We start from the raw sequence: 55,510 nt of genomic DNA on the forward strand, positions 1-55,510 counted from the left end.
CATTGTGTCGGTCAAGACTCGCCCGCACTCCCTCGCGGCGCCGCACGTCGGGCAGCAACGCCCTCGGCGAACGCGCACGGACCGCGCTCCACCACACGCCGGCGCCGTACGCCCCGTCGTCGAGGCGCCGCGCGATGCCGAAGCGCACCGGGTCGAGCCGCGGCCGCGTGCGGGCGTACTCCCACGCCGTGTCGGCGAGCGCGGCGACCGCGACCGCGCGACGCACCCGGCGCGAGCCGACGGCGGCGAGCGCCGTGAGCGGCCACCAGTGGCGGAGCAGCAGCGCGAAGCCCTGCGCGATCGCGGTCACGGCGCCGTACCCGGTGAGGCGCGCACCCAGTCGGTACGAATGCCGCACCGCGGGCGCGCGCCGGCCGATCCGGATCGCGGTGGCCGCGAGCAGTGCCGCCGCGACGGGCAGCGACCATCGCCGCTGGGCGCCGAGCGCGACGAGCAGGGACGCGGCCCACGGGGCGAGGACGACGGGTGCGACGGCGTCCGGATGCCGGACCGCGAGCAGGTCGGCACCCGTGCCGTAGTACCACTTCCGTCCCAGCCAGGACCCGAACGTCGAGCGATGGTCGTGCCGGACCGTGGCTCCGGGTTCGAACCGAACACGATGCCCGGCCTCGGTGAGCCGCCACACCAGGTCGACGTCCTCCGCGACGCGCATCGACGCGTCGAACCCCGCGCCGAGCAGGTCGACGCGCGCGGCGAGGCATGCGGCGGGCAGCCAGGTCACGCGCGAACGCGGCCGCACGACCGACGGGTCGTGGCCCACGTCGAGGGACGACCTGGCGTCCTCGTAGCGCGTGATCCAGTTCGCGCCCGGTGCATCCAGGCCGAGCACCCGGGGGGCGATCACCGCCAGCCGCGGATCGGCGAAGTGGCGCAGCAGCAGGGGGATCGTCCCCGGCTCCACGACCACGTCGGAGTCGACGAAGACCACGAACGGGGTCGTGACGCGGGCGAGCCCGGCGTTCCGCGCCCCCGCGGGCCCGCGATTGGCGTCGAGGGCCAGCAGTTCGGCTCCGTGCCGTGCGGCCACGGCGGCGACGGCGGCCGGGTCGGCGGACGCATCGTCGACGACGATCGCGCGCATACCCGCGAGCGAGGCGAGCAGGCGGTCCAGCCCGCGCGGCCGGTCGCGCACGGGGATCACCGCGGTCGCGAGTGCGACGTCGACGGGCGGCAGCGACGCGACGACGGGATCGGCCATGCTGGTCGCGAGCAGGTGGTCGGCGAACGCCCGGCTCGCGGCATCCGCCACCGTCACCTCGTGGCCGTGCAGCGCTGCACGGGCAGCGGGCTTCAGCCGTGCGATGCGGATCGGAGAGCCGCCGACGAGCACCGCGCCGTCGTCGACGACACGCGTGTGCCGGCTGAGGCGGACGGTGAATCCGTCGGGCAGGCCCGCCGTCATGCCGTGGTGTCCAAGGCGGGGTCGGATGCCGCGGCGCCGGTCACGAGGCATCCGCGCCCGTCGGGCCGCCCCTCGCGCAGGCGGCGCCACGCCGCATCGGTGATCGCGGACAGCAGGCGGCCGCCCTCGGCCGCGTTCGCGCCGGTGGGGTCGCCGAGAATGCCGTTCGGCGTCACCCCGCGCATGCCGCCGGCCCGGAGTCCGGGCATGAGTTCGGCGATCGGGGCGGGGTTGCCCGGCTCGAGACGGTCCGAGCGCACCCGGGCCGGGTCCTGCGCGAGGAGGATGGAGGTCTCGGTGCGGCCGGCGTGCGCGTCGGGCGGTCCGGCGTCCTGCTCATCGGGCCGGACGGGTTCCGACGCGCACGGCAGCCACGCCACCGGCCGGGCCTCGTCGACGAGCGTCGGCACGGCCGATGCGAGCGCCTCGACGTTGCCGCCGTGGCCGTTGACGAACACGATGCGTTCGGCCCAGGCGGAGGCCGAGCGCCCGTACTCGACCAGGAGCATGGCGAGCGCCGTCGTGCCGATCGAGACCGTGCCTGGGAAGTCCTCGTGCTCGCCGCTCGCCCCGTATGCGATGGGCGGCGCGACGACCGCGTCCTCGCCGATGGCGGCGAACCGCGCCGCGAGCGACTCGCACACCGCCTCGGCGATCTCCGTGTCGGTGTCGAGGGGCAGGTGCGGGCCGTGCTGCTCGATCGACCCGAGCGGCACGAGCAGCACGGGCCGCCCCACGTCCGGCCACGGGCGGTCGGCGAGGCGAGGGCGGACCGACGCGTCCACGACGGCCTCAGTCGTTGCCCAGCGCCACGGCGCCCTCGGGTCGCGGCTCGGCCGCCTCCGGGGTCCCGCGCTCGGCGGCGGGCTTCCTCGGACGCGTCGTCGACCGGCGAGCGGCGGGCTTGCGCCCCGCCGGCTTCGCGGCGTCGCCCGTCGCCGACCCGTCGGCGCCCATCTCGCGCCGGAATCCCTGCGGAATGTGGAGGTCGGCGGGGCTGAGCTGGTCGATCGACGCGTGCCCGTGGCCGAGCACCGCGGAGTCGAGTCCGCCGCGCAGCACGTCGAACACGTTCTCGACCCCCGCCTGCCCGTTCGCCGCGAGGCCCCACAGGTACGCCCGCCCGATCATCACCGCGCGCGCCCCGAGCGCCAGCGCCTTCGCGACGTCCCCGCCGCGGCGGATGCCGCCATCCATGAGGACCTCGACCTCGCCGCCGACGGCCTCGGCGATTCCGGGCAGCAGCCGGATCGCGGCGGGCGTCGTGTCGAGGTTGTTGCCGCCGTGGTTCGAGACCGAGATGGCGGTGACGCCGGCGTCGACGGCGCGCCGGGCGTCGTCGAGGCGCGAGACGCCCTTCAGCATGAACGGCCCGCCCCACTGCTCGCGCAGCCACGCGATGTCCTCCCAGGTCGCCGGCGGGGTCGACATCCACTCGCCGTACGCGCCGAAGAACGTCGGAGGCGGGCCCCCGTCGGCCGGCGCGAGGTTCGGCGTCGTGAGGTCGGGCACGCGGAACGTCTTCAGGAAGTCGAGCAGCCACGCGGGGCGCGTGAGCGCCTGCGGGGCGAACCGCATCGCCGCCTTCAGGGTCAGCTTCTCGGGGATCCAGGGGCTGCCCCAGTCCCGGCCGTTCGAGAACGACCAGTCGAGCGTCGCGATGAGCCCCTTCGCACCCGCGGCGCGCGCCCGGTCGAGCCGGTGCAGCATCGCGTCGCGCGTACCGCTCCAGTACACCTGGAAGAAGGTGTTCGGGTTGGCGGCCGCGACCTCCTCGACCGGCTTCGACGCGAACGAGCTCAGCCCCATGATCGTGCCGCGGTTCGCCGCGGCCCGCGCCACGGCCACCTCGCCGTCGGGGTGCACGGCCTGCACGCCGGTCGGCGAGATGAGCACCGGCAGCGAGATGGGGATGCCCATGACCGTCGTCCCCAGCGCGCGTTCCGGCCGGTGGTCGGCGACCTTGGGCGCCCACTGCAGTTCGGTGAACGCGTCCATGTTGTCGCGGTAGGTCACCCCTCGCTCCGACCCGGCGATCAGGGCGCCGTACACCGACCTCGGCAGGTGGCGCTTGGCCCTGCGCTGGGCGACCGCCACGGTCTCGAACCACTTGTCACTCATCGTCCGTCCCCCTTCCAGGGTTCGTTCGTCATCGTCATCGTCCTCCGGTGGGGGGTCCGAGCACCGTGGGCGCACCGGTCCGCCGTGTCATCCGCCGAACATCGCGCTCACCGCGGGCGCCACGGCCCGGAAGTCGTCCACGACGTGCAGCGTCCCGCGACCCAGGCGGGCCAGGTCCCGGCCGAGCTCCACGTCCTTCTCGCCGCTCGAGTCGAGTAGCACGTCGAGGCGCGGGAGCCGCGCCGCGAACGGCCTCGGGTCGGGGCCCGCGTTGTGCACGCAGTCGGACAGCAGCACCACGCGGGCGTCCCGCACGGGCGCACGCGCGAGCTGCGTCGCCGCGAGCTCGAGCGGGAACGCCACGTTGGTCAGGCCCTGGGCAGGGATCCGCATGATCGTGTCGAGCAGCTCAATGGGCTTCACGGGCTGGCCGAGGTTGAGGAGGATGGCGGCGTCCGACCAGAACGCGATCACCGCCAGATCGTCGTGCACGAGCTCGCCCGCGAGCGCGCCAACGGTCGCCGCCGCCGTCGCGACCCGCTCGCCCTTCATCGAACCCGACACGTCGACGGCGAGCACGACCGACCGTTTCGTGCGGATGCGGTCGCGGACGACGATGTCCTCGTCCTCCGGAACCGGCCGCTCGGCGAGCATCTCGATCGTCTTGTCGAGGTCGATCTCGTCGGAACCGCCGCGGTACGGCAGGCTGCCGAGCTCGCCGATGCCGCGCCGGCTCGTCGCATCGCGTCGTGGGCGCCGCACCGAGAGCCGGGCGGCGATCTGCCGGGCCCGCGCCCGGGCGACCGGGTCGACCGCGGCATCCGCCTCGGGCATCGCGAGCGACGCCTGCTCGTCCGTGAACGTCGTCGCCGCGGTGCCCTGCTTGGGCTTCGCCTTCGGCCGCGCGTCGCCGGCGCCGGACTCGGCGCGCAGCAGCGTGCCGCCGCCGGCGCCGGCCGTCGCATCGAACACGTTGGGCTCCTCGTCGAGTTGCTTCGGCTTCCGCTTCAGGGGCTTCCCCCCGGTCGCGCGTCGGTCGGGCCGCTCGCGTTGCAGGGGCCCGTCGGCGGGCACTTCTCTTCAACCGGGGGCGGCCGCGGCGGGCTCGAGGATGAACCGGTCCTCCCAGATCTCCCTCAGCACCCGCTCCGGCGTCGTCTCGATCGCCTCGTCGAGGTGGATGCGACCCGACAGCGACACGACCATCGCGTCGAACACGAGCTCCGGGTACCCCTCCTGCTCGGGCGAGCGGACGCCGCGCAGTTCCGCCAGCTGCTCCGCGACGAGCACGAGGTCGATCGCGCCGCGCACGCTCGAGCCCTGCCGCACATCGGGATGCCGCCGCGTCGCGCGCGTCACCGCGACCGCGTCCTCGGTGAGCCGCTCGCCGATCGAGCCCCGGACGCCCGTGCGGAGCGCGACGATGCGTTCCTCGCTCGGGGCGTCCTGGTAGTCGACCGCGAGGCGGTTCAGCCGGTCGTGCACGCTCGTCGACAACCGCGTCGTGCCGACGTTGTCGTACGGGTTCATCGACGCGATCACCCGGAACGTCGGCTTCGCCTGGATCCGGCCCACGCGCGGCACCGCGATCGACCGGTCGGCCATCGCGGTCAGCAGCGTGTTCAGGGTGTCCTCGGGCGCCCGGTTGAACTCCTCGATGTAGAGGAACCCGCCTTCCCGCATCGCCTCGACGAGCGGGCCCGCGACGAAGTTCTCGGCGCTGTAGTCCTCCTTCAGCACTCGGGCCGGGTTGTGGTGGCCGACCAGCTTCGCGGGCGTCAGGTCGGCGTTGCCCTCGACGAAGAGCAGCGGGATGCCCCACTCCTTCGTGATCGCGGTGAGCATCGTCGTCTTGCTCGTCCCGGGCGGGCCCTCGAGCAGGATGTCGCGCCCGGCCGCCACGGCCGCGAGCGTGAGCTCGAGCTCCCGCTCGCGGCCGACGATGTGCGCCGCGATGTGCTCGCGGTTCGCCGCGAGCCGCCCGGGCGCGGCATCCGTTCGCCGCTGGTCCGCCACCACGTGACCCTCGTTCACTTCTGCGTCGACCCCGCGTCCACCGGCAGCGTGACGCCGGTCACGTACCGCGCCTCGTCTGAGGCGAGCCACAGCACCGCGTTCGAGATGTCGACGGGTTCCAGCCACGGGATCGGGAGCGCGTTCATGGCCCCGAACCGCTCGCCCAGCGCCTCGCGCGTGCGCTCGGCCGGCTCGAGGTCCGGCGCGAACAGCGCGTACAGGTTCTCGTTCTGGATCATCGGAGTGTCGACACTCGTCGGGTGGATCGAGTTGACGCGGATCATGTCGGGCGCGAGCTCGAGCGCCAGCGTGCGCATGAGCCCGACCACGCCGTGCTTCGCCGACACGTAGTGGGCGAAGTTCGGGTACCCCTTGAGGCCCGCGGCCGAGCTCGTGATGATGATCGACCCGCCGCCGGCGGCCTTCAGATGCGGCGTCGCGACCTTGCAGGTGCGCCAGACCCCCGACAGGTTGACGTCGATCATGTCGGCCCACTGCTCCTCGGTGAGCTCCTCCGACGTGGCGTTCGAGAAGATGCCCGCGTTGGCCGACACGATGTCGAGCCGACCCAGCTCCGCAACACCCTCGTCGACGGCCGCCTTCAAGGCGTCGCCGTCGCGCACGTCCGCCTTGCGAGCGAAGATCCGCCGGTCGAGCGCCTCGACCTGGCGAACGGTCTCCTCGAGGTCCTCCGGCGTCGCCATCGGGTACGGCACCGTGGACATCTGCTCCGCGATGTCGACCGCGATGATGTCGGCGCCCTCCTCGGCCAGCCGGACTGCGTGGCTGCGCCCCTGTCCTCGTGCCGCGCCCGTGATGAACGCGACTTTCCCGTCCAGTCGTCCCATGATGTGCTCCTTCCCCTTCGTTCGTTCGATGCGGTCGGATGCCGCTACTTGACGTTCGCGCCCGCGTCGACGGGCAGGGCGACGCCGGTGACGTAGCGCGCCTCGTCGGAGGCGAGCCACAGCACGGCGTTCGAGATGTCGCGCGCGTCGACCCACGGGATCGGCAGCGCGTTGATGGCGCCCGCGGCCTCCTTGAAGTCCTCGACGGTGGGGTTCTGGAGGTCTGGCCGGAACAGCCTGAAGACCGCCTCGTTGTTGACCATCGGCGTGTCGACCACCGTCGGGTGCACCGAGTTGACGCGGATCATGTCGGGCGCGAGCTCGAGCGCGAGCGTACGCATGAGTCCGACCACGCCGTGCTTGGCAGCGACGTAGTGCGCGATGTTCTCGAACGCGAACAGCCCCGCGTCCGAGCTCGTGAGGATCATCGATCCGCCGCGCCCGCCCGCCTTCAGGTGCGGGATGGCCGCCTTGCAGGTGCGCCACACGCCAGACAGGTTGATCTCCTGCATGTTGACCCACTCGTCGTCGGGGATGTCCTCGGCGCGGTTGAACGTCCCGGCGATGCCGGCATTGGCAGCGACGATGTCCAGGCGCCCGAGCTCGGCGACGCCCTTGTCGACCGCCGCCTTCAGCTGGTCGAAGTCGCGGACGTCGGCCTTCTCGGCGACGATCCGCCGATCGAGCGCCTCGACCTGCCGGACCGTCTCGGCGAGGTCCTCCTCGGTCGCCGGTGGGTAGGTGTTCTCGGGAATCGCCTCGCAGATGTCGATGGCGATGATGTCGGCGCCCTCCTCGGCCAGGCGCAGCGCGTGGCTGCGGCCCTGTCCGCGTGCCGCGCCCGTGATGAACGCGACCTTTCCCTCCACACGTCCCATGACGTGCCTCCTTTCCATCGATGGATGCCGCGGGCGCGGCATCCGCTCAGTACTGCGTGTTGCCGGCGTCGACCGTCATGGCCATCGCCGTGACGTAGCGCGCCTCGTCGGAGGCGAGGAACAGCACCGCGTTGGACTGGTCGCGCGGTTGGGTGACGTCGATGGGCAGGGAGTTGGTGAGCATGCCGCCGAGGCGCGGGTGCGCCTCGAGCAGCGGCGGGTATGCCGCCCCCATCTCGCCCATCGCCGTCTCGACGCCGGTCGGGTGCAGCGAATTGACGCGGATGCTGTGCTCCGCGAGTTCGTGCGCGAACGCCTTCGTGAGCCCGGTCACGCCGAACTTCGACGCGACGTACGGGGTGAGGAACGGCAGGCCCTTGAGGCCCGCGGCGGAGCTCGTGAGGATGATCGACCCGCCGCCCGCGCTGATGAGGTGCGGCGCCGTGAGCTGCACGGTGTTCCAGATCCCCGTGAGGTTCGTGGAGATCGTCTCGTTCCAGATCTCGGGCGTCACCTTGTCCCACTCCGCGATGATGCAGATGCCCGCGTTGCCCACCACGATGTCGAGGTGCCCCAGTTCGGCGACGCCCTCGTCGATCGCAGCTTTCATGGCATCGCGGTCGCGCACGTCGGCCTTGCGGGCGATGATCCGCCGGTCGAGTGCCTCGACCTGGCGCACCGTCTCGGCCAGGTCCTCCTCGGTGGCGTGGGAGTACTGCAGTCCGGGGATCGGTCCGCACAGGTCCACCGCGATGATGTCGGCGCCCTCCTCGGCCAGTCGCAGCGCGTGGCTGCGTCCCTGTCCTCGTGCTGCGCCCGTGACGAACGCGACCTTGCCTTCCACTCGTCCTGCCATCTCGTTCTCCTTCGTCGTCGTTCCTGGGGTGGATGGGTCTGGGCGATTGCGTGGGTACGCCCTATTCCTTGATCGGGTTCGGGTTGTAGCCGGGCAGCAGCAGGTGACCGGCGTCGACGGGGATGGTCACGCCCGTGACGGACGACGCGAGGTCGGAGTTCAGGTAGAGCGCCGTGTCGGCGATGCGCTGCGGCGAGAGGAACCCCTGGCCCTTCAGCGCGTGGAAGGAGTAGCCGGCGTCGAGCATGTCCTCCTCGGTGCCCTCGCCGGCGGGCTTGCCGGACATCATGTCCCACGCGCCCTGCCAGCTCGTCATGGGAGTGAGGATGGCGCCGGGATGGATCGAGTTGACGCGGATCCCGTGCTGCGCGTACTCGAGCGCGAGCGTCTTCATGAGCCCGACGACGCCGAACTTCGACGAGCAGTAGTGGGCGTAGTTCGCGCCGGGCTCGATGCCGTTGATCGACGACGTGATGACGATCGACCCGCCGCCCTGTTCCATCATGTGCGGCAGCACGGCCTTGGCCGACTTCCAGACGCCCGTGAGGTTGACGGCGATCATGTCGTCCCACTGCTCGTCGGTGAGTTCGTGCGCGGGCGCGAGCGAGAAGATGCCCGCGTTGGCGATGAGGATGTCGATCTTCCCGAACTCGGCGATGCCCTTCGCGACCGCATCGTCGAGATCGGCCTGCTTCCGGACGTCGCCGTTCACCGTGACGATCCGCCGGTCGAGGGCCTCGACCTGCTTGACGGTCTCGTCGAAGTCGGCCTGCTTCGCCATCGGGTACGCGACCGAGCCGATCTGCTCGAGCGTGTCGATGATGACGACGTCGGCGCCCTCGCGTGCGCACGTGACGGCATGGGCGCGGCCCTGCCCGCGCGAGCCACCGGTGATGAGCGCGACCTTGCCGTCGAGCATTCCCATGATGATCCCTCCTGTTTCCGGGCATGCCGCGGCCGGGCCTCGATCGAGCGCACGACCGTCCATGACCGCGGCGTCGCGGCCGACGGCGAGTCGGTGTCACACGAGGTCGGAGCGGATGCCTCCCTGGTGGCGCCGGTCGGCGCCGGTCTTCGTCGGGTCGAAGTCGGATGCCTCGGGGCGATAGCCCGCGAGGGGATCCTCGGCGCACGCGCTCACGGGCGGCGCCTGGAGGTCCTCCCGGCGGGTGAGCGTGAGGCGCACCGGTCCGATGCCCGTGCGCGGGCGCGGCGGCGAGGTGCGGTGGGAGTGGTCGCCGGAGTGCTTCGGCAGGCCGGCGTCATCCGCCCGCTGGGCGAGCAGCTGCTCGCCGTAGCCCTGCACGCACTCGGGGTCGGGCCCGTCGAGTGGCAGGCCGGTGAAGAACTTCGCGGCCATGCAGCCGCCCTTGCACGTGTCGTAGAACTGGCACGAGCTGCAGGCGCCGCCCGACTGCGGCGAGCGCAGCTCGGCGAAGAGCGAGGAATCGCTCCACACCGTGCGGAAGCCGCCCTCGTCGCGCACGTTGCCGGCGAGGAACTCGTCGTGGATGGCGAACGGGCACGCGTAGACGTCGCCCACCGGATCGATGAGGCAGACCACGCGGCCGGCGCCGCAGAGGTTCAGGCCCGGCAGCGCCTGCCCGTACGCCGAGAGGTGGAAGAACGAGTCGCCCGTGAGCACGTCGTCGCCGTGCGCGACGAGCCAGTCGTACAGCTCGCGCTGTTGCGCCTGCGTGGGGTGAAGCTCGTCCCACACGTCGGCGCCGCGGCCGGACGGGCGGAGCCGGGTGAGCCGGAGCTGGGCACCGTACCGGTCGGCGATGGCCTTGAACTCGTCGAGCTGCGGGATGTTCTGCCTCGTGCAGACCACGGAGATCTTGAAGTTCCGCATGCCGGCGTCCGACAGGTTCTGCATCGCGCGCAGGGCGGTCTCGTACGAGCGCGGCCCGCGGATGTGGTCGTTGACCTCGGCGGTCGCGCCGTCGAGCGAGATCTGCACGTCCACGTAGTCGTTCGCTGCCAGGCGCTCGGCGATCTCCGGCGTGATCTTCACGCCGTTCGTCGAGAACTTCACGCCGACGTGGTGAGCGGTGGCATAGTCGAGCAGCTCCCAGAAGTCGTTGCGGACCGTGGGCTCGCCGCCGCCGATGTTCACGTAGAACACCTGCATGCGCTCGAGCTCGTCGATGACGGCCCTGCACTCCTCGGTGCTGAGCTCGCGCGGATCACGCCGCCCCGAGCTCGACAGGCAGTGCACGCACGACAGGTTGCACGCGTACGTGAGCTCCCACGTCAGGCAGATGGGCGCGTCGAGCCCGAGCTCGAAGTGGTCCACGAGCCGCATCGACTGTGGCGGGGGTGCGGTGACGATGGTCATCTCGACCTCTCCACGAGCATTCGCGACTCGGCCAGCGTGCCGAGCGCCCCCAGGTACCGCGGCAGGTGCTCCTCCGCCACGCCGGCGGCCTCGCACGCGTCACGCGCGGATGCGGCATCCGGAAGCCCTCGCACCACCGCGAGCAGCGTGCGGTCCTTCAGGAACGACAGCTTGCGCGTGCCGAAGTGGTACAGCAGCGCACCGAACGGCTCGGGCCGCACCGAGACCTGCGGGTGCAGCTGCCAGGCGGAGTCAGGGGCGACGGCGGTCATGGCGGGGTGTCAGTAGACGCCGCACATGCCGTCGATCGAGACCTCCTCGACGAGCGAATCCGTCTCGATCACGTCCTCGGCATCACTCTGCGGTGCGACGATTCCTTCACTACGACTCATGGGATGCTCCTCATGTGCGATCGCCCCCATTGGCGATCCTCGCGTTTCGGTCGATACTAATGACACCCGGTGCCGTTGGGAAGGGGGTAGGGACGATGGTCCTGTCCCACCAGGAAGCTCCGCCGCCGCGGCCCCGGCTCGGCCGGTCGCCGTCCACGACGCACGCCAAGATCAGCCACGTCGCCCTCGAGCTGTTCATGGAGCGCGGGTTCGACGCCACCACGGTCGACGAGATCGCCCGAGCGGCCGGCATCGGCCGACGCACGTTCTTCCGGTACTTCCCCTCGAAGAACGACGTACCGTGGGGCGAATTCGACGACATGCTCGAACGGATGCGCGCGCACCTGGCGACGCTGCCCGGCGACATGCCGCTCATGGAGCAGCTTCGGCTCTCGATCATCGAGTTCAATCGCGTACCCGAAGCGGAATGGGAGTATCACCGCAGGCGCATGGAACTGCTGCTCAACGTGCCCACGTTGCTCGCGCACTCCACGCTGCGGTATCGCGCGTGGCGTCAGGTGGTCGCCGACCACGTCGCGCGGCGGCTGGAACTCCCCGAAGATGACCTCATCCCCCAGACGATGGCCTGGACCTGCCTCGGTGTATGCCTCGCCGCGTACGAGCAGTGGCTCACCGACGGCGAACGCACGCTCCTCCAGCTCCTCGACGAGGCACTCCTCCTCATCGACGAGCGGATCGACACCGACACCGTCCAGAAGCACCGGAGCCAGGCGGGTTGACCCGGAGGACGACCGTCATCGTCGGGGCGGGCGCCGCCGGCGCGGCCCTCGCCGCCCGGCTGAGCGAGGACCCGGATCGCGACGTCCTCGTCCTGGAGGCCGGGCCGACACCGCGCACGACCGAGGGGTTCCCCGCCGAGCTGCTCGACGCCTCGACGGTGCAGGGCGCGATGCCGGGGCACCCGGCGAACTGGTCCTACCTCGGTCATCTCACGCCGGACCTGCCGTACACGATCGCGCGCGGCCGCATCCTGGGGGGCTCCTCGACGATCAACGGCGGGTACTTCATCCGCGCGCGTCCCGAGGACTTCGACCGGTGGGCGGATGCCGCGGGATCGGAATGGACGTACGAGCGCGTGCTGCCCGTGCTGCGCGACCTCGAGTGCGACCTCGACCTCGGCGCCGGGCGGTTCCACGGCGACGCCGGCCCGATGCCGGTGCGGCGGGCGTCGCAGGCGAACCCGGCCGCGCGGGCCTTCGCCGCCGCCGCGCGCGAGCTCGGCTTCCCGGACGAGCCCGACAAGAACGCGCCCGGCGCGCCCGGCGTCGGTCCGGTGCCGCAGAACGTCGTCGACGGCGTGCGCGTCAACACGGGCATCGCGTACCTGAACCCGGTGCGCGACCGCGCCAACCTCGAGGTGCGGGGCGGATGCCGCGTACGACGGGTGGCCTTCGACGGCACCCGGGCCATCGGCGTCGAGGTCGACGACGCGGGCGGGAGGCGAATCGTCGATGCGGACGAGGTCGTGCTCTGCGCCGGCGGCATCGCGACGCCGCACCTGCTGCTGGTCTCGGGCGTCGGGCCCGCAGGACAGCTCGAGTCGTTCGGAATCCCGATCGTGCGCGACGCCCCGGGCGTCGGCCGTGCGTTCAGCGACCACCCCGACCTGTCGGTCGGCTGGCGCGCCCGGGTCGACCTCGTCGATCCGACCACGCCGGACACCTTCACGACCGCGCTGAACTTCGCCTCCCCCGGCGGCGACCACGCGGGCGATCTCGAGATCCTGGTCTGCGTCACGACGACGAGCCATCTGCTGACCGGCTCGTCGAGTACCGTCGCCGGCGGCACCAGGGCCGCGCTGCGGCATCCGCTCGCCACACTCCGCGCCGTACGGGGCGCGTCGGTGCGTCGCATGCGCGAGCAGGTCGCCCACGGTCGCGACCTCGTCCTGCTCGTCGGCCTGCAGGGTGAGGAAGCGCGCGGTTCGATCACGCTCGAGTCGCCCGACCCGCTCTCCCAGCCCCGAATCGACTACCGCTACCTGTCGACCGCGCACGATCGCGAGCGGATGCGGCTCGGCATCCGCACCGCCGTCGCGCTGCTGCGCAGCCGGTCGTTCGCACCGCTGTTCGACCGCCTCACCGAACTCGACGACGCGACCCTCGACGACGACGCATCCCTCGACGCGTGGATGCTCGCGCACCTCGGCACCGCGATCCACCTGTGCGGCAGCGCATCCGTGGGACCGGCGGGCGACCCGAACGCGGTGGTCGACGGGTTCGGCCGCGTGCACGGCGTCGAGGGGCTGCGCGTCGCCGACACGTCGATGCTGCCCGACGCGCCGTCGCGCGGGCCGGCCGCGACCGCGGTGCTCATCGGCGAGCTCGTCGCGCGCTTCATGCGCCGCGGCGACTGAGCCGGCGCGCACCCGGGCGGGAAGCCCGCTGTCAGCGGCATCGACCAGAGTGGACCCCATGTCCTCCACCGCCGCGCCCGCCGACACCCGCGCCGAGGCGCTCGCCGCGCTGCGCGAGCTCGTCGGTCGCGACGACGCCCGGTTCCACGACGGGCAGTTCGAGGCGATCGAGGCGCTCGTCGAGGGCCGTCGCCGCGCGCTCGTCGTGCAGCGCACCGGTTGGGGCAAGTCGGCCGTCTACTTCGTCGCGACGCTGCTGCTCCGCCGCCGGGGCGGCGGCCCGACCGTGCTCGTCTCGCCCCTGCTCGCGCTCATGCGCGACCAGATCGCCGCCGCCGAGCGCGCGGGCGTGCGGGCCGTGGCGATCAATTCCACGAACCCGCACGAATGGGCCGAGGTGCAGCAGCGGCTCGCCGACGACGCGGTCGACGTGCTCCTCGTCTCGCCCGAGCGGCTGAACAATCCGTCCTTCCGCGAGCAGCAGCTCCCCGCGCTCGTGCGACGCATCGGCATGCTCGTGGTCGACGAGGCCCACTGCATCAGCGACTGGGGCCACGACTTCCGGCCCGACTACCGGCGGCTGCGCGACCTCATCGCCGGGATCCCGGCCGGCGTCCCCGTGCTGGCCACTACGGCGACGGCGAACAGCCGGGTCGTGGCGGATGTCGCCGAGCAGCTCGGCCACGGCGACGACGTGCTGACGATCCGCGGCCCGCTCGCGCGCACGTCACTGCGACTCGGGGTGCTGCGGCTGCCCGACGCGCCGACACGGCTCGCCTGGCTGCTGAGCCACCTCGACGACCTGCCCGGCTCGGGCATCATCTACACGCTCACGGTGTCGGCGGCGAACGACACCGCCCGGCTGCTGCGCGAGCGCGGGCACGACGTGCGCGCCTACACGGGCCAGACCGACCCCGACGAGCGCGAGGAATCCGAGGCGCTGCTCAAGCGCAACGAGGTCAAGGCGCTCATCGCCACGAGCGCGCTCGGCATGGGCTTCGACAAACCCGACCTGGGCTTCGTGGTGCACCTCGGCGCCCCGTCCTCGCCGGTCGCGTACTACCAGCAGGTCGGCCGCGCGGGCCGCGCGAGCGACAACGCCGATGTGCTGCTCCTGCCCGGACCGGAGGATCGCGCGATCTGGCACTACTTCGCGACGGCGTCGATGCCCGACGAGGAGCGCGCGCGGCGCGTCATCGACGAACTGTCCGACGTGCCGCTCTCCACGCCCGCGCTCGAGGCCCGCGTCGACATCCGCCGCACGCCCCTCGAACTTCTGCTCAAGGTGCTCGACGTCGACGGCGCGGTGCGCCGCGTGCAGGGCGGCTGGGTCGCGACGGGCGAGCCGTGGAGCTACGACGCCGACCGCTACGGCCGCATCGCCGCCGAGCGCGAGGCCGAGCAGCAGCACATGATCGAGTACGAGACGACCGACGGATGCCGCATGGAGTTCCTGCAGCGCTCGCTCGACGACGACACGGCGAAGCCGTGCGGGCGCTGCGACAACTGCGCGGGCGCGTGGTACCCGACGCGCCTGGCGGCCGGCGCCGCCGATGCGGCCTCCGGCGCGCTCGATCGCGTGGGCGTGCCGATCGAGCCACGTCGGGCCTGGCCGACGGGCGCCGACCGCCTCGGCGTGCCCGTCAAGGGACGCATCGCGCCGGCCGAGCAGGCCGCTGAGGGCCGGGCGCTCGCCCGGCTCACCGACCTCGGGTGGGGCGGCACGCTGCGCGGACTGTTCGCCGCGGGCACGCCCGACGCGCCCGTTCCGCCCCAGGTGCTCGCGGCATGCGTGCGCGTGCTCGCCGACTGGGGCTGGGCCGACCGGCCGGTTGCGGTGGTCGCAATGCCGTCGCGCTCGCACCCGCTCCTGGTCGATTCGCTCGCGCGCGGGCTCGCCGAGATCGGGCGGCTGCCGTATCTCGGCGCCCTCGCCCCGGTCGACGGCGGCCCGTCGGGCGCGCCCGGCGGCAACAGCGCGTTCCGGCTGGCGGGCGTCTGGGACCGGTTCTCCGCCCACGGGATCGACGTGCCGGCGGGCGCGGTGCTGCTCGTCGACGACCTCGCCGACAGCCGCTGGACCCTCACCGTCGCCGCCCGCACGCTGCGGCAGGCGGGCGCGACCGGCGTGCTGCCGTTCGCGCTCGCGCTGCGCGGGTGAGCCTCGCGGTCTCGGCTCAGAACCGGGCGGTCATACGAGCGAGCGTCACCTGCACCTCGCCCGAGACCGCACCGTACCCGCCGAGGACGGTGATCCGACGCGGGCGGAGCCGTGTGATCTCGTCGACGAGGTCCTGGGTGAGTGCGACGCCTGAGGTGAGCAGGACCGGGCCGCCCTCCTTCAGCGCGACGGGCGCTGCCGCGAGTGCGTCGGGGAAGTTCTGCCCGTTGGCCACGTACACGACGTCGGCACCGGACTCGAAGCCCGCCTGGGAGACGGCGAGTGCGGTCGCGTATCGGTCCGCGCCGGCGAGCCGCTCGATCGGAGCATCCGACAACTGCGCGAGTCGGGTCAGCACGGAGGGTGCAACGGAGCCGTCACCACCGAGGACCACGATCTTCGAAGGTTGCAGGCGCCGGATCTCATCCTCCACCGCGCCGGGCATGCGGTCGCGCGTCGTGAGCAGGACCGGTCCCGGTTCCTTCCCTGCCAGCGGTGCGGCAGAGAGTGCATCTGGGAACGCCGCACCGCTTGCCAGGTAGACCACCGCCCCGGCGTCCGCGAACCGCGCCCTGGAGATCTCGACGGCGGTCTCGTATCTCGAGGCGCCCGCACGGCGCTCCACGGGCCCGTCGATCAGATCGTCCACCTGGAGGGCGACTCCCGCGCTCACGGATCCCTCGCCGCCCACGATGAAGACGCGCTCAGGGCCGAGGCGGGCGATCTCGTCGGCCACCTCCGACGGCAGCGAATCGCGTGGCGTGAGAAGGACCGGACCCCCGTCGAGTCCGGCCGCCGGCGCCGCCGCGAGCGCGTCCGGGAAGTCGGCGCCGCTGGCCAGGTACACGGTCGGGACGTCGCCCCAGGGGAACGCCGATTCGGAAACCCCGACCGCGGTGGCGTAGCGGTCCACGCCTCCTCGACGTTCGACGCCCGAGCCCACGCGAGCATCCTCGAGCTCGACGGTCTCTTGTCCGTCCACCGTGATCAGCGTCGCGTCGACGTACCCCGCTGAATCGCGCCACGTCTCCCTCACCCAACCGGTCGGCAGGTGAGCCTGGAAGGAGAGGGCGTAGCTGCCCGCGCGAAGCCCCGCGATCGAGTACCGGCCGTTCGAGGTGTACGAGCCGTGCTCGTATGGCTCCTCGCCTCCGATGCGCACGGCCTCGACATACATGTTCCCGTAGGGCTGGCCTTCTCCCACGGGCTGACCGTCGAAGCCGAGCACCCGACCGGTGATCGTCGAGCCGGTCGACAGCCGTGCGTCGAATCCGGATGCCGCCTGGCCTGTGGTGAGGGAGAAGCGGTCCGCTGCGGAGCCGTCCGCCGCGTCATCCCACCACTCGTCGACGAACACCGCCTGCGGTCCGCTCCACGGTGAGTCGAACTTCAGCGTGTACGTGCCCGCGGGCAGCCCTCCCACCAGGTACTTCCCGTCGCGATCGCTCTTCGCCGAGTACCCGGGCCCACCGTCGCGCCGAGCCCAGATCACCGCGTCCAGGATCGGAGTGCCCGACTCGTCCGTGATCGTTCCGGAGACCGATGCCCCCGGAGTCAGCTGCGCGTGCACGTCACTCCGGGCTGCGCCGTCGGCGAGCGTGATGACGGTGGCCGAATCGCGGTCAGGACGGTCCTGCCACCATTCCGCGACGTAGTTGTACGAGGAGGGCTCCTCCCTCTGCGGCTGGAACAGGAGCTTGTACCCGCCTGCCTCCAGCTCGCCGAACGCGTAGCGTCCGTCCGTGTCGGTGAACACGTGCGCGTCGTAGGAGTACGGCTCACCGGCGGTATTCGCGAGGAAGACCCCCACGCCGCGCAGCGGGGTGCCGTCCGGTGCCGTCACCGTGCCCGAGATCGAGCCGGTGCCGACCGCCGCGGCAGGGGCCGGGTGGAGGGGACCGACGAGCACGGTCACGACGAGGACCGCGATGGACCCCACCGTGGCGCGCACGCGCAGGCCGATAGTGGGACGTCGGGTCATCGGGTCGCTCCTCGCGATCAGGCAGGGTTGCTCCGTCGCCGGGAGCGGCATCGCGACGATTGAATCACATGCCGAGACCATCGTCCGCTTCGCGACCGTCATCCCGCCGCGAACACCGGCCACGCGACTGCAACCCCCTTCATGCGCACGACCCGGAGGGGTAGCGTCGAGTACTCCGAGCGCGCAGCGCGCGTCGGAGGAGGTGGTTCCGGTGAGCGAGGCGTACCGCGACTCGATGCAGCACCTGGCCGGCCTCGAAGACGAAGACGGCGAGCTCACGATCGCCGTGCTCCGGGCCGTTCCCGTGTCGGGCGCCGCCGTGTCCACGCTGGGCGGACTGCTCGGGCAGGAGACCGTGGCCTCGAGCGATGCGATCGCCGCGCGGATCGACGAACTGCAGTTCGACCTCGGCGAGGGCCCCTGCTGCGACGTGGTGGCGAACGGAACGCCGATCTTCGAGCCCGAGATCCAGACGCATCCGCGACATCCGTGGCCGGCGTTCATCGAGGCCATCCGGGACGAACCCGTCGGCGCGCTCTTCGCGTTCCCCCTGTCCGTCGGCACCATGCACCTCGGGGCGCTCGACCTCTACCACGCGCAGCCGTTGAACCTCAGCGACGAGCACGCCCGGCAGGTCGCCGCCATGACCGAGGTCATCAGCCGCTACCTGCTGCGACGGGCCCTGCGGTACGCCGGCGATCTCGAGCCGCCCGAGAACCGCCACGCCCGCAGGATCGTGCACCAGGCCACCGGATTCGTCATCGCGCAACTCGGACTCCCGCCCGAGGACGCCCATCTGCTGATCCAGGGACAGGCGCTGGTCCAGGGCCGGAGCATGGCCGACGTCGCCCGGGACGTCGTCGACCGGAGGCTGACGTTCACGCGCACGCGGGGCCGCATCGAGGAGAAGGCGCCGTGACCGAGGCGACGCGTCAGGAACGCATCCTCGAGGTCTTCGCCGACCTCGCGGACACCCTCGTCGACGACTACGACGTCGTCGAGCTCCTCCAGATGCTCGTCGAGAGCTGCCAAGACCTCCTCGACGTCGAGGCGGCCGGCCTGCTGCTCGCCGACGAGGACGGCGAACTCGAGGTCGTCGCGTCGACCGACGAGGAGAGCCGCCTCGTCGAGACGATCCAGTTGTCGGCGGAGGCCGGACCCTGCATCGACAGCTTCCTCACGGCGTCCGTGGTCAGCGTGCCCGACATCGCATCCGCACCGGATCGGTGGCACCGCTTCAAGGCGGCCGCGCTCGAGGCCGGTTTCGCCTCCTCCTACGCCGTTCCGATGCGCCTGCGGAGCACGACGATCGGTTCGCTCAACCTGCTGCGCACCCGGCCGGGCGAGCTCAATCGTCCCGACCTGCGCGCCGCCCAGGCCCTCGCCGACGTCGCCACGATCGGGATCCTCCACGAGCGGTCGTTCCGGGCGAGCGATCTCACCCGCGAGCAGCTCCAGTCGGCCCTGAACTCGCGAGTCGCGATCGAACAGGCCAAGGGCGTGCTCGCCCACACGCACGACCTCACCACCGACGAGGCCTTCCAGCGGCTGCGCGAGTTCGCGCGGAGCAACCAGCTCCCCCTCGGACTCGTCGCCGAGCGCGTCGTCAGGGGCGAGCTGATCTTCTGACCGCTCGGGGCCTCAGAGGTCGTCGTAAGCGCTCATGAGGTCGACGTGCCCGTCGCCGTCCAGCCGGATCACCGGGCTCCGGCCGAGCGCCGCGACTCGCCGCCGGATGAGCGCGGCCGATGCGGCATCGTCGGGGTCACCCTGGGGATCCGGCACCGCGTCCCACGCCGACTCCGACGCGAGTGCGATGCCGTCGCCGAGCAGCAGCCGGAGTCGACCGAACGTCCCGTCCTCCCGGCGCGTCCTGACGTCCACGACGTCGACGAACGCCCGCTTGGCCAGCTGGAGCGCGTAATCCAGCAGCGCGTCCGCGATCACGTCGGCGACGAGGAACTCTCCACCGGCGTAGACCATTCGCTGGACCATGGGGCACCTCCTCGAACCGTTCGTGTTCGGGTGCCCCGGGGTCCGGGGGGCGCCATGCACCCGATTCTACCGAAGGGTTCCGGAGGGCCGGGGTGCCTTGACTGGCGACGGACCGCCGCTCATCATGCCGGGACGGGCGCCGGCTCCTTCGCCACGAGCGTGAGCACGTCGTACGTCGCCACGATCTCGTCGTCCTGGTTCTTCAGCACCGCGTCCCAGCGCACCTCGCCGTACTCGTCGGTCTCGCGTGGCGAGATCTCCTTGGCGGTGAGCTCCACGCGGATCGAGTCGCCGGGCGACACGGGCGTGATGAAGCGCAGGTTCTCGAGGCCGGAGTTCGCGAGCACCGGGCCCGGCGCGGCATCCACGAACAGTCCCGCGGCCCACGACACGAGCAGGTATCCGTGCGCGACGCGGCCGGGGAAGAACGGGTTCGCCGCCGCGGCCTCCTCGTCCATGTGCGCGTAGAACGTGTCGCCGGTGAAGGCCGCGAAGGTCTCGATGTCCTCGAGCGTCACGGTGCGCGGCTCCGATGCGACCTGGTCGCCGATCCGCAGGTCGGCGAGCGACTTGCGGAACGGGTGCGGCTCGCCGGCCGCCTGGTACGGCCGCGCCTCGGCGCCCGTGTGCCACACGCCCGTGAGCGCCGTGAGCAGTGCGGGCGTGCCCTGCACGGCGGTGCGCTGCATGTGGTGCTTGACCGCACGGATGCCGCCGAGCTCCTCGCCGCCGCCCGCGCGACCGGGACCGCCGTGCACGAGGTGCGGCACGGGCGAGCCGTGGCCGGTCGACGAGCGGGCGTCGTCGCGGTCGAGGAACAGCAGGCGGCCGTTCATCGACGCGATGCCCGTGGCGAGCGCCACCGCGACATCCGGGTCGTGCGTCGCGACGCTCGTGACGAGCGAACCGCCGCCACGCGTGACGAGGTCGATCGCCTGGTCGAGCGAGTCGTAGGAGATGACGGATGCCACGGGGCCGAACGCCTCGACCTCGTGGACCGCCGGCGCGGTGGCATCCGTGAACTTCAGCAGCATGGGCTCGACGAACGCCCCGTCGGCGTCGACGCCCGAGGGCGCCTCGAGGGAGCCGATCACGAGCTCGCCGCCGGCGTCCTGGAGCTTGCGGACCTGGCGCAGCACCTCGTCGCGCTGCCCGGTGGAGGCGAGCGGACCCATGGTGACGCCCTCCGTGCGCGGGTCGCCGATGACGACCCGCTCCGCGAGGCGCTCGCGCACCGCATCGACGAGCGCGTCGACGGATGCCGCGGGCACGATCGCCCGGCGGATCGCGGTGCACTTCTGTCCTGCCTTCGAGGTCATCTCGACGACGAGCTGCTTGACATAGGCGTCGAACTCGGGAGTCCCGGGCGTGGCATCCGTGCCCAGCACCGACGCATTGATCGAGTCGGTCTCGCTCGAGAACCTCACGCCGCCCGTCTGCACCGAGTCGTGCGCTCGCAGGCGCTCGGCGGTCGACGCCGAGCCGGTGAACGCCACGAGGTCGCCGAGGCGCAGGTGGTCGAACAGGTCGGGCACGCTGCCCGAGACGAGCTGCAGCGAACCGGCGGGCAGGAGCCCCGACTCGACGAGGATGCGCACGTACGCCTCGGTGAGGTAGCCGGTGGGCGTCGCGGGCTTCACGACCGTCGGCACGCCCGCGAGGAACGCCGGCGCGAACTTCTCGAGCGAGCCCCACACGGGGAAGTTGAAGGCGTTGATCTGCACGGCGACGCCCGGCAGGCGCGTGTAGACGTGACGGCCGATGAACGAGCCGTCCTTCGACAGCGGCTCGACCGGGCCGTCGACGAGCACCTTCGCGTTGGGCAGCTCGCGGCGACCCTTCGACGAGTAGGTGAACAGCACGCCGATGCCGCCGTCGATGTCGACCCACGAGTCGCGCTGGGTGGCGCCGGTGCGCGCCGAGATCTCGTAGAGCTCGGCCTTGCGCTCGGTGAGCGCGAGCGCCATCTGCTTGAGCAGCACGGCGCGCTGGTGGAAGGTCAGCTCGCCGAGGCTCTTCTGGCCGGCCGTGCGCGCGTGCTCGAGCACGGCGCCCAGGTCGAGGCCCTCGGTCGAGACGCGCGCGACGACCTCGCCGGTCGACGCGTCGCGGACTTCGGCAGCGGATGCCGCGGCGTCGCCGCCGGGCGTCCACCAGGCGTCGCGGACGTAGCTGGGCAGGATGTCGGTCATGGAGTTGTCCTCTCCGCGCATCACTGCGCGTCCCACAGGTGGAAGCCCTCGCCGGTCTTGCGACCGAGCTTGCCCTCGGCGACCATGCGGCGCAGCAGGGCGGGCGGTTCGAATCGGTCGCCGAGCTCGCCCGCGAGGTACTCGGCGATGCCGAGCCGCACGTCGAGTCCGACGAGGTCGGTGAGCTTCAGCGGGCCCACCGGATGCTTGTAGCCGAGCGTCATGGCGGCGTCGATGTCCTCGGCGGAGGCGACGCCGTCCTCGAGCATGCGGATCGCCTCGAGCCCGAGCGCGACGCCCAGCCGGCTCGACGCGAAGCCGGGCGCGTCGTGCACGATGATCGGCGTCTTGCCGATCGCCTGCACCCAGCCGCGGGCCTCCTCGACGAGCACGCCGTCGGTCTGCGTGCCGCGCACCACCTCGACGAGCGCCGACGCGGGCACGGGGTTGAAGAAGTGCAGGCCGAGGAACCGACCCGGCCGGTCGAGGCGACCGGCGAGCTCGTCGATCGAGATCGACGACGTGTTGCTCGCGAGCGCGGCATCCGCTGCCAGCACCGCCTCGACGCGGGTGAGGGCGTCGAGCTTGAGGTCGAGGTCCTCCGGCACCGCCTCGACGACGAGCCCGGCGTCGGCGAACCCGTCGACGTCGGTGGCGACCGCGAACCGTGCGCCGAGCGCGTCGGCGGTCTCGTCGGTCGTGCCGCGGGTGACGGATGCCCCGACCGAGTCGAGCACCCGGCCGCGCGCCGCCTCGGCGGCCTCGTCGTCGCGTTCGACGACCGTCACGTGCGCTCCGGCGAGCAGGAACGCGTGCGCGATGCCCGCGCCCATGCGGCCGCCGCCGAGCACGCCGACGCGCTCGGGCGTGTGGTGTGCGGGCTGAGGAGCGGCCTCCGGCCGCGTCTCGAAGCCGGTCGACTCGCTCACTTCTTCCGCCTCTCCAGGAACTCGGTCATGCGCCGGTGCTTCTCGGGGCTCTCGAAGAGCTCCGCCTGCGCCTCGAGGTCGATGCGCGGGTGGTCGGCCCGCGGGGCGCGCAGCACGCGCTTGGTCGCCATGGTCGCCGCCGGGTCGTTCTTCGCGATCCGGTCGGCGATCACGTGCGCCTCGGCGAGCAGGTCGGCCGCGGGATGCACGCCGGTCACGAGGCCGATCGACAGCGCCTCGGCGGCGTCGACGATGCGGCCCGTGAGCAGCACCTCGGCCGCACGGGCGCTGCCCACGATCTCGGGCAGCCGCCAGGTCGCGCCCGCGGCCGGGATGATGCCGAGGCCGGTCTCGGGGTTGCCGAACCGCGCGTCGGGCGTGGCGATGCGGATGTCGGCGGCGTAGGCGAGTTCGGCGCCGCCGCCGAGCGCCCAGCCCTCGACCGCCGCGATGACGGGCATCGGCAGCTCGTTGACGCGAACGAACGCGTTGGCATTGATGCCCGCGAGCGCGTCGGCCGCACGGCGCTCGCGCAGCTGCGCGATGTCGGCGCCGGACGCGAACACGCCGCCGGAGCCCGTGAGGATCAGGATGCGCGGGTCCGCCTCGAGCTCCTCGCACAGCGCGTGGAGCGCGTCGATCGTGGCCTGGTCGATCGCGTTGCGCTTGTCGGGACGGTTGAGCGTCGCGACGACGCGATCGTCGCGACGCTCGACGAGCAGCGGCGGAGCGACCTCCGGCGCCACCGCGACATCCGGCGCGTTCACGAGACCCCCTCGACGATCAGTGCGCTGCCCTGCCCGACACCCACGCACATCGTCGCGAGCCCGAAGCGCGAGCCCTCGCGCTCCATGCGCCCGAGCAGCGTCACCACGAGACGCGCGCCCGACGAGCCGAGCGGATGCCCCAGCGCGATCGCCCCGCCGTCGGCGTTGACGATCGCGGGGTCGAGGCCGAGCCGGCGCATGCTCGCGAGCGACTGGGTCGCGAACGCCTCGTTGAGCTCGATCGAGCCGAGGTCGCCGACCGAGAGACCGGCGCGGGCGAGCGCCTTCTCGGTCGCCGGCACGGGGCCGAGGCCCATGATCTCGGGTGCGAGGCCGGCGGCCGCACCGACCACCACGCGGGCGCGGGGCGTGAGCCCGTACTTCTCGACCGCGGCGGCACTCGCGACGACGATCGCGCTCGCGCCGTCGTTCAGCGAGCTCGAGTTTCCCGCGGTCACGACCGAACCGCCCTTGACGACCGGGCGCAGCCCCGCGAGCGCCTCGAGCGACGTGTCGCGGCGCGGGCCCTCGTCGACGAGCACCTCGCCGCCCTTCGCAGTGGGCACGCCCACGATCTCGGCCTCGAACCGGCCCGCGTCGATCGCGGCGACGGCGCGCTGCTGGCTCTGCAGGGCGAACGCGTCGGCGTCCTCACGCGTGATGCCGTCGACGCGTGCGACCTCCTCGGCGGTCTCCGGCATCGAGAAGGTCGCCTTGTCGCGCCCGAGCAGCTTCTGGTTCGGGAAACGCCAGCCGATCGACGTGTCGTACGCGTCGCCGGGCTTCGCCCACGGCTTCTCGGGCTTGGCCTGCACCCACGGCGCGCGGGTCATCGACTCCACGCCGCCCGCGATGATCAGGTCGGCATCGCCCGCGCGGATCGCCTGCGCCGCCATCGTGATGGCCGACATGCCCGACGCGCACAACCGATTCACGGTGATGCCCGGAACCGAATCGGGCAGGCCCGCGAGCAGCACCGACATGCGGGCGACGTTGCGGTTGTCCTCGCCCGCCTGGTTGGCGGCGCCGAGGATGACCTCGTCGACGGCGCCCGCCTCGATCGCGGCCGGATCGAGCCCGGCCCGGCGCACGGCCTCGCCGACGACGAGGCTCGCGAGGTCGTCCGGTCGCACGCTCGCGAGCGCTCCCCCGTAGCGACCCACCGGGGTCCGCACTCCGCCGACGAGGTATGCGTCCGCCATGCTGTCTCCTGACCACGTTGTCGGGGATGTCCGTCGCCGCGCGCGGCGAGCGCGGCATCCGCTCTGGCTGCATTCACAACCGACCGTTCAGTCAGTAAGTATGCCGAACGGATGCCGCATCCGCCAGTCGAGCCCCACCGCTCGACCCTCACCCGACTGCGTTTCTCAGGAGCGGCCGCCCCGAGCGCCGCCGTTCTCAGGACGACACGCCGGGCACCGCATCGCCGTGCGGCGTGCCGTCCTGAGAACAGGAGATCAGTCGAGGAGGCGGGCCATCCCTCCTCGGTTTCCTCGGTCGGCGCCGGCTCGATCGGCGCCGCCTCGATCGGTGCCGGCTCGGTCGGTGCCGGCTCGGTCGGTGCCGACGTCTCGGTCGGGCCGAAGAGGACCCCATTCGCCCGATACGCACTCGGAGAACGCGAGCGCCTCCGTGTCGATGTAGAGGTCGCCGTCCGTGACGCAGCGGTCCTGATCGGGAGCGCCGAGTCCGAGTGTCATCCGCGTGCCGGGTTCCCCCTGCATCCCCGGTTCACCCGGTTCCCCCGCTGCCCCCGGTTCACCCTGCGGCCCGGTCTCGCCGGTCAGGTTCGCGGCTGCCGACTCGCGGATGTCTCCGACACGACGAAGGCCCCGACCGTCGGGTCGGGGCCTTCGTCGTGGGGGCGGGCGGATGCCGCGGGCGGCGTGCTACGCGACGCGCTCGCCGTCGACGCCGACGACCTCGATCGGGCCGAGGTCGCTGAGCAGCGCGTCGCCGAGGCGCACGTCCTCGAAGTCGACGTCGATCTCGGCGCGGCCGAGCAGGTCGGCGAGACGACGCTGGCGGTTGCGCGGGACGAGCGTCACGACGCGACCCGCGCGACCGGCACGGCCGGTGCGGCCGGAGCGGTGCAGGTACGTCTTGTACTCGTCGGGCGCGTCGGCCTGGATGACCAGATCGATGTCGTCGACGTGGATGCCGCGGGCGGCGACATCCGTCGCGACGAGCACGTCGACCCGGCCGCTCGTGAGCTGCTGCAGGTTGCGCGTGCGGCGCGACTGGTTGAGGTCGCCGTGCAGGGCGACCGCCAGGATGCCGGCGTCGGCGAGGTGGTCGGTGAGGTCCTCGGCGAACGCGCGCGTGCGCGAGAACACGAGGGTCTTGCCCTCGCGACCGGCGAGCTGGGCGACGATGTCGCGCTTGTCGCGGTTGTCGATGACGAAGACGCGGTGCTCGATCGTGCCCGACGACTGGTCTTCGCCCGCGACCTCGTGCACGGCCGGGTCGACGAGGAACTCGTCGACGAGCGTGGCCACGCCCGAGTCGAGCGTCGCCGAGAACAGCAGCTTCTGGCCGCCCGGGGCGGTGCGGCGGAGGATCCGCTGCACGGGCTCGAGGAAGCCGAGGTCGCACATGTGGTCGGCCTCGTCGAGGATCGTGATCGCGACCTCGCTGAGGTCGAGGCGGCCCTGCTCGATGAGGTCCTCGACGCGACCCGGCGTGCCGATGACGATGTCGACGCCGCGCTGGAGTGCGCCGACCTGACGACCCTGGGGCACGCCGCCGTAGATCTGCGTGGTGAACAGGCCCACGCTCTGCGCGATGGGCTGCACGGTGCGGTCGATCTGCAGCGCGAGCTCGCGCGTCGGGGCGAGGATCAGCGCGCGGGGCTTGCGGCCGAACTGGCGCTTGCCGCCCGCCTTGCCCGTCTCCGCCCAGAGCTTCATGAGCCGCTCGACGGTGGGGGCGCCGAACGCGATGGTCTTGCCCGAGCCGGTGCGGCCGCGGCCGAGCACGTCGCGACCCTCGAGCACGACCGGGATGGTCGCGGCCTGGATCGGGAACGGCGACTCGGCGCCGAGCTCCTTCAGCGCACGGACGATGTTGCCGCCGAGTCCGAGGTCGGCGAAGCCGACGCCGTCGACCTCCTCGGCCTGGATCGCCTCGGCTTCGAGCCGCTCGAGCACGACGTCGTCGGCCGGCGCGAAGCGCTCGGCGCGGTCGCCGGTCGGGTAGAAGGAGGACGGGCGGCGCTCGGAGTCGCGGAAGCCGGGACGGTCGAACTCGCGGTCGCGGCGCGGGGCGCGGTCGTCACGGTCGAACCGACGCGGGGCGCGGTCGTCACGGTCGAACCGACGCGGGGCGCGGTCGTCACGGTCGAACCGACGCGGCGCACGGTCGTCACGGTCGAACCGACGCGGCGCACGGTCGTCGCGGTCTCGAGACGCGCCGCTCCGCGGCGCTCCTCGACCCGCAGTCGCACGGTCGTCACGGTCGAACCGACGCGGCGCACGCTCGTCACGGTCGAACCGACGCGGCGCACGGTCGTCACGGTCTCGAGACGCGCCGCTCCGCGGCGCTCCTCGACCCGCAGTCGCACGCTCGTCGCGGCCGGGCCGCTCGGTGCGGTGCGGCGTGCGTCCGGACTCGACGCGCTCCTCGCGGCTCCACCGCGCCTTGCGGGGCGCGACGGCCTCGTCGGCGCGGTAGCCGCGGTGGCCGGGGCTGCGCGAGCCGGGCTTGTGCGAACTCGAACCGCCGGAGCGGCCGCCCTTCGCGTACGAGGGGTCGAAGTTCTTGGCGGGTCGTCCGCCGGCTGGCTTCTTGTTCTTCGGCATGGGTGCTTCCTGGGTTGTACTCGTGTACATGGCAGGCAGGCCGCGCGAGCGCGCAGCCTGCCTGAGAACCCGGGCAGTCGTCGACCGGGGCCGTTCACATACGTGTGACTTTCCACGACGGGACCGACGTGGAACCGGCCCTCAGGACTCACAAACCCATCCGCGCACGGCGCGGTGTCCAGAACCGACTGGTCAAGGGTACTCGACACCTCCTGTGAATCCGCCTCGCACCGCATCCGCCGATGCCGGAAACGTAACGACCCGGTAACGCGAGTCGCGTACGCTCTCCGCGTGACCACACCGCTGTCGATCTCCATCGAGTCGCCCCGCGAGCCGGGCATCGCCCGGCTGCTCGAGGGCAGCACGGCGTACGCGCAGTCCCTGTATCCCCCGGAGTCGAACTTCCTGCTCGACGTCTCGCAGCTCGAGACGCCGGGCACCACGGTGTACGTGGCGCGCAGCGGCGACGGCACCGCGCTCGGGATGGCCGCGCTGGTCGAGTCCGACGACCTGGGTCCGTCCCGTGGCGAGCTGAAGCGCATGTTCGTCCTCGACGACGCGCGCGGCCTCGGCGTGGCGAGCGCCCTCATCGAGCGCATCGAGACGGATGCCGCCGAGCGGGGCATCCGCGAGATCCTCCTCGAGACCGGGCCGCTGCACCATGCGGCGCTCGCCCTCTACGCCAAGCACGGCTACCGCCGCGTCGAGCAGTTCGGGCAGTACGTCGGCGAGCGCTTCAGCGTGTGCATGGCGAAGTCGCTCGTCGGCTTCTCGGCCGCACCGCGCACGGGTGAGCTGCCGATCGCCGTCGGCGAGTGACCCGCGCCGCACGGCGTGCGGCATCCGTTCGGACCTGAGGTAGCATCACCTCACCCCAGAACCCGGAGCCCCCCGTGTCCCCCACCCGACTCTCCGGCGGTCACGGAGGCCGGCGCCGCCGGTCGGTCCGGGTCGCCCTCGCCGTCACCGCGGCCCTCGCGATCGCGGCTGCCGTCTCGGCGTTCCACCAGCCGGTGCGCGAGATCGACCCGTCGGCCGAGCAGGCGTCGAGCGAGGTCGCCGGCGCCGAGATGATCGGCATCCGCACGTTCCAGCCGTCGGCGGAGCTGCGCGTCGACGCGGACCTGCAGTACGGCGTCGCCGCCGACGGAACCCTGCTGACGCTCGACGTGTGCCGGCCGCCGGCCGACGCGATCGGCGGCTCGCAGCCGACCGTGGTGTCGGTGCACGGTGGCAGCTGGGCGCGCGGCGACAAGGCCAACGCCGACTGGCGCAACGTGTGCCTGTGGCTCGCGAGCGAGGGGTTCGTGGCGGCATCCGTCAACTACCGACTCGTGCCCGAGGCGCGCTACCCGGCGCAGGTCGACGACGTGGCCGCGGCGGTCGCGTGGCTGCGGGAGCCCGCGCAGGTCGAGCGGTTCGACATCGACCCGGCCCGCATCGGCGTGTTCGGCGGCTCGGCCGGCGGTCACCTGGCGGCGCTGCTCGGCACCCTCGGCGACGGTCCGCTCGACGAGGGGGCGCGCGTGGCGGCGGTCGCGGAGCTGTCGGGCCCGGTGGGACTGGGTGCGGCCGAGCTCGAGGCGGATGCCGCCTCCGAGTGGCTGCGCGGCATCGTCGGCGAGTTCCTCGGCTGCGAGCCGCACGCCGACGACGAGGCGTGCCCGCAGGCCATCGAGGCGTCCGCGACCGCGCACGTCGACCCGAGCGACCCGCCGTTCCTCATCGGCCACGCGGCCGGCGAGATCATCCCGGTCGCGCAGTCGGAGCGCCTCGCGGCGACGCTCCGGGCGTCGGCGGTGCCCGTCGAGCTCGCCGTCGTGCCCGGCGAGGCGCACTCGATCGGCATCCTCGACGAGGCACTGCGCGAGCGCGTCGCGACCTTCCTGCACACGCACCTCGGCTAGGCAACCCCTCGAAGGTGCACGGGCAGTGCCTAGGCTCGGCTCATGCCCACGACGACGGATGACCCGGAGCGCCCTGCCCGGCGGACGCGATCGGCGACCGAACCCGCGCGGTCGGCGACCGAGCCCGACGGCCCGGCGACGGCGGTCCGCCCCGACTGGCAGGTGATCGCGATCCGGGCGCTGCACGAGTTCCGCATCAACCAGTGCTGGGATCTCGCGGCGGCGCTCACGTACTACGTCGTGCTCACGGTGTGCCCGGCCCTGCTCGCGGCGGCGGCGCTGATCGGCGTCTTCGGCAGCGCCGAGCAACTCGCGGCGGGAGCGCTCTCCGTCGTGCGCGACCTCGGCGGAGAGGACGTCGCCTCGGCGCTCACCGAGCCGCTCGACCAGCTCCTCAACGCGTCGCGCGCCGGTCTAGCGTTCGCGACGGGCCTCGTGGTCACGCTGTGGACGGTGTCGGGGTACCTCGGCGCGTTCGGCCGCGGCATGAACCGGATCCTCGGCGTGCCCGAGGGGCGCCCGTTCTGGAAGTCGCGACCGGCGATGCTCGGGGCGGCGGCGATCCTCGTCGTGCTCGGATCGCTCGTAGCCGTGGCGCTCGTGGTGAGCGGCACGGTCGCGACCGCGGTCTTCGGCGCGCTCGGCATCGACGACGAGTGGGTGGTGACCTGGGACCTCGCGAAGCTCCCGGTCGTGGGGGTCCTCGCGGGGCTCATGCTCGCGGTGCTCTACTGGGCGGCACCGAACGTCCGGCGGCCGAGGCGTCGCCGGATCTCGATCGGCGCGGCCACGGCGCTCGCGGCGTGGATCCTCACGACCGTGCTGTTCGGCCTGTACGTCTGGAACTTCGGCAGCTACGACCGCGTGTACGGCGTGCTCGGCGGCATCATCGCGTTCCTCCTGTGGACGTGGCTCGGCAACATGGCCGTCCTCGTCGGCGCGGTGCTCGACTCGGAGGTCGAGCGGGCGCGGCAGCTGCGCGCGGGCATCCCCGCGCAGGAGGCGCTGCGCCTCGAGCTCCGCGACGAGCGCCTGATCCGCATCAACCGCGAGCAGCGCGAGGCCGATATCCGGGCCTCGGCGCGCATGCTCGCCGGCGCACCCGGGGGCGGCGATGCGTGAGCGGATGCCGCGGCATCCGTTGCGCGCACGCCACGCCGGTGGGGTGTGATGGAGTCATGGCCAGTGAACCGATCACCGTGTCGATCCGCCGCGTGGTCGACCCCGACCGCATCGCCGAGGCGACCGTGTGGGCGCAGACGGGGGTGAACCTCGCGAACCGGTATCCGGGCTTCCTCGGATCGGGCTGGGTGCGCGCGGGCGAGGAGTCCGACGTGTGGCACATGCTGTACCGGTTCGCCGACGAGCGGACCCTCGCCGCCTGGGAGCAGTCGCCCGAGCGCACGTGGTGGCTCGAGATGGGCCGCGGGTTCGTGCGCGAGGAGCGCGCGAAGCGCCGCACGGGCATCGAGGGATGGTTCGACGACCCGCCCACGGGCTCGGTCCCCTCGGTGACGGATGCCGCGGGCCCGGCACCGATCGCTGTGGCGCCTCCGCGGTGGAAACAGGCGGTGAGCATCTGGCTGGGCTTCTTCCCGGTGAACCTCGCCTTCGCGCTGCTCATGGCGTTCGTGCCGGGCTGGGAGGACGTGCCGCTGGCCGTGCGCGTGCTCGCGACGACGCTCGTGCTCACACCGATCATGACGTACTGGGTGCTGCCGTGGGTGACGCGGATGCTGCGCGACTGGCTGGCGCCCGCCGCGTGACGCCGCACGGAGGCGAGGGCGGGGGCCCGCTGCCGCCGGGTCGGCAGCTGGCCGTGACGTGGAGCATCCCGGACGCGCACGGCGGCATGACGGCGGCGATGCTCCGCCGCTCGCGCGCGTTCGTCGAACTGGCCGGCGCGGCGGTCGACGTGCTCACGTTCGAGCCGAGACCGGACTTCACCGCGGTGCGCGAACGGCTGACCCGTCTCGGCGAGCTCGTCCCGGGCCTGCGCCTGCGCAACCTGTACGAGGAGCTGCGCGCCGACGGTCCGGCGGCCGGGCCGGGCACGGTGGAGGCGGTCGAGGTCGGCGGCGGGGTCCGAATCGAGCACCGGCGGGCCGACGGGTCGCTCGCGGTGACCGACGAGCACCGGGCCGACCGCGGCGAGCGCCGCCGGATCACGGCGTTCGACCGCGACGAGCGGGCGGTGCGCAGGTGGGACTCGGCGTGGGCCTGCTACGGCGACTGGCTCGCCGAGGTCGCGGGCGACGGACCGGCGTTCGCGATCGTCGACAGCAAGACGGTCGCCCGGTTCGTCGCGCACGTGCGCCTGCCCCGCCTCGTCACGATGCACGTCGTGCACAACGCGCACCTCGAGGGCCGGGCACGGCCACCGCTCGAGCTGCTGCGCGCATCGCGCCGCGATGTCCTCTCCCGCCCGGAGCGCTTCGACGCGGTCGTGTTCCTCACCGAACGGCAGCGGGCGGATGCCGCGGCGCTGCTGGCCGACGGCGGCAACCTCGCCGTCGTGCCCAACCCGACCCGCGCACCCGCGGATCCGGCGCCGGTCGCCTCCGTGGGCCGGCCACGTGATCCCGCGTCGGTCGTGGTCGTCGCGGGACTCACGAAGCGCAAGCGCGTGCACCACGCGATCGAGGCCGTGGCGCGCGCTCGCTCGGCCGGGGTGCCGGCACGGCTGCGGATCGTCGGGTCGGGACCGGAGCTCGACCGGCTCGTCGGCGAGGCCCGTGACCGGGCCATCGCCGACGCGGTGGACTTCGCCGGGCATCGGCCCGACGCCGCGGAGGCGTTCGCCGAGGCATCCGTCACCCTGCTGACCAGCACGTCGGAGGGGGCGCCGCTCGTGCTCCTCGAGGCGATGTCGCGCGGATGCCTGCCCATCGCCTACGACATCCCGTACGGTCCGGCCGACCTGATCGAGGACGGCGTCAACGGGTTCCTCGTCGCACCCGGCGACGTGGGGCGCGTGGCCGCGATGATCAGGCAGGTCGCCGAGCTCTCCGAGAGCGAGCGGTCGGCGCTGCGCGCGGCGGCTCGTGCCACGGCGGCGCGGTTCGACGATGCGACGATCGTCGGCCGCTGGGGCGAGGTGCAGCGCGCCGCGGCCCGGCGCCATCGCGCACCGCCGCTTCCTCCCGTCGAGGTGCGCCGGCTGCGGCTGCGGCGGCCCGCTGACCGGTTGCGGCTCTCGGCACGGCTCGTGGGCGTTCCGGATGCCGCGCACGTCATCGTGCGGCTCGAGCAACGGGCGACTCGGGCGATCCTCCGCCGGCGCTCCGACGTCCGCAACGGCCGCGTCGACCTCCGCCTCACGGCGGAGGAGACCGAACTGCTCGGGCGCGGATCGATCGCCGTCGGGTTCGTGGTCGTCGCAGGCGACGCGCATCTCGAGGTGGCCGCCGGTCGGGTTCACCCGGACACGCGCCCGCTGCCGCGACGGGTGTCGTCGGCGGTCCGATCCCGGTTGGCGCGACGCCCTCCGAGGATCAGCTGAGTCGAGGGATCCCGGGCCTCAGGGGATGAGCACGATCTTGCCGCGCACGTGCCCGCCCTCGCTCTCGCGCTGCGCGTCGGCGGCCTCGGCGAGCGGGTACCGCGACGAGACCTCGACGTCGAAGCGCCCCTCGGCCGCGAGCCGCGACGCCTCGGCGACCCCCTCGGCGCGCAGCCGCACCGCCTCGGGACCCATCGTCGAGGGGATGGCCCCGGACCACGTGCGGATGCCGAGCCCCGCGGCGTCCATCATGCGCACGATCGTGGCGATGCGCGACCGGTCGGCGACGAGCTCGAGGCTGGCCTCGATCGCCTCGTCGGTGCCGGCGGCGTCGAGTGCGACGTCGTAGCCCTGCGGTGCGGCGGCGCGGAGCCGGTCGACGAGGCCGGGCCCGTACGCCACGGGGACGGCGCCGAGCTCTCGGAGGCGGTCGTGGTTGGCGGGCGAGGCCGTCGCGACGACGCTCGCACCCCACTCGCGGGCGAACTCGATCGCCGCCTGGCCGACCCCGCCCGACCCCGCGTGCAGGAGCAGCGTCTCGCCCTCGCGCAGGCCGAGCGAGCGCAGCACCTGGTACGCCGTGCCGGCCGGGATGCCGAGCGCGGCGCCCTGCTCGAAGCCCACCGCGGCGGGCTTGGGCACGAGCTGCGACGGCGTCGTGACGAGATGGCTCGCGTAGGCGCCGTTCGCGCCGTGGACGATGACCTCGTCGCCCGTGTGCACGCCCTCGACCCGCTCGCCGACGGCGACGACGACGCCCGCGGCATCCGCCCCGACGCCCTGCGGCCGGCTGAAGTCGCGCGTGCCGCGGCGGCCGCTGCGGATCTTCGAGTCGACCGGATTCACGCCGGCCGCACGCACCTCGACGACCACGCCGTCTGCGGGCGCCTCGGGCACCGGCCCCTCGACCGGGGTGAGCACCTCGGGTCCGCCGTGCTCGGCGTATCGGATGAACTGCGCCATCGTGGCCTCCTCGTCGTGAGCCTCCACGCTAGCCCCGTCAGCGCGCCCCGCGGATCCGGCGCGAGAGGGTGGTCGCGGCCTCGGTCACGGCGTCGGTGGCCGCACCGACGAGCTCATCGGCCGAGCCCTCGGCGAACGTGACCGCGATCGCCGCGGCCGGCCAGCCGAGGTGGTCGAGCACTGCCGCGCCGACCGACGCGAGTCCGCCCGTGACCTCGCCGTGCTCGCCCGCGACACCCGCGACGCGGACCTCGGCGAGCACCGACTTCAGGCGCGAATACGTCCACGGCGTGGCATCCGCCGGGCCGGACTGACGCTCGGCGAACGCCGCGCGGTCGGGGTAGAGCGCGCGCAGCTGCGCCGGCGGCAGCGCGGCGAGCATCGCCCGGCCCGACGCGGTGAGGTGCGCCGGGAGGCGCACGCCGACGTCGGACACGAGCGACGGCCGGCGCGGGGCGCGCTCCTCGACGAGGTAGAGCACGTCGCGCCCGTGCAGCACCGCGAGGTGTCCCGACTCGCCGAGCCGGTCGACCACGCCGGCGACGAGCGGGCGACCGAGCCGGGTGAGCGGCTGCTGGCGGCTGAACCCGCTCGACAACTCGAACGCCGCGACCCCGAGGCCGTAGCGGCGCTCCTCGGGCAAGTGCACCACGAAGCCGCGCTCCTGCAGCACGGCGAGCAGCTGGTAGGTCGTCGACCGCGGCAGGCCCAGCGCGCCCGCGATCGAGGCGGCGGGTGCGGGCCCGCGCTGGGCGGCCAGGTGCGTGAGGATCGCCAGCGCCTGGTCGGCCGCGGGCGCCTTCGGCTCCGCCATCGCGCCTCCTCGTTCCAGGGTCCCTCCCGCCGCGAAGCTCGTCCGGGATCCCGGACGCAAGCGTACTCCGAGGCGTTCCCTCGCGCACCGGCACGGTGTGGAATCGGAGGCATGAGCACCATCGCGCCCGAGAACGCCCGCACCGCGGCATCCGTCGACGCCGTCACCGTCGGCACCGGACCGCTCACGATCGACGAGGTCGTCGCCGTCGCCCGCCACGATGCGCGCATCGTGCTCGACCGGGCCGCGCTCGAGGGCGTCGCCGCGAGCCGTGCGATCATCGACGGACTCGCGGCCGATCCCGAGCCGCACTACGGCATCTCGACCGGGTTCGGCGCGCTCGCCACCACGTTCATCGCCGAGGACCGCCGCGCCCAGCTGCAGGCGAGCCTCGTGCGCTCGCACGCCGCCGGCTCGGGCGCCGAGGTCGAGCGCGAGGTCGTGCGCGCGCTCATGCTCCTGCGCCTGTCGACGCTCATGACGGGTCGCACGGGCGTGCGCCGCGAGACCGCCGAGACGTACGCGGCGATCCTCAACGCCGGCATCACGCCGGTCGTGCGCGAGTACGGTTCGCTCGGCTGCTCGGGCGACCTCGCGCCGCTCGCGCACTGCGCCCTCGTGGCGATGGGCGAGGGCGAGGTGCGGGTCTCCCCTGCGGGTCGAGGAGCGACGAAGGAGCGTCTCGAGACCGAGACCACGGATGCCGCGACCGCCCTCGCCGCCGCCGGCATCGCGCCCGTGCGCCTCGGCGAGAAGGAGGGCCTCGCCCTCATCAACGGCACCGACGGCATGCTCGGCATGCTCGCCCTCGCGATCCACGACCTGCGGATGCTGCTCACCACCGCCGACGTCGCCGCGGCGATGAGCGTCGAGGGCCTGCTCGGCACCGACGCCGTGTTCGCCGCCGACCTGCACGAGCTGCGCCCGCAGCGCGGCCAGGCCGTCTCGGCCGCGAACCTCCGCGCGCTCCTCGCGGGCTCGCCGATCGTCGCGAGCCACAAGGGTCCCGAGTGCACGCGCGTGCAGGACGCCTACTCGCTGCGATGCGCTCCGCAGGTGCACGGTGCCGCGCGCGACACGCTCGCGCACGCGGCATCCGTCGCCGAGGCCGAACTCGCGAGCGCGGTCGACAACCCCGTGCTCACCCTCGACGGACGCGTCGAGTCGAACGGCAACTTCCACGGCGCGCCGGTCGGGTACGTGCTCGACTTCCTCGCGATCGCGGTGGCGGATGTCGCCTCGATGAGCGAGCGGCGCACCGACCGGTTCCTCGACAAGGCCCGCAACCACGGACTGCCGCCGTTCCTGGCGCACGAGGTCGGCGTCGACTCCGGGCTCATGATCGCGCAGTACACCGCCGCCGGCATCGTGTCGGAGCTCAAGCGCCTCGCCGCGCCCGCGTCGGTCGACTCGATCCCGTCGTCGGCCATGCAGGAGGACCACGTCTCGATGGGCTGGCACGCCGCGCGCAAGCTGCGCCGCGCGATCGACGGGCTCGCGCGCGTGCTCGCGATCGAGGTGCTCACGGCGTCGCGAGGCATCGCCCTGCGCGCCCCGCTCGAGCCCGGCGCGGCCACGGGCGTCGTCGTCGCACTCGCGGTCGAGCACGGCGGCTCGCCGGGGCCCGACCGGTTCGTCGCGCCCGAGATCGAGGCGCTCGTCGGCGCGGTGCTCTCGGGCGAGGTCGCGCGGCGGGCGGCATCCGTCGTCGACATCGGCTGAACGGATCCCGCGGCCGCTCCCCGGACTGGGGAGGTTTCGATGCCGGAGTGAGGTTGTGCGTCCCCCGACCCGGTGAAAGACTGGGGCATCGCCGACGATGACCGTCGACGACGGAAAGCCCCTATGCAACAGCGCACCGACGAGCACGACCCGTTCCGAGCGAGGCCCGCCCGGCGGTGCGCGCTTGCCGTCGCCGCCATCACCGGCAGCCTCATGCTCGCGCTCGTCCCCGTCGGTCCGGCGTTCGCGTCGGAGACCGACCAGACGACGGTCACGAGCGAGACGGCCGAGCCGACGACCGAGCCGACGTCGGAACCCACCGCGGAACCGACGACCGAGCCCGCACCGGTCGAACCTGCGCCGGTCGAGCCCGCACCGGAACCCGTCGAGCCGGCGCCGGAGCCCACGCCCGAGCCGACCGCGGAGCCCACGCCGGAACCGACGCCCGAGCCCACGCCGGAACCGACGCCGGAACCGACACCGACGCCCACACCGACGCCCACGCCGACCCCGACGCCCACGCCGACCCCGACCCCCGCGCCGACCGCTCCGGCACCGTCGGTCACTCCGACGCCTGCGCCCACGGCGCCGTACGTGCTCCGCGGCGAGGGCCCCGTCGCCGAGATGTCGCTGGTCGAGACGGGCGGCGACGACGTCCAGGTCACCGCGCTCATCGGCCTCCGAACCCAGCTCGAGCGCGCGATCGCCGACCTCCGTGATGCCGAGTCCGCACTCGACGCGGGTCGCACCACGCAGCAGGTCGCGCGAGCCGTCGCCGAACGACTCGACGAGCGCGCCGAGGAGGCCCGCGGGATCGCCGAGCGCGCCGCCGCCGCCTACCTCGCCGCGACGCGCGGCGACGGCGCCGCGCTGACCTCGATCGACGCCGCGTTCGGCGCGGGCAACGACCTCCTCGCCGGTCTCGGCGGACTCGAGCGCATGGAGCAGCTCTCGGGCGACGCCGAGCGGTTGCGCGAGATCGCCGAGCGCCGCGACGACGAGGCGCTGAAGGCCGAGGAGCGCGCCGCCGCCGCATGGCTCGCCGTCGACGCCGTCCCGATCGACGAGCTCGAAGCCGCGGTCGATGCAGCACAGGGGGCCGTCTCGGCCGCCCGCGCGGAGCTGAACGGCCTGCAGTCGCGCGTCGCGGCGGAGAGCGTCGCGATCGTCGACACCCTTCCCGAGGACGTCGGGCAGCTGAGCGAGCAGGGCTGGGCGAACCCGGTCACGGGCACCATATCCGACGTGTTCGGACCGCGACCGATGCGACCGGTCGCGGGCGTGAACGAGTTCCACCGCGGCACCGACATCGCCGCGCAGTGCGGAACCGGGATCTACGCGGCGACCGGCGGCACCGTCGTCGCGGCCGGGCCGAACGGCACCTACGGCAACTGGGTGCTCGTCGACCATGGGTCGGGCGTCTCCACCGGCTACGCGCACATCCAGGAGGGCGGCCTCCTCGTCGACGAGGGCCAGGTGGTCGCGGCGGGCGAGCTCATCGCCGTGGTCGGGAGCACCGGCGCCTCCACCGGCTGCCACCTCCACTTCGAGGTGCGGATCGACGGCGCCGCGGTCGACGCGGTGCCGTTCATGGCGGCGCGCGGCGTCGAGCTCGGCTGAGTCGAACGACCGGCCAGGCCGAGCGCGTCCGGGATCCCGGACAGCGTGCCCGTGGCATCCGTTGCCCGCACCCTGTCGACGGTGTGTGATCGGAGCATGACCACTGCTGCATCCCTCTCGACCGGCGCCGTCGCCGGTCCCCGCCCCGTCCGCGCCGCGCGCGGCACCGAGCTCACCGCGAAGAGCTGGCAGACCGAGGCGCCGCTGCGCATGCTCATGAACAACCTCGACCCCGAGGTCGCCGAGCGCCCGGACGACCTGATCGTCTACGGCGGCACGGGCAAGGCCGCCCGCAACTGGGAGGCATACGACGCGATCGTGCGCACGCTCGAAGGACTCGAGTCCGACGAGACGCTGCTCGTGCAGTCCGGCAAGCCCGTGGGCGTGTTCCGCACCCACGAGTGGGCGCCGCGCGTGCTCATCGCGAACTCGAACCTCGTGGGCGACTGGGCGACGTGGCCCGAGTTCCGTCGCCTCGAGCAGCTCGGCCTCACCATGTACGGCCAGATGACGGCCGGATCGTGGATCTACATCGGCACGCAGGGCATCCTGCAGGGCACGTACGAGACGTTCGGCGCCGTCGCCCGGTCGCTCGCCGAGAAGCGCGGGGCAGCGGATGTCGCGAACGCGACGCTCGCCGGCACGCTCACGCTGACCGCCGGCTGCGGCGGCATGGGCGGCGCGCAGCCGCTCGCGGTCACGATGAACGGCGGCGCGGTGCTCATCGTCGACGTCGACGAGACACGCCTGCACCGCCGCGTCGAGCACGGCTACCTCGACGAGGTCGCGCCGTCGCTGGATGCCGCGGTCGAGCGCGCGCTCGCGGCGAAGGCCTCGGGTTCCGCGCTCAGCGTGGGCGTCGTGGGCAACGCCGCGACGGTCTTCCCCGAGCTGCTCGAACGCCGGGTGCCGATCGACATCGTGACCGACCAGACCAGCGCGCACGACCCGCTGTCGTACCTGCCCGAGGGTGTCTCCGTCGAAGAGTGGCACGCGCTCGCGGCATCCGACCCGCACGAGTTCACGACGCTCGCCCGCCGCTCGATGGCCAAGCACGTCGAGGCGATGGTCGGCTTCCAGGCCGAGGGCGCCGAGGTGTTCGACTACGGCAACTCGATCCGCCGCGAGGCGGAGCTCGGCGGCTACGAGCACGCGTTCGACTTCCCCGGCTTCGTGCCGGCGTACATCCGCCCGCTCTTCGCGGAGGGCAAGGGGCCGTTCCGCTGGGCGGCGCTCTCGGGCGACCCCGCCGACATCGCCGCGACCGACCGTGCGATCCTCGAGCTCTTCCCGGAGGACGCGCACCTGCGCCGGTGGATCGAACAGGCCGGCGAGAAGGTCCACTTCGAGGGCCTGCCCGCCCGCATCTGCTGGCTCGGGTACAAGGAGCGGCACCTCGCCGGGCTGAAGTTCAACGAGATGGTCGCCTCCGGCGAGCTCTCGGCGCCGGTCGCGATCGGGCGCGATCACCTCGACTCGGGCTCGGTCGCGTCGCCGTACCGCGAGACCGAGTCCATGGCCGACGGCTCCGACGCGATCGCCGACTGGCCGCTGCTCAACGCACTGCTGAACACCGCGTCGGGCGCGACCTGGGTGTCGATCCACCACGGCGGCGGCGTCGGCATCGGCCGCTCGATCCACGCCGGGCAGGTCATCGTCGCCGACGGCACCGACCTCGCCGCCGAGAAGATCGCTCGCGTGCTCGTCAACGACCCGGGCACGGGCGTCATGCGCCACGTCGACGCCGGGTACGACCGCGCGGTCGAGGTCGCCCGCGAGCGCGGCCTGCGCGTGCCGATGCTCGAGGGCTGACGGATGCGGCCTCCCGTCGCCGCCTCGCGGCTGCTGGTCACCGGCATCGGAGAGCTCGTCACGAACGACCCCGCGCCCGGCCGCGAGGGCGGCCCGCTCGGGATCGTGCGCGACGCGGCGGTGCTCGCCGAGGACGGCGTGATCACGTGGATCGGGCCGTCCGCCGACGCCGCCGGGATCGCCCACCCGACGGGCGCGGCGGAGGGCTCGTCGCACCCGCACCGCATCGAGGTCGTCGACGCGGGCGGGCGGGCCGTGATCCCGGGCTTCGTCGACTCGCACACGCACCTCGTGTTCGGCGGCGACCGGGCGGAGGAGTTCGCGGCCCGCATGGCCGGGCGCGCATACGAGGCCGGCGGCATCCGCTCGACCGTGGCGGCCACGCGCGCGGCGACCGACGACGAGCTGCGCGCCCGCCTCGCGGGGTTCGTCCGCGAGCTGCACCGGCAGGGCACCACGACGTTCGAGGTGAAGACGGGGTACGGGCTCTCGGTCGTCGACGAGGAACGCCTCGCGCGGCTCGCGCGCGAGGTGACCGACGAGGTGACGTTCCTCGGCGCGCACGTCGTGCCGGCCGACTTCACCGAGCGCGCGGGCGGTGCCGACGCCTACGTGGAGCTCGTCGCGGGCGAGATGCTCGAGGCATGCAAGCCGTACGTGCGGTGGGTCGACGCGTTCTGCGAGCGCGGCGCGTTCGACGCGTCCCAGTCGCGGCGCGTGCTCGAGGCTGGCCGCGAGGCGGGCCTCGGGGTGCGGGTGCACGGCAACCAGCTCGGAGAGGGCGACGGGGTGGGGCTCGCGGTCGAGCTCGACGCGGCATCCGTCGACCACTGCACCTACCTGAGCGACGCGGATGTCGCTGCGCTCGCGGGCTCCCGCACCGTCGCGACGCTGCTGCCGGGCGTGGAGTTCTCGACCCGGCATCCGTACCCGGACGCCCGTCGCCTCATCGACGCCGGCGTGACCGTGGCGCTCGCGAGCGACTGCAATCCGGGGTCGAGCTTCACGAGCTCGATGCCGTTCTGCATCGCGGTCGCGGTTCGCGACATGGGCATGACCCCGGCCGAAGCCGTCTGGGCGGCGACCGCGGGCGGGGCGGCGGCATTGCGGCGAACGGATGTCGGCGCGCTGCGGCCCGGCGCGCGCGCCGACCTCACGCTGCTCGACGCGCCCTCGCACGTGCACCTGGCGTACCGACCCGGAGTGCCGCTCGTCGCGGAGACGTGGAAGGACGGCGCGCGCGTCGCGTGACGCCGGCGAGCGTCCACGAACGGTCGGGTCGCACTTTGCGGCTCGGCGATTCATGGACACTCGCCGGCCTACGGACGCAGCGCGAATCAGTCGTCGTCGCTGCGACGCAGGCCGCGTCGCGCCGACAGCAGCGTGAACTCGGGATGCGCGGCGACGAGCCGTTCGGCCCGATCGAGCACCTCGGTGACGCGCTCGGCTTCCGAGCTGACGACCCCGACGCCGATGGCTGCGCGGCGATGCAGGTCCTGCGCGCCCACCTCGGCGACCGACGCCTCGGTCGCTCGTCGCAACTCGGCGAGCACGGGCCGCAGCACGCCGCGCTTCTCCTTCAGGGAGTGCACGGCGCCGAGCAGCAGGTCGAACTCGATCCACCCGATCCACACGCGGACAGCCTCGCACAACCTCGGCGCCGGCTCCCTCGAATGGCGATCACCGGCCGGACGGCCGCATCTCACCGAACCGGCGATTCGACCATCGGTCCGCCGTTCTGAGCTGCTTCGGCGGTGGGTCGTCGACACCTCGCGACGGTGATTGGATGGGCAGGTGCCCGTGCCCGTGTTCGCATCCCCACCCAAGCTCGCTCCGGGTGACCGGGTCGCGATCCTGTCACCGGCCTGGGCGGCGCCGGGGTTCGCGCCTGCGGTCCACGAACAGGCCATGCGTCGACTCGTCGCCGAGACCGGACTGGTGCCGGTGGAGTACCCGACGACCCGCCTGCTCGACGCCTCCGCCGAGGCTCGCGCCGCCGACGTGAACGCCGCGTTCGCCGACCCGAGCATCCGGGCCATCCTCGCGACCATCGGGGGCGACGACCAGATCACGGTCATCCCCCACCTGGACGCCGACCTCGCCACTGCGGATCCGAAGATGTTCGTCGGCTACAGCGACAACACCAACCTGTCGAATTGGCTGTGGTCACTCGGGATCCCCGCGTACTACGGCGGATCGACGCAGGTGCACCTCGGTCCGGGACCGCGGATCGACGACATCCACCTCGCCTCGCTCAGGGCAGCCCTCTTCGACGGCGGCGAGCTCGAGATCGTCGACCCCGGGGAATCGGAGGACTTCGGGCGGGACTGGCGCTCGGATCGCGCCCTCACCGACTTCGGCGAGCGCGAGCGGACCGAACCGTGGACCTGGTCGGGACCGGCGCGCGTTGCGACGGGCCGAACCTGGGGCGGATGCCTCGAGGTCGTCGACCAGCTCGCGATGGCCGATCGCCTGCCGCCGCTCGAACGCCTCGAGGGGGCGATCCTGCTCCTCGAATCCAGCGAGGAGCTGCCGCCGGCGGCACTGATCCAGCGGTGGGTCCGGGCACTCGGGGAACGGGGCGTCCTCGCCGCCGTCGACGGAGTGATCGTCGCTCGACCGCCCGTGAGCACTCCCGAGGACATCCCTCCGGCTGCAGAGCGCGCTCGCCGGCGCGCCGCACAGCGCGATGCGGTGATCGCCGAGATCGCCCGCTACAACGATCGAGCCGTCGTCTGCGTCGGAGTTCCCTTCGGTCACACGCGGCCGCAGTGGATCCTCCCGTACGGCGGATCGGTCCGACTCGACGGTCGAACCCGCTCGATCACCGCGGACTACGGCTGACCGTCGCCGGGAGCCTGGCGCCTGGCGCCTGGCGCCTGGTCAGCGTCGGCAATGACAGGCGAAGCCTTCTGATCGATGCCCCCCGAACTCCCGCGCACCGGCGACCTCCGCCTGCTGCGCGACCGCGTCCGACCCCCTCGATTCCGGCCGCCGAGTTCTTCACAACGGTCGAACATATGTTCGAATCTCGGTAGGATGGACGCATGCCCACCGCGATCGCCGAGCCGCCCGCAGAGCCGGTCGCGGCCGCCGAGGTATCGGCCTACGCGCTCACGCAAGACGGCCTCGGCGCACTCGTCGACGCGGCCGTGCAGGCACGGAGGATCGAAGCGATGCAGGCGGCGGTCCGCGTCGAGGTGATCAACCTCGCCGTCGACTACGCCGAGCGCAGCGCGGTCGCGTTCACGTCCCCGGCGGTGTCTGCCGGGCAGCGTCGGGAGCTCGCACGTCGAGCGGTCGTGGCCGAACTCGCCACCGCATTGCGCGTCCCGGAGCGCACGATGCAGCGTTGGGTCTCCGATGCGTGGGAGCTCGCGCACCGGCTGCCGGCGGCACTCTCCGCACTCCGCGCGGGGACCATCGACGAAGCGCACACGCGCGTGATCATCGACGAGACGACCGATCTCGATGACACCACTGCACGGAGCCGCCTCGACCGCGACCTCGCGTTCCGCGCCGAGTCGACGACCGCGGCCGGGCTGCGACGGATCGCACGTCGGCTGAGGGAGGAAGTCCTCGCCGAGACGCTCGCCGAGCGGCATGCACGCGCCCGTGCGGAGCGTCGGATCGAACTCGAGCCCGCCCGCAACGGAATGGCCTGGCTTCACCTGCACCTCTCCGCCGCCGACGCGCTGGTGATCCACGACCGGATCCACCGCATCGCCGGCGAAGCTTCCGGCCGACGACACGCTGATCCTGCACCGTCGTCGGGTCGCGATCATCCCGGCGGGCCGGCAATCGCCCGCGTGGAAGACCAGGAATCACGAACGCTCGATCAACTTCGCGCCGACGTCGCCCGCGACCTGCTGCTCGACGGCGTCCCGCCCGTCGGGGATGCGTTCCACGTCGCCGCCGCGACGATCCGGCCGACCGTGCACGTCACCGTGCCCGTGCTCACACTGCTCGGCGAAAATCTGCCGGGTGAACTCGACGGATACGGGCCGATCGATGCCGACACCGCGCGAGAACTCGCTGCACATGCGCCGTCGTTCACGCGCCTGCTCACGCATCCGGTGAGGAGCACGGTGCTCGATGTCGATCGCACGACGTACCGGCCTCCGGCCGACCTGAGCCGATGGTTGCAGGTGCGCGACCAGACCTGCCGGTTCCCCGGCTGCGCCCGGCGCGCCGTGCGCTGCGACCTCGACCACACCGACGACTGGGCCGGTGGCGGCCGCACCGCGTTCGACAACCTCGCCCACCTCTGCCCCGCCCACCACCACCTCAAGCACGAGACCTCGTGGTCGGTCGCACACCTCGGCGACGGCACCCTCGAATGGCGATCCCCGGCCGGGCGAAGACATCTCACGGAACCCGCGGTGCGGATTCCGGCGGTATCGACTCCCGCAGTGCAGCGTCCCGCAGTGCCGAGTCCCGCAGTGCCGACTCCCGCAGCGCAGCGTCCCGCAGTGCCGAGTCCCGCAGTGCCGAGTCCCGCAGTGCCGAGTCCCGCAGCGCAGCGTCCCGCAGCGCCGAGTCCCATGGCGCCGACAGCGGTTCGAGCCGCGCAACCCCGACTAGCACGGGTGTCGGCGCGTTCGAGCGACGGGTCATCGAGCGCCGCGTCCTCGGGGAGTGCAGGGTCGAGCACCGGGCCGCCGTTCTGAGCTGCATCGGTGGCGCATCGCTCCACCAGCGTGCATCACGACCGCACTCGTCGGCGCCGCGAACATGGGCTAGAGTCCCGATCCGAACGACATAGGGAGTGTGTGCACATGACGAACGCACCGACGCCGTTCGAGATCCATGAGTCGGGCGCCTACCTGCATGGCACGAAGGCGGACCTGACGATCGGCGAGGTGCTCGAACCGGGCCGACGGTCGAACTACGGCCGCGAGCGGACGGCGAACCACGTCTACCTCACCGAGACGCTCGACGCGGCCGTGTGGGGCGCCGAACTCGCCGCGGGCGAGGGCCGCGGCCGCATCTACCTCGTGGAACCGACGGGCTCTCTCGAGGACGACCCGAACGTGACCGACAAGCGGTTCCCCGGAAACCCCACACGGTCGTACCGGACGCGCGAGCCGGTGCGCGTCATCGGCGAGGTCGTGGACTGGGCGGGGCACCCGCCCGAGCAGGTCCAGGCCATGCGCGACCACCTCGACGCCCTGGAGCGTCAGGGCCTCGACGTCATCGACGACTGATCGAACCGACTGATCGAACCGACTGATCGAACCAAGGGACACCGCATCATGGCCGGACACCGGATCTTCGGGATGAGCTTCGCGCGCATCCACCCGCTCTACGTGCAGAAGGCGGAACGGAAGGGCCACACCAGGGATGAGGTCGACCAGGTCATCCGCTGGCTCACCGGCTACGACCAGGCGAGCCTCGAGGAGGCCATCGCCGACGGTCGCGACATGGAGGCCTTCTTCGCGAAGGCGCCGGCGTTCAACCCCGACGCGACGCTCATCACGGGCGTGATCTGCGGCGTCCGAGTCGAGGAGATCGAGGATCCGCTCATGCAGCGGATCCGGTACATGGACAAGCTCGTCGACGAGGTCGCGCGCGGCAAGAAGATGGCGTCGATCCTGCGCGGCTGAGCTACCTCCGCACCTCGATCGCGCTGACCCCGGCGAGGTCGATCCATGCCCGCTCCCCCGTGTCCACCAGCACGGCGAGCACGTTGTCGCACGTCGCGCATCGCACGACCGTGCCGGCGCCGCTCACGTAGACCATCGCGCGCGCGAACTCGGCGACGGTGCCGCATCCGTTGCACCGGCCCGTCGTGGTGGTGATGTCGAACGAGAAGAAGTCGGCGAGCGGGCCGGCGAGGGCGTTGCCGTCGAGGTGACCGGTCATCACGTGCCTCCGTATCGTTCGGTGCGGATGTCGCGGGGCTCGTGGCCGAGTTCCACGAGCCAGTCGGCGACGCGCTCGACGAAGCCCGTCGAGCCGCACACGTAGACCCGCGGCCGTTCGGCGGGCGGGATCACGGCGGCGGCCAGCGCCTCGCGCGTGATGCGCCCGGGCGGCGCCGACCAACCGTCGGGCGCACGCCGCGTGTACACGAGGCCCAGCTGCAGGGGTGCGGATGCCGTGGCGAGCGCCGCCCACTCGTCGGCGAAGTAGACGTCGTCGGGGGTGCGCACCGAGTACAGCAGCCGGAACGGCGTCGGATCGTCGGCGTCGGCGTGCGCCTGCGCCATCGCGTAGAGCGGCACCACCCCGGAGCCGCCGGCGATGAGCTGCACGGGGCGCGCGTCATCCGTCACCGCGGCCGGCCGCCACACGAAGAACGCGCCCAATGGACCGTGCACCTCGAGCTGATCGCCGGCCCGCAGCTCGTCGACCAGGTACGGCGACACCTCGCCGTCGGGCAGCTTGTCGACCGCGAGCACGACCCGCGTCGACCGGCCCGACGAGGCGATCGAGTACGAGCGGGTCGCGGTGTACCCGTCGGGCGCGGTGAGCCGCACGTCGAGGTGCTGGCCGGCCTCGTTGCCGGGCCAGCCGTCGACGTCCAGCTCGATACGGGTCGCGTTCGGCGTCTCCCGGTGCGTCGCGGCGACCGTGGCGACATGCCATCCGGCGCGCGGCACCGCGCGCAGCGCCGAGCGCGGCGACGCGCCCGCCGACGCGACCGGCGGTGCGGCCCCGTCGGCGCTCACCAGTACCGCTCCTCCTTCCACGGGTCGCCCCGCAGGTGGTACCCGTTCTGCTCCCAGAACCCGGGCTCGTCCTCGGCCATCATCTCGAGGCCGCTCACCCACTTCGCGCTCTTCCAGAAGTAGAGGTGCGGCACGAGCAGGCGCGCGGGCCCGCCGTGCTCGGGGTCGAGCGGTTCGCCGTCGAACTCGAACGCGACCCACGCCTTGCCGTCGAGCAGGTCCTCGAGCGGCACGTTCGTCGTGTACCCGCCGTAGCTGTGCGCCATCGTGTACTCGAAGTCGGTCTCGACGTCCTCGAACAGCGTGTCGAGCGACACGCCGCGCCATCCGGTGCCGAGCTTCGACCAGTGCGTGACGCAGTGGATGTCGGTCGTGACGTCCTCGATCGGCAGGGCCATGAACTCGTCCCACGTCCACGAGCGCGAGGCGCCCGTCTCCGTGCGGATCGTGAACGACCAGTCGGCGGTGTCGATGTCCGGCGTCGGCCCGGCCGACAGCACCGGGAAGTCACTCACCAGCGTCTGCCCGGGCGGCAATCGGTCGTCCCGCTCGCGCCCGCGCCCCGTGAAACCCCTCGTGATGAACGACATGTCCGTCTCCTCCCGCTCGGGTCGGACGCCGTCGGGTTCGACACTAATGACACGGGCCCGCCATGTCACGGGCGGGTCGAGTCGTCGACACGAGGGCTACCGTGGGGACATGGCGACGTTCACGCCGGCGCCCCACGGCGTCGCTGCCCAGGTCTCGGTGGAGGCGCACCTCGAGCGCGTCCTCGCGACCGTCGCGCCGCTGCGACGGGTCGAGACCGTGCGACTCGCGGATGCCGCGGGGCGCACGCTCGCGGCATCCGTCGACGCCCGCGTCGACCTGCCCTCGTTCGACAACTCGGCGATGGACGGCTACGCCGTCAGGCGAGCGGATGTCGCGTCGGCCGCCGACGACGCGCCGGTCGTGCTCGACGTCATCGCCGACCTCCCGGCCGGATCGGCCGGCGACGTGACCGTGGGTCCGGGGCAGGCGGCGCGCATCATGACGGGCGCGCCGATCCCCGAGGGCGCCGACGCGGTCGTGCCCGTCGAGCGAACGGATGCCGCGACCGAGCGGGTCGCGGTCCTCGCCGCTCCCCGGCCCGCCCATCACATCCGTCGCCGCGGCGAGGACCTGCACGCGGGCGATCGCCTCCTCGACCCCGGCGTCGTCCTCGACGCCCGGCGGATCGCGGCGGCCGCGGCGGCCGGCCTCGCCGAGCTGCCCGTCGCCGTGGCACCGCGGGTCGCGGTCGTCGCGACCGGCAGTGAGCTCGTCGAACCCGGGGCTCCGCTCGGTCGCGGCCGCATCCACGACTCGAACTCGCTCCTGCTCGCCGGCCTCGTCGCCGAGGCCGGCGGCGTCGCGAGCGAGGTCCGGCGCCTTTCCGACGACCCGCAGGCGCTGCGCGACTGGCTCGATGGGCGGCATCCATGCGACCTCGTCGTCTTCGCGGGCGGCGTGAGCGTCGGCGCGCACGACGTCGTACGGCAGGTGCTGGGCGAACTCGACACGGTCGGGTTCGCGCGCGTCGCGATGCAGCCGGGCACGCCGCAGGCGTTCGGCGTGCTGCCCGACGGCACGCCCGTGTTCGGGCTGCCCGGAAACCCGGTGAGCGTCGCGGTGTCGTTCGAGGTGTTCACGCGGCCAGCGCTGCTCCGCATGCTCGGGCGCGCCGACGTGCGCCGACCGACGTGGCGGGCGGTCGTCGAGCACGGATGGCGCTCCCCCGCCGGGCGCCGCCAGTACATGCCCGTCGCGCTCGAGGTGCGCGACGGCCTCCCCGCGGTGCGACCGGCGACCGCGGGCGGGGCGGGATCGCACCTCGCCGCGGGGCTCGCGTCGGCCGACGGATTCGCGATCGTGCCCGAGGACGTGACCGACGTCGCCGCGGACGACCTCGTCGAGGTGGCGATCACGAGATGAGCACGCTCGACGCGGTCATCCTCGCCGGCGGACGCGCGACCCGGCTGGGCGGCGTGAGCAAGCCCGACCTCATGGTCGGCGGGCAGCGCCTGCTCTCGATCGCGATCGCCGCCGCCCGTGGGGCGGGCTGCGAACGCATCGTCGTGGTCGGCCCGGAAGAGCTCGAAGCGGACGGATGCCTGCACGCGCAGGAGGACCCGCCGTTCGGCGGCCCCGTGGCGGCGCTCGCGGCGGGGCTCGAGGCCCTCGGTGGTCGAGACACCGGGTCTCGAGACGCCGCTTCGCAGCTCCGCGACCAGCAGCAGGACGTCCTCGTGCTCGCCTGCGACATGCCCGACGCCCGATCCGCGGTCGCCCGACTCGTCGCGGCACGGTCGGCGGATCCCGACGCCGACGGCGTGTGCCTCGTCGACGCGTCCGGTCGCACGCAGTGGCTCGCGGCCGTGTACTCCCGGTCGGCTCTCGAAGGGGCACTCGACGCGATCGCCGAACCGGCCGGCGACCGCGCCGCGCTGCACGGCGCCGCGATGCGCCGGCTCGCGGCATCCCTCGACCTCGCCACCGTCGCCGACGAAGGCAGCACGCACGACATCGACACGTGGGGCGACCTCTCCCGCTCCACCGGACCGGAGGGAACGCCATGACCGAACCGCTCGCGCCCGAGGTGCTCGACGACTGGGTCGCCGAGGCCGCCGACCTGCTCGGCATCGACCCCGCCGACGTGCCCGTCGCCGAGGTGCTCGACCTCGCGCGCCGCGCGGCCCACGGCGTGGCCCGTCCGGCGGCGCCCGTGACGACCTTCCTGCTCGGCCTCGCCGTCGGCGCGGGCCGCCCCGACGACCTCACCTCGCTCAGCAGGCGCCTGGGCGATGCCGCCGAGGCGCACATGGACGAATCCTGACGATTCGGTCACGTCACCGCCCGGAAACGTGAGGGTGCGTATCGTGGAGGGATGACCGCCATCGCCCTCGGCATCCCGACGCTGCGTCGGGAGCCGTCGGCCGCGCCCTCGACCGATGGCCGACCGGATGTCACGGGGCTCGTCGACCGCTTCGGCCGGGTGGCGCACGACCTCCGCATCTCGATCACCTCGGCGTGCTCGCTGCGGTGCACGTACTGCATGCCCGCCGAGGGCCTGCCGGTCATCCCGCGCGACGAGCTGCTGTCGCCCGAGGAGATCGCACGGCTCGTCGGCATCGCGGTGCACGAGCTCGGCGTGCGCGAGATCCGCTTCACGGGCGGCGAGCCCCTCACACGTCCCGACCTCGTCGAGATCGTGCGCCTCAGCGCGCTCGCCGCGCCCGGCGCGCCGCTGTCGATGACGACGAACGGCATCGGGCTCGACCGCAAGGCCGAGGCGCTGCGCGACGCCGGGCTGTCGCGCGTGAACGTGTCGCTCGACACCCTCGACCGCGAGCACTTCACCCGGCTGACCCGCCGCGACCGGCTCCCGGCCGTGCTCGCGGGCATCGCCGGTGCCCACCGCGCGGGGCTCGGCCCGCTCAAGGTCAACGCGGTGCTCATGCGCGAGACCCTGCACGACGCGCCGGCCCTGCTGGCGTGGGCGATCGAGCACGGATGCCGCCTGCGGTTCATCGAGCAGATGCCCCTCGACGCCGACGAGGCGTGGCGCCGGGCCAACATGGTCGACGCCGGGGAACTGCTCGCCGAACTCGGTACGCGGTTCGCGCTCGAGCCGGTCGGCCGCGAGGACCCGGCGGCGCCCGCCGAGGAGTGGCTCGTCGACGGCGGGCCGGCGACGGTCGGCGTCATCGCGTCGGTGACACGGCCCTTCTGCGGCGCCTGCGACCGCACCCGGCTCACGGCCGAGGGTTCGGTGCGCTCGTGCCTGTTCGGCGACGACGAGACCGACCTGCGCGGCATGCTGCGGTCGGGCGCGTCCGACGCCGAGCTCGCCGACCGGTGGCGGGCCGCGATGTGGGCGAAGAAGGCCGGGCACGGCATCGACGACGTCGACTTCGTGCGCCCGGTGCGGACGATGGGAGGCATCGGTGGCTGACGGCACGACGAGCACGATGGACACCGCGACGGGCACGGTGCTGGTCCGCTACTTCGCGGCGGCCGCCGAGGCCGCGGGCGTCGAGGAGGAACGGCTCGACGCGGCGCCGACCCTCGGCGAGCTGCGCGACGCGCTCGTCGCGCGCTACGGCGCCCCGATGGCGCGGGTCGTCGCGAACGGCTCGTTCCTCGTCGACGGCGTGGTGCGCCGCGACCCCGCGACCCCCGTCGGCACGCAGGTCGACGTGCTGCCCCCGTTCGCCGGCGGCTGAGCCCGGCTGCGCCGCCGAGACGCTGCGTCCTCCCGCATCTCGAGGTCCGTTCGCTGCGGACCCGGCGATTCGACCGCCGGGGTGACACCGCTCAGAGGTTGACCCACTCGGTCGCGCCGCCGTCGAGGTGCTGGCGCTTCCAGATCGGGGTGCGCTCCTTGATGCGGTCGACGAGCAGCGCGCACGCGGCGAACGCCTCGGCACGATGGGGTGCGGCGACGGATGCCACGAGGGCGACGTCCCCGACCGTGAGCGCCCCCACGCGGTGGGCGGCTGCGACCCGCAGGCCCGTCTCGCGCGCGACCTCCGCGCACGTCTCGCGCAGGAAGCGCTCGGCCTCGGGGTGCGCCGAGTAGTCGAGTGCGGTGACCGCCTCGCCGTGATCGTGGTCGCGGATGACGCCCTCGAACGTCACGAGCGCACCGTCCTGCCGGGACTGCACGAACGCCTCGATCGCCGCGCGGTCGAGCGGCGCGTCGGTGACGAGTGCCAGGACCCCCGGCTCGGGCCTGCCGGGCTCGGGCCTGCCGGGCTCGGGCCTGCCGGGCTCGGGCCTGCCGGGCTCGGGCATTCGGGGCTCAGGCATGCGGGGCTCCTCCGTGCTCGAGGCGGTCGGCCTCGCCCGCGACCGGCGCCGCCGATGCGCCGTGCGCGACGTGGCCGGGTCCGTCCTCCGGGTGGCGCGGGTGCGGAAGGGCGTCGGCGTCGGCGTGCCTCACCTGCGGGGCGCGCGGTGCGTGGTCACCGCCGGCGACCTGGTCGAGCAGGTGCGGAAGGAGGTCGGCGAGCACCGCCAGGCCGTCGGCGACGCCGCCGCGCGAACCGGGCAGGTTGACGACGATCGTTCGCCCGGCGACCCCCGCGAGCGCGCGACTCAGCGCAGCGGTCGGGGTCGCGGCGCGGCCCGCGGCGCGGATGGCCTCGGCGACGCCGGGCAGCTCCTGGTCGAGTACCGCACGCGTGGCCTCGGGGGTGCGGTCGGTCGGGTTCACGCCCGTGCCGCCCGTCGTGACGATCGCCGCAGGCGACTCGGCGACCGCCTCGCGCAGCGCATCCGCGAGGTCGGCGTCGGCGACGACGCGCGGGGAGCCCGGATCGAGTCCCCGCTCGGCGAGCCAGGCGGCGATGACGGGGCCGGTGGTGTCGGCGGCGACGCCCGCGGCGGCGCGGGTCGAGGCGACGAGCACGACCGCGTGGCGGGACGACGCGGCCTCCGTCGACGCATCGTGCTCGATCTCGGCGTCGGCGGCGGCCGGCCCCGCGGCATCCGCTCGCCACACGCCGCGCTTGCCGCCGCGCTTCTCGACCAGGCGGATGCCGCCGAGCCGCGCGGCCGGGTCGACGGCCTTCACCATGTCGTGCAGCGTCAGGCCCGCGACGGCGACGGCGGTGAGCGCTTCCATCTCGATCCCGGTGCGCGCAGTCGTCGACGCGGTCGCGCGGATCGTGATCGCCGCCTCGTCGAAGCCGAAGTCGATCGAAACCGCGTCGAGCGGCACGATGTGCGCGAGCGGGATCAGCTCGCTCGTGCGCTTGGCGCCCTGGATGCCCGCGATACGCGCGGTCGGGAGCACGTCGGCCTTCTTCAGCCCGTCGCTCCGGACCAGTCCGACGACCTCGGCGGTCGTGTCGAGGCGACCCTCGGCGATCGCGACGCGGCGCGTGACGGGCTTGCCGCCGACGTCGACCATGCGTGCGCGGCCGTCGTCGTCGAGATGCGTGAGCTCGCTCATAGGACCACGGTATCGACCGGGTCGCCCGCGTCGAGGGCCTCGACGTCCTCGGGGATCACGATGAGCAGGTCGGATGCGGCGAGCGCAGCCACGAGATGCGACCCCGGGCCGCCGACCGGGAGGGCCCGCCCGTCGTCCGTCCGTCGGCCGCGGAGGAACTGCCGCTTGCCGGGGATCGACCGCACGGGATCGGCCAACGGCATCCGTTCGGTGCGGGCCGGCGGGAGCCCGGCGATCGCGCGCAGCGTCGGCGCGACGAAGAGCTCGAACGACAGCTGCGCGCTCACGGGGTTGCCCGGGAACGCGATGACGGGCGCGCCGCGGTACACGGCCGTGGCCTGGGGACCGCCGGGTTGCATCGCGATCGAGCCGACCCATGCGCCGAGCGGTTCGAGCAGCTCGCGCACGACCTCGTAGGCGCCCTTCGAGATGCCGCCGCTCGTGAGGACGAGCTCGGCGCCCGCGGCGATCGCCGCGTCGAGCTCCCCTCGCAGCCGTCCGACGTCATCGCGCACGCGCGCGGAGTGGACGACGACCGCGCCCGTCGCACGCACCGCGGCCTCGAGCGCCACGCCGTTCACGTCGGGGATCTCGCCCGGCCCGAGCTGCTCGCCCGGGGGGACGAGCTCGCTGCCCGTGCTCACGACCGCGACGCGCACGCGCTCCCGCACGAGCAGGCGGGTGAGGCCGGATGCCGCGGCGGCGGCCAGGTGCCGCGACGCGAGCCGCACGCCGGCGGGCAGCACGTCGGCGCCGGCGGGAAGGTCGGATCCGGCCTCGCGCACGTACTCGCCCGCTGCGCGACCCCGCAGGATTCGCACGCCGTCGCCGTCGCCGTCGGGTTCGGTGTCCTCGACCGGGACGACCGCGTCGGCGCCGTCGGGCACCATCGCCCCGGTCATGATGCGCACGGCGGTGCCGGGCGCGAGCGGCGCGGGCGAACCCGGGGCGGCGGCCACCTCGCCCGCGATCGGCAGCGTCACGGGCGCGGGGGCCAGGTCCGCGGCGCGCACCGCGAACCCGTCCATCTGCGAGTTGCGGAACGGCGGCAGGTCGAGCGGCGACTCGACCGGCGACGCGGTGATGCGCCCGAGGGCCTCGCCGAGCGGCACGACCTCGCTGGGTCGCGCGCCGAGCGGGGCGAGCAGCGACCGGACGAACCGGGCGTGCTCGTCGACGGGGATGCGATCGGCCATCAGTACCGCACCACGCCCCCGTCGACCGTGCGCGACCAGGCGTCGATGCCGCCCGCGAGGTTGCGCACATCGGCGAACCCGGCGCCCGCGAGCACCCTCGCGGCGTACTCCGACCGGACGCCGAGGTGGCAGTACACGACGACGGATGCCGCGGGATCGAGCTCGCCCAGCCGGTCCCCGAGGTCGCCGAGCGGGATCAGCACGGAGCCGTCGATGGCGGCGATCTCGGCCTCCCAGGGCTCGCGGACGTCGAGGAGCACGGGCGTCGCGCCGCCGTCGAGCTCGGCGGCGAGGGAGAGCGCGTCGACCTCGGTGATCGCGGGTCTCGAGACGGGCGCTTCACGTCCTCCTCGACCAGCGGCGGGGACGGGCGCCGACGCCGGCGCCGCACGCCGGTAGACGATCTCGCGCGTGCGTCCCGAGAGCGCGTCGTACGCCGCGACCCGCCCGAGCAGCGGCTCGCCGATCCCGGTGAGCACCTTGAGCGCCTCGCCGGCCATGAGACCGCCCGTGACCGTGCACACCGAGGGGAGGATGCCGTCGACCTCGCAGCTCAGCCCGTCGTCGGCGGGCGGCTCCGGGAAGAGGTCGCGGTACGACACGCCCCGCGCCACCCACGAGACGCCCACCTGGCCGCCGAAGCGCGCCGCGGAGCCCCACACGAGCGGGATCCCGGCCCGCGCCGCGGCGGCGTCGGCGACGTACCGGGTGAGGATGTCGTCGGTGCCGTCGATCACGAGGTCCGCGCCCGCGAGCAGTTCGTCGGCGTTCGACTCGACGAAGCGGTGCGGCACGGCCACGACGAGCGCGTCGGGCGACAGCGCGGCCGCGGCATCCGTCGCCGACTCGACCTTGAGGCGACCCACGTCGGCCGGCGCGTGCAGGATCTGCCGGTGCAGGTTGGTCTCGTCGACCCGGTCGTCGTCGACGACCGTGAGGCGGCCCACGCCGGCCGCGACGAGGATCGGGACGACCGCGCTGCCGAGTCCCCCCGCGCCGAGCACGACGACGCGCGCGTCGGCGAGACGCTGCTGGCCGGAGGCGCCGAAGCCGGGAAGCACGCGCTGGCGGGCGTACCGCGGTGAGGCCGGGTCGAGTGGCGGCATGCTCCGATTGTCGCAGCCTTCCCGGGACGACCGGCCACCCATCCCGTTGTCAACCCGGCCGACATGAGGCGCTCTCACAGCCGGTATTCCGGAAGAATGGTGGGCATAGCGACCACGAGGGGGCCGCCGATGAGTGGAACGGGCGACGCGACGCCGGAGCGTGGCGCGGGCTTCGGGCACGTCGTCAGGTCGCTGCTGCCCCGACGGCCCCGCTTCATGCGCGGCGCGCGCGTCGCCGATCCCGTCCGCTCCCCCGTGATCCGCACCGAGCGGCTCCTCCTCCGTCCGCATCGCCTGGCCGACGCCGACACGTGGTACGCGTGGCAGTCCGATCCGGCCGTGATCGAGCACCTCTCCTGGCCGCTGCGGTCTCGCGTCGAGTCCTGGATCCACCTCATGCACCGGACCAGGCACACCCGACTCGAACAGCTGAACGACTTCCTCGCGCTCGGGATCGAGTACCAGGGGCGGCTCGTCGGCGACGTGTCGCTGCACCTGCGATCGCTCGAGCCCGAGACGCGCCGACTCGAGATCGGCTGGCTCGTCGGTCCCGAATGGCAGGGGCGCGGATTCGCCCGCGAGGCCGCCGAGGGCATGCTCGGGCTCGCGTTCGACCGCATGCACGCGGCCGTCGTCGAGGCCGTGATGACCAAGGGCAACCATGCGTCGCTGCTGCTCGCGACACGGCTCGGGTTCGAGGAGGTCGGCGAGCGCGACGGCGAGCGGCTCACGGTCCTCAGCGCCGAGCGGTACCGCGCGATGCGCGACGACCGGCCGAGCGGCAGCGCGTCTGCCGGCGGCGAGACGGTGCCTCCCACCGCCTGACGCGGGGCCCGCCCGCGGGGGTCGCGATCCCGATCAGCGCGGCGTGTCGAAGCGCACGTCGACCGGCTCGGACTCGGGAAGCTCCGCCCACGTCCACGCCCGGAATCGGAACTCCGCGACGGCGCACGTGGGCATGTGCTCGATCTCGTCCGACAGCCGGGAGGCGAGGTCGGACAGCCCGGGGTCGTGCGCGACGACCATCGCCGTCGACAGGTCGTCGTCGAGCTCCGCGACCACGTCGAGGATCGTCTCGGGCGAGGATCCGTAGAGCCGCTCGTCGAGCCGCAGGGTCGCCGCGTCGACGCCGAGCGCCGA

The 55,510-nt window shown here is 73.1% G+C and carries 54 protein-coding genes (2 of these 54 running past the window's edge); 24 read left to right on the top strand and 30 right to left on the bottom strand.

Translation table 11 applies throughout. The features are described 5' to 3' along the window. From mftF to mftA, 12 genes are all read right to left on the bottom strand, one after another. Positions 1–1,423: the 5' portion of a mycofactocin biosynthesis glycosyltransferase MftF gene (mftF, locus tag ACULK4_RS15635; RefSeq protein ID WP_445966506.1), read on the bottom strand. The gene continues 11 nt to the left of window position 1, outside the view; the window shows 1,423 of its 1,434 coding nt (coding positions 1–1,423); its start codon is at positions 1,421–1,423; its stop codon lies beyond the left edge, outside the window. After that, positions 1,420–2,208, bottom strand: a complete 789-nt coding sequence (gene mftE, locus ACULK4_RS15640; RefSeq protein WP_445966507.1) for a mycofactocin biosynthesis peptidyl-dipeptidase MftE — start codon at positions 2,206–2,208, stop codon at positions 1,420–1,422. The genes mftF and mftE overlap by 4 nt, the downstream gene beginning before the upstream one ends. A gap of 7 nt (positions 2,209–2,215) precedes the next feature. Then, the gene (mftD, locus tag ACULK4_RS15645; RefSeq protein ID WP_445966508.1) at positions 2,216–3,544 is read right to left on the bottom strand and encodes a pre-mycofactocin synthase MftD; all 1,329 of its coding nucleotides are present in this window, start codon (positions 3,542–3,544) and stop codon (positions 2,216–2,218) included. Positions 3,545–3,631: 87 nt separating this feature from the next. Beyond that, complete coding sequence (locus ACULK4_RS15650) at positions 3,632–4,516, bottom strand: vWA domain-containing protein (RefSeq protein WP_445966509.1); 885 nt, start codon at positions 4,514–4,516, stop codon at positions 3,632–3,634. Between the two features lie 108 nt (positions 4,517–4,624). Further along, positions 4,625–5,560, bottom strand: a complete 936-nt coding sequence (locus ACULK4_RS15655) for an AAA family ATPase (protein WP_445966510.1) — start codon at positions 5,558–5,560, stop codon at positions 4,625–4,627. A 14-nt stretch (positions 5,561–5,574) separates the two neighbouring features. Further along, complete coding sequence (locus ACULK4_RS15660; protein WP_445966511.1) at positions 5,575–6,408, bottom strand: mycofactocin-coupled SDR family oxidoreductase; 834 nt, start codon at positions 6,406–6,408, stop codon at positions 5,575–5,577. 44 nt (positions 6,409–6,452) lie between these two features. Beyond that, positions 6,453–7,286, bottom strand: a complete 834-nt coding sequence (locus ACULK4_RS15665; RefSeq protein WP_445966512.1) for a mycofactocin-coupled SDR family oxidoreductase — start codon at positions 7,284–7,286, stop codon at positions 6,453–6,455. A 46-nt stretch (positions 7,287–7,332) separates the two neighbouring features. Beyond that, entirely contained in the window at positions 7,333–8,142 is an 810-nt protein-coding gene (locus ACULK4_RS15670; protein ID WP_445966513.1) for a mycofactocin-coupled SDR family oxidoreductase, read from the bottom strand. A gap of 61 nt (positions 8,143–8,203) precedes the next feature. Next, the gene (locus ACULK4_RS15675) at positions 8,204–9,067 is read right to left on the bottom strand and encodes a mycofactocin-coupled SDR family oxidoreductase (protein ID WP_445966514.1); all 864 of its coding nucleotides are present in this window, start codon (positions 9,065–9,067) and stop codon (positions 8,204–8,206) included. Positions 9,068–9,163: 96 nt separating this feature from the next. Beyond that, a complete protein-coding gene (gene mftC, locus ACULK4_RS15680) occupies positions 9,164–10,483 on the bottom strand; it encodes a mycofactocin radical SAM maturase (protein ID WP_445966515.1) in 1,320 nt (439 codons plus the stop codon). Next, positions 10,480–10,755 (bottom strand): mycofactocin biosynthesis chaperone MftB, encoded by a 276-nt coding sequence (mftB, locus tag ACULK4_RS15685; RefSeq protein WP_445966516.1) that lies wholly within the window; start codon positions 10,753–10,755, stop codon positions 10,480–10,482. The genes mftC and mftB overlap by 4 nt, the downstream gene beginning before the upstream one ends. Positions 10,756–10,764: 9 nt before the next feature. Beyond that, complete coding sequence (mftA, locus tag ACULK4_RS15690) at positions 10,765–10,875, bottom strand: mycofactocin precursor MftA (RefSeq protein ID WP_445966517.1); 111 nt, start codon at positions 10,873–10,875, stop codon at positions 10,765–10,767. A gap of 95 nt (positions 10,876–10,970) precedes the next feature. Between mftA and mftR the strand changes: the two genes are divergently transcribed. Genes mftR through ACULK4_RS15705 form a run of 3 tightly spaced genes read left to right on the top strand, consistent with a single transcriptional unit; the run spans position 10,971 to position 15,413 of the window. After that, positions 10,971–11,615, top strand: coding sequence for a mycofactocin system transcriptional regulator MftR (gene mftR / locus ACULK4_RS15695; protein WP_445966518.1), 645 nt, complete (start codon positions 10,971–10,973; stop codon positions 11,613–11,615). Further along, the gene (locus tag ACULK4_RS15700) at positions 11,612–13,252 is read left to right on the top strand and encodes a GMC family oxidoreductase N-terminal domain-containing protein (protein WP_445966519.1); all 1,641 of its coding nucleotides are present in this window, start codon (positions 11,612–11,614) and stop codon (positions 13,250–13,252) included. The genes mftR and ACULK4_RS15700 overlap by 4 nt, the downstream gene beginning before the upstream one ends. Before the next feature lie 58 nt (positions 13,253–13,310). Further along, positions 13,311–15,413 (top strand): RecQ family ATP-dependent DNA helicase, encoded by a 2,103-nt coding sequence (locus tag ACULK4_RS15705; RefSeq protein ID WP_445966520.1) that lies wholly within the window; start codon positions 13,311–13,313, stop codon positions 15,411–15,413. A gap of 16 nt (positions 15,414–15,429) precedes the next feature. Here the strand turns inward: ACULK4_RS15705 and ACULK4_RS15710 are convergent, their stop codons facing one another. Then, complete coding sequence (locus ACULK4_RS15710) at positions 15,430–17,496, bottom strand: cell wall-binding repeat-containing protein (RefSeq protein ID WP_501043325.1); 2,067 nt, start codon at positions 17,494–17,496, stop codon at positions 15,430–15,432. A 109-nt stretch (positions 17,497–17,605) separates the two neighbouring features. Between ACULK4_RS15710 and ACULK4_RS15715 the strand changes: the two genes are divergently transcribed. Together ACULK4_RS15715 and ACULK4_RS15720 are read left to right on the top strand one after the other, a co-directional pair. Continuing rightward, the gene (locus tag ACULK4_RS15715; RefSeq protein WP_445966522.1) at positions 17,606–18,313 is read left to right on the top strand and encodes a GAF and ANTAR domain-containing protein; all 708 of its coding nucleotides are present in this window, start codon (positions 17,606–17,608) and stop codon (positions 18,311–18,313) included. Then, the gene (locus tag ACULK4_RS15720) at positions 18,310–19,023 is read left to right on the top strand and encodes an ANTAR domain-containing protein (protein WP_445966523.1); all 714 of its coding nucleotides are present in this window, start codon (positions 18,310–18,312) and stop codon (positions 19,021–19,023) included. The genes ACULK4_RS15715 and ACULK4_RS15720 overlap by 4 nt, the downstream gene beginning before the upstream one ends. A 12-nt stretch (positions 19,024–19,035) precedes the next feature. On the opposite strand, the gene ACULK4_RS15725 is transcribed toward ACULK4_RS15720, so the two are convergent. The 6 genes from ACULK4_RS15725 to ACULK4_RS15750 all read right to left on the bottom strand — a co-directional run bounded on the left by ACULK4_RS15725 (position 19,036) and on the right by ACULK4_RS15750 (position 27,077). Further along, positions 19,036–19,389, bottom strand: coding sequence for a hypothetical protein (locus ACULK4_RS15725; RefSeq protein WP_445966524.1), 354 nt, complete (start codon positions 19,387–19,389; stop codon positions 19,036–19,038). Positions 19,390–19,511: 122 nt separating this feature from the next. Next, complete coding sequence (paaZ, locus tag ACULK4_RS15730; protein WP_445966525.1) at positions 19,512–21,581, bottom strand: phenylacetic acid degradation bifunctional protein PaaZ; 2,070 nt, start codon at positions 21,579–21,581, stop codon at positions 19,512–19,514. 20 nt (positions 21,582–21,601) lie between these two features. Continuing rightward, entirely contained in the window at positions 21,602–22,414 is an 813-nt protein-coding gene (locus ACULK4_RS15735) for a 3-hydroxyacyl-CoA dehydrogenase NAD-binding domain-containing protein (RefSeq protein WP_501043391.1), read from the bottom strand. Positions 22,415–22,506: 92 nt separating this feature from the next. Next, positions 22,507–23,277: an enoyl-CoA hydratase/isomerase family protein gene (locus ACULK4_RS15740; protein WP_445966526.1), complete on the bottom strand. Its 771-nt coding sequence runs from the start codon at positions 23,275–23,277 to the stop codon at positions 22,507–22,509. Further along, on the bottom strand, positions 23,274–24,479 hold the full coding sequence (locus ACULK4_RS15745) for a thiolase family protein (RefSeq protein WP_445966527.1): 1,206 nt from the start codon (positions 24,477–24,479) through the stop codon (positions 23,274–23,276). The genes ACULK4_RS15740 and ACULK4_RS15745 overlap by 4 nt, the downstream gene beginning before the upstream one ends. 687 nt (positions 24,480–25,166) lie before the next feature. Beyond that, the gene (locus tag ACULK4_RS15750; RefSeq protein ID WP_501043326.1) at positions 25,167–27,077 is read right to left on the bottom strand and encodes a DEAD/DEAH box helicase; all 1,911 of its coding nucleotides are present in this window, start codon (positions 27,075–27,077) and stop codon (positions 25,167–25,169) included. A 291-nt stretch (positions 27,078–27,368) separates the two neighbouring features. Between ACULK4_RS15750 and ACULK4_RS15755 the strand changes: the two genes are divergently transcribed. The 5 genes from ACULK4_RS15755 to ACULK4_RS15775 all read left to right on the top strand — a co-directional run bounded on the left by ACULK4_RS15755 (position 27,369) and on the right by ACULK4_RS15775 (position 32,486). After that, entirely contained in the window at positions 27,369–27,896 is a 528-nt protein-coding gene (locus ACULK4_RS15755; protein ID WP_445966529.1) for a GNAT family N-acetyltransferase, read from the top strand. 74 nt (positions 27,897–27,970) lie between these two features. Continuing rightward, a complete protein-coding gene (locus ACULK4_RS15760) occupies positions 27,971–28,984 on the top strand; it encodes an alpha/beta hydrolase fold domain-containing protein (protein ID WP_445966530.1) in 1,014 nt (337 codons plus the stop codon). 42 nt (positions 28,985–29,026) lie between these two features. After that, positions 29,027–30,106 carry a YihY/virulence factor BrkB family protein gene (locus ACULK4_RS15765; RefSeq protein WP_445966531.1) on the top strand — a complete coding sequence of 360 codons (1,080 nt, stop codon included), beginning with the start codon at positions 29,027–29,029 and terminating at the stop codon, positions 30,104–30,106. Positions 30,107–30,162: 56 nt separating this feature from the next. After that, positions 30,163–30,750 (top strand): antibiotic biosynthesis monooxygenase, encoded by a 588-nt coding sequence (locus ACULK4_RS15770; protein WP_445966532.1) that lies wholly within the window; start codon positions 30,163–30,165, stop codon positions 30,748–30,750. Beyond that, positions 30,747–32,486, top strand: a complete 1,740-nt coding sequence (locus ACULK4_RS15775) for a glycosyltransferase (protein WP_501043327.1) — start codon at positions 30,747–30,749, stop codon at positions 32,484–32,486. Before ACULK4_RS15770 ends, ACULK4_RS15775 begins: the two co-directional genes overlap by 4 nt. An 18-nt stretch (positions 32,487–32,504) precedes the next feature. On the opposite strand, the gene ACULK4_RS15780 is transcribed toward ACULK4_RS15775, so the two are convergent. Both ACULK4_RS15780 and ACULK4_RS15785 read right to left on the bottom strand, forming a co-directional pair. Next, positions 32,505–33,449, bottom strand: coding sequence for an NADP-dependent oxidoreductase (locus ACULK4_RS15780; RefSeq protein ID WP_445966534.1), 945 nt, complete (start codon positions 33,447–33,449; stop codon positions 32,505–32,507). A gap of 37 nt (positions 33,450–33,486) precedes the next feature. Next, entirely contained in the window at positions 33,487–34,263 is a 777-nt protein-coding gene (locus ACULK4_RS15785; protein WP_445966535.1) for an IclR family transcriptional regulator, read from the bottom strand. A 111-nt stretch (positions 34,264–34,374) separates the two neighbouring features. Between ACULK4_RS15785 and hutH the strand changes: the two genes are divergently transcribed. The 4 genes from hutH to hutI all read left to right on the top strand — a co-directional run bounded on the left by hutH (position 34,375) and on the right by hutI (position 40,668). After that, complete coding sequence (hutH, locus tag ACULK4_RS15790; RefSeq protein WP_445966536.1) at positions 34,375–35,985, top strand: histidine ammonia-lyase; 1,611 nt, start codon at positions 34,375–34,377, stop codon at positions 35,983–35,985. A 123-nt stretch (positions 35,986–36,108) separates the two neighbouring features. Next, positions 36,109–37,605, top strand: a complete 1,497-nt coding sequence (locus ACULK4_RS15795) for a M23 family metallopeptidase (RefSeq protein ID WP_445966537.1) — start codon at positions 36,109–36,111, stop codon at positions 37,603–37,605. Positions 37,606–37,701: 96 nt separating this feature from the next. Further along, positions 37,702–39,417: a urocanate hydratase gene (gene hutU / locus ACULK4_RS15800; RefSeq protein ID WP_445966538.1), complete on the top strand. Its 1,716-nt coding sequence runs from the start codon at positions 37,702–37,704 to the stop codon at positions 39,415–39,417. A gap of 3 nt (positions 39,418–39,420) precedes the next feature. Further along, positions 39,421–40,668, top strand: a complete 1,248-nt coding sequence (hutI, locus tag ACULK4_RS15805; protein WP_445966539.1) for an imidazolonepropionase — start codon at positions 39,421–39,423, stop codon at positions 40,666–40,668. A gap of 86 nt (positions 40,669–40,754) precedes the next feature. Here the strand turns inward: hutI and ACULK4_RS15810 are convergent, their stop codons facing one another. Then, entirely contained in the window at positions 40,755–41,051 is a 297-nt protein-coding gene (locus ACULK4_RS15810; protein WP_445966540.1) for a DUF503 domain-containing protein, read from the bottom strand. A 166-nt stretch (positions 41,052–41,217) separates the two neighbouring features. On the opposite strand from ACULK4_RS15810, the gene ACULK4_RS15815 reads away from it, so the two are divergent. From ACULK4_RS15815 to ACULK4_RS15830, 4 genes are all read left to right on the top strand, one after another. Continuing rightward, positions 41,218–42,261 (top strand): S66 family peptidase, encoded by a 1,044-nt coding sequence (locus ACULK4_RS15815; protein WP_445966553.1) that lies wholly within the window; start codon positions 41,218–41,220, stop codon positions 42,259–42,261. 203 nt (positions 42,262–42,464) lie between these two features. Continuing rightward, entirely contained in the window at positions 42,465–44,087 is a 1,623-nt protein-coding gene (locus ACULK4_RS15820) for an HNH endonuclease signature motif containing protein (RefSeq protein ID WP_445966541.1), read from the top strand. 108 nt (positions 44,088–44,195) lie between these two features. After that, positions 44,196–44,624 (top strand): NAD(+)--rifampin ADP-ribosyltransferase, encoded by a 429-nt coding sequence (gene arr / locus ACULK4_RS15825; protein ID WP_445966542.1) that lies wholly within the window; start codon positions 44,196–44,198, stop codon positions 44,622–44,624. A gap of 48 nt (positions 44,625–44,672) precedes the next feature. Beyond that, positions 44,673–45,023, top strand: coding sequence for a DUF2200 domain-containing protein (locus tag ACULK4_RS15830; RefSeq protein WP_445966543.1), 351 nt, complete (start codon positions 44,673–44,675; stop codon positions 45,021–45,023). Position 45,024: 1 nt separating this feature from the next. Here ACULK4_RS15830 and ACULK4_RS15835 read toward each other — a convergent pair whose 3' ends face one another. The 3 genes from ACULK4_RS15835 to ACULK4_RS15845 are packed head-to-tail and all read right to left on the bottom strand — an operon-like array spanning position 45,025 to position 46,681. Beyond that, positions 45,025–45,282 (bottom strand): DUF6510 family protein, encoded by a 258-nt coding sequence (locus ACULK4_RS15835; RefSeq protein WP_501043328.1) that lies wholly within the window; start codon positions 45,280–45,282, stop codon positions 45,025–45,027. After that, the gene (locus ACULK4_RS15840; RefSeq protein WP_445966955.1) at positions 45,282–46,091 is read right to left on the bottom strand and encodes a ferredoxin reductase; all 810 of its coding nucleotides are present in this window, start codon (positions 46,089–46,091) and stop codon (positions 45,282–45,284) included. The genes ACULK4_RS15835 and ACULK4_RS15840 overlap by 1 nt, the downstream gene beginning before the upstream one ends. After that, positions 46,088–46,681, bottom strand: coding sequence for a sulfite oxidase-like oxidoreductase (locus ACULK4_RS15845; RefSeq protein WP_445966956.1), 594 nt, complete (start codon positions 46,679–46,681; stop codon positions 46,088–46,090). Before ACULK4_RS15845 ends, ACULK4_RS15840 begins: the two co-directional genes overlap by 4 nt. 109 nt (positions 46,682–46,790) lie before the next feature. Here ACULK4_RS15845 and ACULK4_RS15850 point away from each other — a divergent pair, with 109 nt between their 5' ends. From ACULK4_RS15850 to ACULK4_RS15870, 5 genes are read left to right on the top strand one after another with little or no spacing between them, the layout of a single operon-like run. Next, on the top strand, positions 46,791–48,044 hold the full coding sequence (locus ACULK4_RS15850) for a molybdopterin molybdotransferase MoeA (RefSeq protein WP_445963352.1): 1,254 nt from the start codon (positions 46,791–46,793) through the stop codon (positions 48,042–48,044). Then, complete coding sequence (gene mobA / locus ACULK4_RS15855; protein ID WP_445963353.1) at positions 48,041–48,688, top strand: molybdenum cofactor guanylyltransferase; 648 nt, start codon at positions 48,041–48,043, stop codon at positions 48,686–48,688. The genes ACULK4_RS15850 and mobA overlap by 4 nt, the downstream gene beginning before the upstream one ends. After that, on the top strand, positions 48,685–48,945 hold the full coding sequence (locus ACULK4_RS15860) for a DUF6457 domain-containing protein (protein ID WP_445963354.1): 261 nt from the start codon (positions 48,685–48,687) through the stop codon (positions 48,943–48,945). The genes mobA and ACULK4_RS15860 overlap by 4 nt, the downstream gene beginning before the upstream one ends. 51 nt (positions 48,946–48,996) lie before the next feature. Continuing rightward, positions 48,997–50,064, top strand: a complete 1,068-nt coding sequence (gene moaA / locus ACULK4_RS15865) for a GTP 3',8-cyclase MoaA (protein ID WP_445963355.1) — start codon at positions 48,997–48,999, stop codon at positions 50,062–50,064. A 16-nt stretch (positions 50,065–50,080) separates the two neighbouring features. Next, positions 50,081–50,335, top strand: coding sequence for a MoaD/ThiS family protein (locus ACULK4_RS15870; RefSeq protein ID WP_445964131.1), 255 nt, complete (start codon positions 50,081–50,083; stop codon positions 50,333–50,335). Between the two features lie 91 nt (positions 50,336–50,426). Here ACULK4_RS15870 and ACULK4_RS15875 read toward each other — a convergent pair whose 3' ends face one another. Genes ACULK4_RS15875 through ACULK4_RS15890 form a run of 4 tightly spaced genes read right to left on the bottom strand, consistent with a single transcriptional unit; the run spans position 50,427 to position 54,370 of the window. After that, positions 50,427–50,921, bottom strand: coding sequence for a molybdenum cofactor biosynthesis protein MoaE (locus ACULK4_RS15875; protein ID WP_445963356.1), 495 nt, complete (start codon positions 50,919–50,921; stop codon positions 50,427–50,429). After that, positions 50,914–52,068: a bifunctional molybdenum cofactor biosynthesis protein MoaC/MoaB gene (moaCB, locus tag ACULK4_RS15880; RefSeq protein ID WP_445963357.1), complete on the bottom strand. Its 1,155-nt coding sequence runs from the start codon at positions 52,066–52,068 to the stop codon at positions 50,914–50,916. The genes ACULK4_RS15875 and moaCB overlap by 8 nt, the downstream gene beginning before the upstream one ends. Beyond that, the gene (locus ACULK4_RS15885) at positions 52,065–53,264 is read right to left on the bottom strand and encodes a molybdopterin molybdotransferase MoeA (protein ID WP_445963358.1); all 1,200 of its coding nucleotides are present in this window, start codon (positions 53,262–53,264) and stop codon (positions 52,065–52,067) included. The genes moaCB and ACULK4_RS15885 overlap by 4 nt, the downstream gene beginning before the upstream one ends. Further along, positions 53,264–54,370, bottom strand: coding sequence for a ThiF family adenylyltransferase (locus ACULK4_RS15890; protein ID WP_445963359.1), 1,107 nt, complete (start codon positions 54,368–54,370; stop codon positions 53,264–53,266). The genes ACULK4_RS15885 and ACULK4_RS15890 overlap by 1 nt, the downstream gene beginning before the upstream one ends. A 129-nt stretch (positions 54,371–54,499) precedes the next feature. Between ACULK4_RS15890 and ACULK4_RS15895 the strand changes: the two genes are divergently transcribed. Continuing rightward, positions 54,500–55,195, top strand: coding sequence for a GNAT family N-acetyltransferase (locus ACULK4_RS15895; protein ID WP_445963360.1), 696 nt, complete (start codon positions 54,500–54,502; stop codon positions 55,193–55,195). 33 nt (positions 55,196–55,228) lie between these two features. On the opposite strand, the gene ACULK4_RS15900 is transcribed toward ACULK4_RS15895, so the two are convergent. Then, on the bottom strand, positions 55,229–55,510 hold the 3' portion of the coding sequence (locus ACULK4_RS15900) for a SixA phosphatase family protein (RefSeq protein ID WP_445963361.1). Its footprint extends 201 nt past the window's final position; the window shows 282 of its 483 coding nt (coding positions 202–483); its start codon lies beyond the right edge, outside the window — the gene reads right to left on this strand; its stop codon occupies positions 55,229–55,231.

The organism is Agromyces selenitireducens (assembly GCF_052748465.2).

Excerpts from the sequence above, each read along its gene's own strand:
- mftD (WP_445966508.1), bottom strand. The coding sequence starts at position 3,544 with ATGAGTGACAAGTGGTTCGAGACCGTGGCGGTCGCCCAGCGCAGGGCC.
- ACULK4_RS15660 (WP_445966511.1), bottom strand. The coding sequence starts at position 6,408 with ATGGGACGACTGGACGGGAAAGTCGCGTTCATCACGGGCGCGGCACGA.
- ACULK4_RS15665 (WP_445966512.1), bottom strand. The coding sequence starts at position 7,286 with ATGGGACGTGTGGAGGGAAAGGTCGCGTTCATCACGGGCGCGGCACGC.
- ACULK4_RS15670 (WP_445966513.1), bottom strand. The coding sequence starts at position 8,142 with ATGGCAGGACGAGTGGAAGGCAAGGTCGCGTTCGTCACGGGCGCAGCA.
- ACULK4_RS15675 (WP_445966514.1), bottom strand. The coding sequence starts at position 9,067 with ATGGGAATGCTCGACGGCAAGGTCGCGCTCATCACCGGTGGCTCGCGC.
- mftC (WP_445966515.1), bottom strand. The coding sequence starts at position 10,483 with ATGACCATCGTCACCGCACCCCCGCCACAGTCGATGCGGCTCGTGGAC.
- mftB (WP_445966516.1), bottom strand. The coding sequence starts at position 10,755 with ATGACCGCCGTCGCCCCTGACTCCGCCTGGCAGCTGCACCCGCAGGTC.
- mftA (WP_445966517.1), bottom strand. The coding sequence starts at position 10,875 with ATGAGTCGTAGTGAAGGAATCGTCGCACCGCAGAGTGATGCCGAGGAC.
- mftR (WP_445966518.1), top strand. The coding sequence starts at position 10,971 with ATGGTCCTGTCCCACCAGGAAGCTCCGCCGCCGCGGCCCCGGCTCGGC.
- ACULK4_RS15705 (WP_445966520.1), top strand. The coding sequence starts at position 13,311 with ATGTCCTCCACCGCCGCGCCCGCCGACACCCGCGCCGAGGCGCTCGCC.
- ACULK4_RS15710 (WP_501043325.1), bottom strand. The coding sequence starts at position 17,496 with ATGACGGTCGCGAAGCGGACGATGGTCTCGGCATGTGATTCAATCGTC.
- ACULK4_RS15725 (WP_445966524.1), bottom strand. The coding sequence starts at position 19,389 with ATGGTCCAGCGAATGGTCTACGCCGGTGGAGAGTTCCTCGTCGCCGAC.
- paaZ (WP_445966525.1), bottom strand. The coding sequence starts at position 21,581 with ATGACCGACATCCTGCCCAGCTACGTCCGCGACGCCTGGTGGACGCCC.
- ACULK4_RS15735 (WP_501043391.1), bottom strand. The coding sequence starts at position 22,414 with ATGGGCGCGGGCATCGCGCACGCGTTCCTGCTCGCCGGAGCGCACGTG.
- ACULK4_RS15745 (WP_445966527.1), bottom strand. The coding sequence starts at position 24,479 with ATGGCGGACGCATACCTCGTCGGCGGAGTGCGGACCCCGGTGGGTCGC.
- ACULK4_RS15750 (WP_501043326.1), bottom strand. The coding sequence starts at position 27,077 with ATGCCGAAGAACAAGAAGCCAGCCGGCGGACGACCCGCCAAGAACTTC.
- ACULK4_RS15765 (WP_445966531.1), top strand. The coding sequence starts at position 29,027 with ATGCCCACGACGACGGATGACCCGGAGCGCCCTGCCCGGCGGACGCGA.
- ACULK4_RS15770 (WP_445966532.1), top strand. The coding sequence starts at position 30,163 with ATGGCCAGTGAACCGATCACCGTGTCGATCCGCCGCGTGGTCGACCCC.
- ACULK4_RS15780 (WP_445966534.1), bottom strand. The coding sequence starts at position 33,449 with ATGGCGCAGTTCATCCGATACGCCGAGCACGGCGGACCCGAGGTGCTC.
- ACULK4_RS15785 (WP_445966535.1), bottom strand. The coding sequence starts at position 34,263 with ATGGCGGAGCCGAAGGCGCCCGCGGCCGACCAGGCGCTGGCGATCCTC.
- hutH (WP_445966536.1), top strand. The coding sequence starts at position 34,375 with ATGAGCACCATCGCGCCCGAGAACGCCCGCACCGCGGCATCCGTCGAC.
- ACULK4_RS15795 (WP_445966537.1), top strand. The coding sequence starts at position 36,109 with ATGCAACAGCGCACCGACGAGCACGACCCGTTCCGAGCGAGGCCCGCC.
- hutU (WP_445966538.1), top strand. The coding sequence starts at position 37,702 with ATGACCACTGCTGCATCCCTCTCGACCGGCGCCGTCGCCGGTCCCCGC.
- hutI (WP_445966539.1), top strand. The coding sequence starts at position 39,421 with ATGCGGCCTCCCGTCGCCGCCTCGCGGCTGCTGGTCACCGGCATCGGA.
- ACULK4_RS15820 (WP_445966541.1), top strand. The coding sequence starts at position 42,465 with ATGCCCACCGCGATCGCCGAGCCGCCCGCAGAGCCGGTCGCGGCCGCC.
- arr (WP_445966542.1), top strand. The coding sequence starts at position 44,196 with ATGACGAACGCACCGACGCCGTTCGAGATCCATGAGTCGGGCGCCTAC.
- ACULK4_RS15830 (WP_445966543.1), top strand. The coding sequence starts at position 44,673 with ATGGCCGGACACCGGATCTTCGGGATGAGCTTCGCGCGCATCCACCCG.
- ACULK4_RS15835 (WP_501043328.1), bottom strand. The coding sequence starts at position 45,282 with ATGACCGGTCACCTCGACGGCAACGCCCTCGCCGGCCCGCTCGCCGAC.
- ACULK4_RS15845 (WP_445966956.1), bottom strand. The coding sequence starts at position 46,681 with ATGTCGTTCATCACGAGGGGTTTCACGGGGCGCGGGCGCGAGCGGGAC.
- ACULK4_RS15850 (WP_445963352.1), top strand. The coding sequence starts at position 46,791 with ATGGCGACGTTCACGCCGGCGCCCCACGGCGTCGCTGCCCAGGTCTCG.
- mobA (WP_445963353.1), top strand. The coding sequence starts at position 48,041 with ATGAGCACGCTCGACGCGGTCATCCTCGCCGGCGGACGCGCGACCCGG.
- ACULK4_RS15860 (WP_445963354.1), top strand. The coding sequence starts at position 48,685 with ATGACCGAACCGCTCGCGCCCGAGGTGCTCGACGACTGGGTCGCCGAG.
- moaA (WP_445963355.1), top strand. The coding sequence starts at position 48,997 with ATGACCGCCATCGCCCTCGGCATCCCGACGCTGCGTCGGGAGCCGTCG.
- ACULK4_RS15870 (WP_445964131.1), top strand. The coding sequence starts at position 50,081 with ATGGACACCGCGACGGGCACGGTGCTGGTCCGCTACTTCGCGGCGGCC.
- ACULK4_RS15875 (WP_445963356.1), bottom strand. The coding sequence starts at position 50,921 with ATGCCTGAGCCCCGAATGCCCGAGCCCGGCAGGCCCGAGCCCGGCAGG.
- moaCB (WP_445963357.1), bottom strand. The coding sequence starts at position 52,068 with ATGAGCGAGCTCACGCATCTCGACGACGACGGCCGCGCACGCATGGTC.
- ACULK4_RS15885 (WP_445963358.1), bottom strand. The coding sequence starts at position 53,264 with ATGGCCGATCGCATCCCCGTCGACGAGCACGCCCGGTTCGTCCGGTCG.
- ACULK4_RS15890 (WP_445963359.1), bottom strand. The coding sequence starts at position 54,370 with ATGCCGCCACTCGACCCGGCCTCACCGCGGTACGCCCGCCAGCGCGTG.
- ACULK4_RS15895 (WP_445963360.1), top strand. The coding sequence starts at position 54,500 with ATGAGTGGAACGGGCGACGCGACGCCGGAGCGTGGCGCGGGCTTCGGG.